Source organism: Pinirhizobacter sp., assembly GCF_036499745.1.
Taxonomy (GTDB): Bacteria; Pseudomonadota; Gammaproteobacteria; order Xanthomonadales; family Rhodanobacteraceae; genus Pinirhizobacter.
Genome location: NZ_DASYDG010000038.1, coordinates 1 through 55,660, shown reverse-complemented (window position 1 = coordinate 55,660; position 55,660 = coordinate 1). Strand labels below are relative to the sequence as shown.

General features: G+C 63.9%; 53 protein-coding genes and 10 tRNA genes (1 of these 63 cut by a window edge). 16 read left to right on the top strand and 47 right to left on the bottom strand.

The window, feature by feature from the left end; translation table 11 throughout:
* From VGM61_RS13830 to VGM61_RS13790, 9 genes are all read right to left on the bottom strand, one after another.
* On the bottom strand, positions 1–683 hold the 5' portion of the coding sequence (locus VGM61_RS13830) for a SurA N-terminal domain-containing protein (protein ID WP_331523412.1). Its footprint begins 1,225 nt before the window's first position; the window shows 683 of its 1,908 coding nt (coding positions 1–683); the start codon lies at positions 681–683; the stop codon falls past the left edge of the window.
* A 59-nt stretch (positions 684–742) separates the two neighbouring features.
* A tRNA-Asp gene (locus tag VGM61_RS13825) sits at positions 743–819 on the bottom strand.
* 9 nt (positions 820–828) lie between these two features.
* Positions 829–903 (bottom strand) — tRNA-Val (locus VGM61_RS13820).
* A 23-nt stretch (positions 904–926) separates the two neighbouring features.
* Entirely contained in the window at positions 927–1,199 is a 273-nt protein-coding gene (locus VGM61_RS13815) for an HU family DNA-binding protein (protein WP_331523411.1), read from the bottom strand.
* 308 nt (positions 1,200–1,507) lie between these two features.
* Entirely contained in the window at positions 1,508–4,015 is a 2,508-nt protein-coding gene (lon, locus tag VGM61_RS13810; protein ID WP_331523410.1) for an endopeptidase La, read from the bottom strand.
* 169 nt (positions 4,016–4,184) lie between these two features.
* Positions 4,185–5,489 carry an ATP-dependent Clp protease ATP-binding subunit ClpX gene (gene clpX, locus VGM61_RS13805; protein ID WP_250625774.1) on the bottom strand — a complete coding sequence of 435 codons (1,305 nt, stop codon included), beginning with the start codon at positions 5,487–5,489 and terminating at the stop codon, positions 4,185–4,187.
* A gap of 97 nt (positions 5,490–5,586) precedes the next feature.
* Positions 5,587–6,213 (bottom strand): ATP-dependent Clp endopeptidase proteolytic subunit ClpP, encoded by a 627-nt coding sequence (clpP, locus tag VGM61_RS13800; RefSeq protein ID WP_414694880.1) that lies wholly within the window; start codon positions 6,211–6,213, stop codon positions 5,587–5,589.
* A 52-nt stretch (positions 6,214–6,265) separates the two neighbouring features.
* On the bottom strand, positions 6,266–7,558 hold the full coding sequence (gene tig / locus VGM61_RS13795; protein WP_331523408.1) for a trigger factor: 1,293 nt from the start codon (positions 7,556–7,558) through the stop codon (positions 6,266–6,268).
* A gap of 231 nt (positions 7,559–7,789) precedes the next feature.
* Positions 7,790–7,874 (bottom strand) — tRNA-Leu (locus VGM61_RS13790).
* 203 nt (positions 7,875–8,077) lie between these two features.
* On the opposite strand from VGM61_RS13790, the gene VGM61_RS19550 reads away from it, so the two are divergent.
* Positions 8,078–8,308 (top strand): type II toxin-antitoxin system HicA family toxin, encoded by a 231-nt coding sequence (locus VGM61_RS19550; protein WP_414694876.1) that lies wholly within the window; start codon positions 8,078–8,080, stop codon positions 8,306–8,308.
* Between the two features lie 23 nt (positions 8,309–8,331).
* Positions 8,332–8,730, top strand: coding sequence for a type II toxin-antitoxin system HicB family antitoxin (locus VGM61_RS13785; RefSeq protein ID WP_331523407.1), 399 nt, complete (start codon positions 8,332–8,334; stop codon positions 8,728–8,730).
* Between the two features lie 99 nt (positions 8,731–8,829).
* Here the strand turns inward: VGM61_RS13785 and VGM61_RS13780 are convergent, their stop codons facing one another.
* From VGM61_RS13780 to rlmE, 8 genes are all read right to left on the bottom strand, one after another.
* The gene (locus VGM61_RS13780) at positions 8,830–10,485 is read right to left on the bottom strand and encodes a phosphoethanolamine--lipid A transferase (RefSeq protein WP_331523406.1); all 1,656 of its coding nucleotides are present in this window, start codon (positions 10,483–10,485) and stop codon (positions 8,830–8,832) included.
* A gap of 145 nt (positions 10,486–10,630) precedes the next feature.
* Positions 10,631–10,706, bottom strand: a tRNA-Lys gene (locus tag VGM61_RS13775).
* Between the two features lie 20 nt (positions 10,707–10,726).
* Positions 10,727–10,803, bottom strand: a tRNA-His gene (locus tag VGM61_RS13770).
* Positions 10,804–10,817: 14 nt separating this feature from the next.
* Positions 10,818–10,894: transfer RNA gene (locus tag VGM61_RS13765), tRNA-Arg, on the bottom strand.
* Between the two features lie 25 nt (positions 10,895–10,919).
* Positions 10,920–10,996: transfer RNA gene (locus VGM61_RS13760), tRNA-Pro, on the bottom strand.
* 178 nt (positions 10,997–11,174) lie between these two features.
* Positions 11,175–11,251 (bottom strand) — tRNA-Arg (locus VGM61_RS13755).
* 155 nt (positions 11,252–11,406) lie between these two features.
* Positions 11,407–13,338 carry an ATP-dependent zinc metalloprotease FtsH gene (gene ftsH / locus VGM61_RS13750; protein ID WP_331523404.1) on the bottom strand — a complete coding sequence of 644 codons (1,932 nt, stop codon included), beginning with the start codon at positions 13,336–13,338 and terminating at the stop codon, positions 11,407–11,409.
* Entirely contained in the window at positions 13,335–13,985 is a 651-nt protein-coding gene (gene rlmE / locus VGM61_RS13745) for a 23S rRNA (uridine(2552)-2'-O)-methyltransferase RlmE (protein WP_331523403.1), read from the bottom strand. Before rlmE ends, ftsH begins: the two co-directional genes overlap by 4 nt.
* A 77-nt stretch (positions 13,986–14,062) precedes the next feature.
* Between rlmE and VGM61_RS13740 the strand changes: the two genes are divergently transcribed.
* Together VGM61_RS13740 and VGM61_RS13735 are read left to right on the top strand one after the other, a co-directional pair.
* Positions 14,063–14,359 (top strand): YhbY family RNA-binding protein, encoded by a 297-nt coding sequence (locus VGM61_RS13740; protein WP_331523402.1) that lies wholly within the window; start codon positions 14,063–14,065, stop codon positions 14,357–14,359.
* Positions 14,360–14,372: 13 nt separating this feature from the next.
* Positions 14,373–14,750: an Mth938-like domain-containing protein gene (locus VGM61_RS13735; protein ID WP_331523401.1), complete on the top strand. Its 378-nt coding sequence runs from the start codon at positions 14,373–14,375 to the stop codon at positions 14,748–14,750.
* Positions 14,751–14,754: 4 nt separating this feature from the next.
* On the opposite strand, the gene VGM61_RS13730 is transcribed toward VGM61_RS13735, so the two are convergent.
* Genes VGM61_RS13730 through surE form a run of 4 tightly spaced genes read right to left on the bottom strand, consistent with a single transcriptional unit; the run spans position 14,755 to position 17,918 of the window.
* A complete protein-coding gene (locus VGM61_RS13730; protein ID WP_331523460.1) occupies positions 14,755–15,807 on the bottom strand; it encodes a peptidoglycan DD-metalloendopeptidase family protein in 1,053 nt (350 codons plus the stop codon).
* 14 nt (positions 15,808–15,821) lie between these two features.
* Positions 15,822–16,430, bottom strand: coding sequence for a DedA family protein (locus VGM61_RS13725; protein WP_331523400.1), 609 nt, complete (start codon positions 16,428–16,430; stop codon positions 15,822–15,824).
* Positions 16,431–16,458: 28 nt separating this feature from the next.
* Positions 16,459–17,139 (bottom strand): protein-L-isoaspartate(D-aspartate) O-methyltransferase, encoded by a 681-nt coding sequence (locus VGM61_RS13720; protein ID WP_331523399.1) that lies wholly within the window; start codon positions 17,137–17,139, stop codon positions 16,459–16,461.
* Positions 17,136–17,918: a 5'/3'-nucleotidase SurE gene (gene surE / locus VGM61_RS13715; protein ID WP_331523398.1), complete on the bottom strand. Its 783-nt coding sequence runs from the start codon at positions 17,916–17,918 to the stop codon at positions 17,136–17,138. Before surE ends, VGM61_RS13720 begins: the two co-directional genes overlap by 4 nt.
* A gap of 127 nt (positions 17,919–18,045) precedes the next feature.
* On the opposite strand from surE, the gene VGM61_RS13710 reads away from it, so the two are divergent.
* Positions 18,046–18,594 carry a Smr/MutS family protein gene (locus VGM61_RS13710; RefSeq protein WP_331523397.1) on the top strand — a complete coding sequence of 183 codons (549 nt, stop codon included), beginning with the start codon at positions 18,046–18,048 and terminating at the stop codon, positions 18,592–18,594.
* A 10-nt stretch (positions 18,595–18,604) separates the two neighbouring features.
* Here the strand turns inward: VGM61_RS13710 and truD are convergent, their stop codons facing one another.
* From truD to VGM61_RS13670, 8 genes are all read right to left on the bottom strand, one after another.
* On the bottom strand, positions 18,605–19,612 hold the full coding sequence (gene truD / locus VGM61_RS13705) for a tRNA pseudouridine(13) synthase TruD (protein ID WP_331523396.1): 1,008 nt from the start codon (positions 19,610–19,612) through the stop codon (positions 18,605–18,607).
* A 4-nt stretch (positions 19,613–19,616) separates the two neighbouring features.
* Positions 19,617–21,002: a magnesium transporter gene (gene mgtE, locus VGM61_RS13700; RefSeq protein ID WP_331523395.1), complete on the bottom strand. Its 1,386-nt coding sequence runs from the start codon at positions 21,000–21,002 to the stop codon at positions 19,617–19,619.
* Positions 20,999–21,475 carry a 2-C-methyl-D-erythritol 2,4-cyclodiphosphate synthase gene (ispF, locus tag VGM61_RS13695; RefSeq protein WP_331523394.1) on the bottom strand — a complete coding sequence of 159 codons (477 nt, stop codon included), beginning with the start codon at positions 21,473–21,475 and terminating at the stop codon, positions 20,999–21,001. The genes mgtE and ispF overlap by 4 nt, the downstream gene beginning before the upstream one ends.
* Positions 21,472–22,155 carry a 2-C-methyl-D-erythritol 4-phosphate cytidylyltransferase gene (gene ispD / locus VGM61_RS13690; RefSeq protein WP_331523393.1) on the bottom strand — a complete coding sequence of 228 codons (684 nt, stop codon included), beginning with the start codon at positions 22,153–22,155 and terminating at the stop codon, positions 21,472–21,474. The genes ispF and ispD overlap by 4 nt, the downstream gene beginning before the upstream one ends.
* The gene (ftsB, locus tag VGM61_RS13685; RefSeq protein WP_331523392.1) at positions 22,155–22,496 is read right to left on the bottom strand and encodes a cell division protein FtsB; all 342 of its coding nucleotides are present in this window, start codon (positions 22,494–22,496) and stop codon (positions 22,155–22,157) included. Before ftsB ends, ispD begins: the two co-directional genes overlap by 1 nt.
* A 10-nt stretch (positions 22,497–22,506) precedes the next feature.
* Entirely contained in the window at positions 22,507–23,805 is a 1,299-nt protein-coding gene (gene eno / locus VGM61_RS13680) for a phosphopyruvate hydratase (RefSeq protein ID WP_331523391.1), read from the bottom strand.
* A 104-nt stretch (positions 23,806–23,909) separates the two neighbouring features.
* Complete coding sequence (kdsA, locus tag VGM61_RS13675) at positions 23,910–24,740, bottom strand: 3-deoxy-8-phosphooctulonate synthase (protein ID WP_331523390.1); 831 nt, start codon at positions 24,738–24,740, stop codon at positions 23,910–23,912.
* On the bottom strand, positions 24,737–26,413 hold the full coding sequence (locus VGM61_RS13670) for a CTP synthase (RefSeq protein WP_331523389.1): 1,677 nt from the start codon (positions 26,411–26,413) through the stop codon (positions 24,737–24,739). Before VGM61_RS13670 ends, kdsA begins: the two co-directional genes overlap by 4 nt.
* 108 nt (positions 26,414–26,521) lie before the next feature.
* On the opposite strand from VGM61_RS13670, the gene VGM61_RS13665 reads away from it, so the two are divergent.
* The 3 genes from VGM61_RS13665 to VGM61_RS13655 all read left to right on the top strand — a co-directional run bounded on the left by VGM61_RS13665 (position 26,522) and on the right by VGM61_RS13655 (position 30,846).
* On the top strand, positions 26,522–28,321 hold the full coding sequence (locus VGM61_RS13665; protein ID WP_331523388.1) for an aminopeptidase P family protein: 1,800 nt from the start codon (positions 26,522–26,524) through the stop codon (positions 28,319–28,321).
* Between the two features lie 109 nt (positions 28,322–28,430).
* Positions 28,431–30,320 carry a DNA topoisomerase IV subunit B gene (parE, locus tag VGM61_RS13660; RefSeq protein ID WP_331523387.1) on the top strand — a complete coding sequence of 630 codons (1,890 nt, stop codon included), beginning with the start codon at positions 28,431–28,433 and terminating at the stop codon, positions 30,318–30,320.
* A 4-nt stretch (positions 30,321–30,324) separates the two neighbouring features.
* Entirely contained in the window at positions 30,325–30,846 is a 522-nt protein-coding gene (locus tag VGM61_RS13655) for a 3-hydroxyanthranilate 3,4-dioxygenase (protein WP_331523386.1), read from the top strand.
* Here VGM61_RS13655 and VGM61_RS13650 read toward each other — a convergent pair.
* The gene (locus tag VGM61_RS13650; RefSeq protein WP_331523385.1) at positions 30,843–31,355 is read right to left on the bottom strand and encodes an NUDIX hydrolase; all 513 of its coding nucleotides are present in this window, start codon (positions 31,353–31,355) and stop codon (positions 30,843–30,845) included. The two genes, VGM61_RS13655 and VGM61_RS13650, sit on opposite strands and share 4 nt — an antisense overlap.
* Positions 31,356–31,522: 167 nt before the next feature.
* Here VGM61_RS13650 and VGM61_RS13645 point away from each other — a divergent pair, with 167 nt between their 5' ends.
* From VGM61_RS13645 to VGM61_RS13635, 3 genes are all read left to right on the top strand, one after another.
* Positions 31,523–32,476, top strand: coding sequence for a hypothetical protein (locus tag VGM61_RS13645; protein WP_331523384.1), 954 nt, complete (start codon positions 31,523–31,525; stop codon positions 32,474–32,476).
* Between the two features lie 125 nt (positions 32,477–32,601).
* Entirely contained in the window at positions 32,602–34,092 is a 1,491-nt protein-coding gene (locus VGM61_RS13640) for an amino acid permease (RefSeq protein ID WP_331523383.1), read from the top strand.
* 66 nt (positions 34,093–34,158) lie between these two features.
* Positions 34,159–35,643 (top strand): amino acid permease, encoded by a 1,485-nt coding sequence (locus tag VGM61_RS13635; protein WP_331523382.1) that lies wholly within the window; start codon positions 34,159–34,161, stop codon positions 35,641–35,643.
* A gap of 426 nt (positions 35,644–36,069) precedes the next feature.
* On the opposite strand, the gene VGM61_RS13630 is transcribed toward VGM61_RS13635, so the two are convergent.
* A complete protein-coding gene (locus tag VGM61_RS13630; protein WP_331523381.1) occupies positions 36,070–36,408 on the bottom strand; it encodes a high-potential iron-sulfur protein in 339 nt (112 codons plus the stop codon).
* A 162-nt stretch (positions 36,409–36,570) separates the two neighbouring features.
* On the opposite strand from VGM61_RS13630, the gene VGM61_RS13625 reads away from it, so the two are divergent.
* From VGM61_RS13625 to VGM61_RS13610, 4 genes are read left to right on the top strand one after another with little or no spacing between them, the layout of a single operon-like run.
* Entirely contained in the window at positions 36,571–37,206 is a 636-nt protein-coding gene (locus VGM61_RS13625) for a methylthioribulose 1-phosphate dehydratase (protein ID WP_331523380.1), read from the top strand.
* Positions 37,203–37,772, top strand: coding sequence for an acireductone dioxygenase (locus VGM61_RS13620; protein ID WP_331523379.1), 570 nt, complete (start codon positions 37,203–37,205; stop codon positions 37,770–37,772). Before VGM61_RS13625 ends, VGM61_RS13620 begins: the two co-directional genes overlap by 4 nt.
* Positions 37,772–38,455 carry an acireductone synthase gene (gene mtnC / locus VGM61_RS13615; protein ID WP_331523378.1) on the top strand — a complete coding sequence of 228 codons (684 nt, stop codon included), beginning with the start codon at positions 37,772–37,774 and terminating at the stop codon, positions 38,453–38,455. Before VGM61_RS13620 ends, mtnC begins: the two co-directional genes overlap by 1 nt.
* Before the next feature lie 23 nt (positions 38,456–38,478).
* Positions 38,479–39,510 carry a C13 family peptidase gene (locus VGM61_RS13610; RefSeq protein ID WP_414694879.1) on the top strand — a complete coding sequence of 344 codons (1,032 nt, stop codon included), beginning with the start codon at positions 38,479–38,481 and terminating at the stop codon, positions 39,508–39,510.
* On the opposite strand, the gene hisIE is transcribed toward VGM61_RS13610, so the two are convergent.
* The 11 genes from hisIE to hisS form a co-directional block, all read right to left on the bottom strand.
* Entirely contained in the window at positions 39,494–40,105 is a 612-nt protein-coding gene (gene hisIE / locus VGM61_RS13605; RefSeq protein ID WP_331523376.1) for a bifunctional phosphoribosyl-AMP cyclohydrolase/phosphoribosyl-ATP diphosphatase HisIE, read from the bottom strand. The two genes, VGM61_RS13610 and hisIE, sit on opposite strands and share 17 nt — an antisense overlap.
* A complete protein-coding gene (gene hisF / locus VGM61_RS13600; RefSeq protein WP_331523375.1) occupies positions 40,102–40,872 on the bottom strand; it encodes an imidazole glycerol phosphate synthase subunit HisF in 771 nt (256 codons plus the stop codon). The genes hisIE and hisF overlap by 4 nt, the downstream gene beginning before the upstream one ends.
* Before the next feature lie 2 nt (positions 40,873–40,874).
* Positions 40,875–41,621 (bottom strand): HisA/HisF-related TIM barrel protein, encoded by a 747-nt coding sequence (locus VGM61_RS13595; RefSeq protein WP_331523373.1) that lies wholly within the window; start codon positions 41,619–41,621, stop codon positions 40,875–40,877.
* Complete coding sequence (hisH, locus tag VGM61_RS13590; RefSeq protein WP_331523371.1) at positions 41,618–42,211, bottom strand: imidazole glycerol phosphate synthase subunit HisH; 594 nt, start codon at positions 42,209–42,211, stop codon at positions 41,618–41,620. The genes VGM61_RS13595 and hisH overlap by 4 nt, the downstream gene beginning before the upstream one ends.
* On the bottom strand, positions 42,211–43,275 hold the full coding sequence (hisB, locus tag VGM61_RS13585; RefSeq protein WP_331523370.1) for a bifunctional histidinol-phosphatase/imidazoleglycerol-phosphate dehydratase HisB: 1,065 nt from the start codon (positions 43,273–43,275) through the stop codon (positions 42,211–42,213). Before hisB ends, hisH begins: the two co-directional genes overlap by 1 nt.
* Complete coding sequence (gene hisC / locus VGM61_RS13580; protein ID WP_331523369.1) at positions 43,272–44,330, bottom strand: histidinol-phosphate transaminase; 1,059 nt, start codon at positions 44,328–44,330, stop codon at positions 43,272–43,274. Before hisC ends, hisB begins: the two co-directional genes overlap by 4 nt.
* A complete protein-coding gene (gene hisD, locus VGM61_RS13575) occupies positions 44,327–45,637 on the bottom strand; it encodes a histidinol dehydrogenase (RefSeq protein ID WP_331523368.1) in 1,311 nt (436 codons plus the stop codon). Before hisD ends, hisC begins: the two co-directional genes overlap by 4 nt.
* Positions 45,634–46,527, bottom strand: a complete 894-nt coding sequence (gene hisG, locus VGM61_RS13570) for an ATP phosphoribosyltransferase (RefSeq protein WP_331523367.1) — start codon at positions 46,525–46,527, stop codon at positions 45,634–45,636. The genes hisD and hisG overlap by 4 nt, the downstream gene beginning before the upstream one ends.
* Positions 46,524–46,847: a YerC/YecD family TrpR-related protein gene (locus VGM61_RS13565; protein WP_331523366.1), complete on the bottom strand. Its 324-nt coding sequence runs from the start codon at positions 46,845–46,847 to the stop codon at positions 46,524–46,526. Before VGM61_RS13565 ends, hisG begins: the two co-directional genes overlap by 4 nt.
* Positions 46,848–46,964: 117 nt before the next feature.
* On the bottom strand, positions 46,965–48,860 hold the full coding sequence (locus VGM61_RS13560) for an HAL/PAL/TAL family ammonia-lyase (protein WP_331523365.1): 1,896 nt from the start codon (positions 48,858–48,860) through the stop codon (positions 46,965–46,967).
* Between the two features lie 26 nt (positions 48,861–48,886).
* Positions 48,887–50,269 carry a histidine--tRNA ligase gene (gene hisS, locus VGM61_RS13555; RefSeq protein WP_331523364.1) on the bottom strand — a complete coding sequence of 461 codons (1,383 nt, stop codon included), beginning with the start codon at positions 50,267–50,269 and terminating at the stop codon, positions 48,887–48,889.
* A 157-nt stretch (positions 50,270–50,426) separates the two neighbouring features.
* On the opposite strand from hisS, the gene VGM61_RS13550 reads away from it, so the two are divergent.
* Positions 50,427–50,503: transfer RNA gene (locus VGM61_RS13550), tRNA-Pro, on the top strand.
* A 106-nt stretch (positions 50,504–50,609) separates the two neighbouring features.
* Here the strand turns inward: VGM61_RS13550 and VGM61_RS13545 are convergent.
* From VGM61_RS13545 to recA, 5 genes are all read right to left on the bottom strand, one after another.
* Positions 50,610–50,702, bottom strand: a tRNA-Ser gene (locus VGM61_RS13545).
* 74 nt (positions 50,703–50,776) lie between these two features.
* Positions 50,777–50,977, bottom strand: coding sequence for a carbon storage regulator CsrA (gene csrA / locus VGM61_RS13540; protein WP_324351508.1), 201 nt, complete (start codon positions 50,975–50,977; stop codon positions 50,777–50,779).
* A 292-nt stretch (positions 50,978–51,269) separates the two neighbouring features.
* Entirely contained in the window at positions 51,270–53,903 is a 2,634-nt protein-coding gene (gene alaS / locus VGM61_RS13535) for an alanine--tRNA ligase (RefSeq protein ID WP_331523363.1), read from the bottom strand.
* An 80-nt stretch (positions 53,904–53,983) separates the two neighbouring features.
* Positions 53,984–54,484 carry a regulatory protein RecX gene (locus tag VGM61_RS13530; protein ID WP_331523362.1) on the bottom strand — a complete coding sequence of 167 codons (501 nt, stop codon included), beginning with the start codon at positions 54,482–54,484 and terminating at the stop codon, positions 53,984–53,986.
* A 78-nt stretch (positions 54,485–54,562) separates the two neighbouring features.
* Complete coding sequence (gene recA / locus VGM61_RS13525; RefSeq protein ID WP_331523361.1) at positions 54,563–55,600, bottom strand: recombinase RecA; 1,038 nt, start codon at positions 55,598–55,600, stop codon at positions 54,563–54,565.
* Positions 55,601–55,660 lie beyond the last annotated feature (60 nt).

Here is a 55,660-nt window from a genome sequence, read left to right as displayed (position 1 = left end):
GTGACCTGCTCGGGCGTCATGTACTGCGCACGATGCGCGTCGTAGTAGGCCTTGAGCTCCGCGTCGGAGACATCGGTGCTGGACGCCGCCGGTGCTGGAATTTCCACCAGGCGCACATCGCGCTTCTGCTCGGTCAGGCGTAACACACGGTCGATGTCGGCATCGGTGACCAGTACGCTCTGGCCGATGGCATTGGGAATGAGCTGGGTTGCCATTTCCTGGCGACGCTGCGCCTCGAAGGTGGCCGCCGAGGTACGCGTGCCAGCCAGGTAGGCGCTATAGGCTTTAGGGTCGAACTTGCCTTCGCTCTGGAAGGCCGGTTCAGCTGCAATGGCGCCGACCACCTGCGCGTCGGTCACGGTCAGCCCGAGCTTGCCGTTGGCCTGGCGAAGCACCGCCTGGCTCACCATTGCATCAAGGATCTTCTGCTTGGTGGCAGGCAGCTCAAGATACGCAGGATCGTAGTGATCGCCCTGCTGGGCCATCATCTGCTCGCGGATGTTGTTCACGCGCTCCTGGTAATCCTGCTGCTGGATTTTGGTGTCACCCACCTTGGCAAGGTAAGTGGCGCTATCGCCTTGCAGGTAGTTCTCGATGCCGAAGAAAGCGACGGCGAAGACGCTCACCCCCAGCACGATCATCGTCGGCCAGCCTTCCATCTTCGTACGCAATGAATGAAGCATCGGTTTCGCTCGCTGCAGGACATAAAACAAGGGCGCCACGCGGGCGCCCTTGAAGGGTATGGCGGAGTGGACGGGACTCGAACCCGCGACCTCCGGCGTGACAGGCCAGCATTCTAACCGACTGAACTACCACTCCGCGACTTTTTGGTGGGTGCTGAGGGGATCGAACCCCCGACCAGCGCCGTGTAAAGGCGACGCTCTACCGCTGAGCTAAGCACCCAGGTCAAAGGCAGACCTGACCTATTAGTTTAGGTGATCCTTAAGCGCCTTGCCAGCCTTGAATGCCGGCACCTTGGAGGCAGGGATCTTGATCTCTTCGTTGGTGCGCGGGTTGCGGCCGGTGCGCTCGGCACGGTTGCGGACGGTGAAGGTGCCAAAACCCACCAGGGAGACATCCTCGCCCTTGTGCAGGCTGGCCTTGACGGCTTCGATCAGCGCTTCGAGGGCGCGGCCGGCGTCGGCCTTGGACAGCTCGGCGCGCTCGGCGAGATCGGCGATCAATTCGGATTTATTCATTGGTTATTCCTTATCACGTGAAAGAGTCCGCGGTGTATTCGGGACGAGAACCATACCAGGGCTACCAGGACGGCCAGCAGTTCGCGCAGGGAACTTCGCGGGCCGCCGTTGCGCTTGCTGCGCGGGCGCTGGGTGCTAGCGGTCGGACCTTTATACCAGCGCCCCCCGGCACCCGCAATACGAGATGTACCAACGCTTTCAGCCCGCGTGCACGTTCGGCGCGGACGTTAACGTAACAAAAAAGGGAAGCATGCCGTTGGCATGCCTCCCTTTTTTCCCGGGTTTGGGAACGTAAATGAAGGTAAGGATCAGTGCGTAAGCGAAGGCGCCGCCTTGCCATCGTCCTTCTTGTTTTCCACCGTCGCGCCATCGCCGGTCTTCGCTTCCAGCGGACGCGGCGGACGCTCCAGCGCGATGTTCAGCACCTCGTCGATCCATTTCACCGGGAAGATCTCAAGCGATCCGGTGATGTTGTCCGGGATGTCGGCCAGGTCTTTCTTGTTCTCTTCCGGGATGATCACCGTGGTGATACCGCCGCGATGGGCCGCCAGCAATTTTTCCTTCAGGCCACCGATCGGCAGCACGCGGCCACGCAAGGTGATTTCACCGGTCATGGCTACTTCAGAGCGCACCGGGATACCGGTGAGCGTGGACACAAGCGCCGTACACATGGCGATGCCGGCACTGGGCCCGTCCTTGGGCGTGGCGCCCTCAGGCACGTGGATGTGGATGTCCAGCGACTGATGGAAGTCCGGATCGATGCCCAGTGATGACGCGCGGGCGCGCACCACCGACAGCGCCGCCTGGATGGACTCCTTCATGACATCGCCCAGCTGGCCGGTATGCACCAGCCTGCCCTTGCCCGGCAGCACCGAGCTTTCGATGCTGAGGAGGTCGCCACCAACGGATGTCCAGGCCAGCCCGGTGACCAGGCCCACTTCGTTCTGCAGTTCCGCCCGACCGAAGTCGAACCGGCGCACGCCGAGGTAATGGTCGAGGTTGGCGGACTCCACCTTGGCTTTGCCCGAAGCCGACACCACGACCGACTTCACGGCGACGGCCTTCGAAACCACCTTGCCCTTGACCGGCTTCTTCGCCTTGGCCGACGCGCGCAGGGTGATTTCCTTGACCACCTTGCGGCAGATCTTGGAAATCTCGCGCTCGAGATTACGCACGCCCGATTCGCGCGTGTAGTAACGCACGATGTCGCGCAGCGCGTCTTCCTTCACGCTGAGTTCTTCGGGCTTCAGGCCATTGGCCTTGAGCTGCTTGGGCAACAGGTATTTCTGCGCGATGGCGAGTTTTTCATCCTCGGTGTAACCGGGGATGCGGATCACTTCCATACGGTCGAGCAGCGGGCCGGGAATATTGAGCGAATTGGCCGTGGCGATCCACATCACCTCGGAGAGGTCGAGATCGACTTCCAGGTAATGGTCGTTGAAGGCATGGTTCTGTTCCGGATCGAGCACTTCGAGCAGGGCTGACGACGGATCGCCGCGGAAGTCCATCGACATCTTGTCGATTTCGTCCAGCACGAACAGCGGGTTCTTGGTACCGGTCTTGTTGAGGTTCTGCACGATGCGACCGGGCATGGAACCGATGTAGGTGCGGCGGTGGCCACGAATCTCGGCCTCGTCGCGCACGCCGCCCAGCGACATGCGGACGAACTTACGGTTGGTGGCCTTGGCAATGGACTGGCCGAGCGAGGTTTTGCCCACGCCGGGCGGGCCGACCAGGCACAGGATCGGGCCCTTCATGGCGTTCACGCGCTGCTGCACGGCCAGGTATTCCAGGATGCGCTCCTTGACCTTTTCCAGGCCAAAGTGATCGGCATCGAGTACTTCCTGGGCGAGCGCGAGATCCTTGCGGACCTTGCTGCGCTTCTTCCACGGCACGCCGACCAGCCAGTCAAGGTAATTCCTGACCACGGTGGCCTCGGCAGACATCGGCGACATCTGCTTGAGCTTGTTGAATTCGTTCTTGGCCTTGGCAAGCACAGCCTTGGGCATGCCGGCGGCTTCGATCTTCTTTTGCAGTTCCTCGATCTCGTTGCCGCCTTCCTCGCCTTCACCCAGTTCCTTCTGGATGGCCTTCATCTGCTCGTTGAGGTAGTACTCGCGCTGGCTCTTCTCCATCTGCGACTTCACGCGGCCACGGATGCGCTTTTCGACCTGCTGCAGGTCCATCTCGCCATCGACCAGGCCGATCAGCAGTTCCAGCCGCTGGCCGACGTCGGCGGTTTCCAGCACGCGCTGCTTGTCCGCCATGCGCACGGAAAGATGGGCTGCAATGGAATCGGCCAGGCGGGACGGATCGTCGATGCCCGAAAGGGTGGCCAGGATTTCCGGCGGAAGCTTGCGGCTTTGCTTCACCAGTTGCTCGAAGAGCGATACCAGCGAACGGGAGACCACATCGAGCTCGCGCTCATTGGTGCTGTAGATAGGCTCGATCACGCGCGCCTGCGCACTGAGCATGCCCGATTCATCGACATAATCGTGCACATCCACGCGCGACTGCCCCTCCACCAGCACTTTCACCGTGCCGTCGGGAAGCTTGAGCAGCTGCAGGACACCAGCCAGGGTACCGGTGGTGTGCAGGTCGGCGATTTCCGGATCGTCGATGTCCGGGCTCTTCTGCGCCACCAGCAGGATCTGTCGCTCGCCTTCCATCGCGCGCTCAAGTGCGCGCATGGACTTGTCGCGGCCGACGAACAGCGGGATGACCATGTGCGGATAAACCACCACATCGCGCAGCGGCAATACCGGCAGGACATCCAGGGCGGCACCGCTGGTGGGAACGGGTTGGTTCTTTGCCATCTAGGGCTCCATGGAAGAAAGGCCGGGGGCTCTCGGTTCCGACACTGAACCGGCCGCCCCATCAGCGTCAAGTGGTGGTGATACGCATGCGACTCAAGGCCGCGGCACCCAAGAAAAAGGCCCCGGCGAAACACCGGGGCCTTCAAGGAGTTGCCGATGCAAGCTGATGTTACGCTGCGTCGCCGCCGCCTTCCGCACCGCCGATCGCCCGCTGCTGTTGCAGGTTTCCGCGGTAGATCAGGTAAGGCTCGGCCTGGCCATCGATGACTGCGTCGTCGACCACCACCTTGCTTACGTGCTCGAGCGAGGGCAGCTCGTACATGGTGTCGAGTAATACCTGCTCAAGAATGGTGCGCAGTCCGCGGGCGCCCGTCTTGCGCTTCAGGGCGCGACGGGCAATGGCGGCCAGTGCCTCGGGACGGAATTCCAGCTCCGCGCCTTCCATGTCGAACAGACGCTTGAACTGCTTGGTGACGGCATTCTTGGGCTCGGTGAGGATCTTCACCAGGGCCGGTTCGTCCAGTTCATCAAGCGTGGCGACCACTGGCAAGCGGCCGACGAACTCCGGAATCAGGCCGAAACGCACCAGATCGGCAGGTTCCACTTCCGACAGCAGCTTGCCGACGTTCTCGGTGCGCTCCTTGCTGCGCACCTCGGCGCCGAAGCCGATGCCCGTGGTGTCCGAACGCTGCTGGATCACGCGCTCCAGGCCTGCAAAGGCACCACCGCAGATGAACAGGATATTGCGGGTATCGACCTGCAGGAATTCCTGCTGCGGGTGCTTGCGGCCACCCTGCGGCGGCACCGAGGCCAAGGTGCCCTCGATGAGCTTGAGCAATGCCTGCTGCACGCCCTCACCCGATACGTCACGGGTGATCGACGGGTTTTCGCTCTTGCGGGAGATCTTGTCGATTTCGTCGATGTAGACGATGCCCGACTGAGCCTTCTCGACGTCGTAATCGCACTTCTGCAGGAGCTTCTGGATGATGTTTTCGACATCTTCGCCCACGTAGCCAGCTTCGGTGAGCGTGGTGGCATCGGCGATGGTGAACGGCACGTTGAGCAGGCGCGCCAGCGTTTCGGCAAGCAGTGTCTTGCCCGAACCGGTGGGCCCGATCAGCAGGATGTTGGACTTGCCAAGCTCCACCTCATCAGCCTTCTGGCGTGACTCGATGCGCTTGTAGTGGTTGTAGACCGCCACCGACAGGGCTTTCTTCGCGCGCGTCTGGCCGACCACGTACTGGTCGAGCGTTTCCATGATCTCACGCGGCTTGGGCAGCTGCGTACGACCGGAGGCGGCTTTCTCCTCGAGTTCTTCACGGATGATGTCGTTGCAGAGTTCAACGCATTCATCGCAGATGAATACGCTGGGACCGGCAATCAACTTGCGCACTTCATGCTGGCTTTTGCCACAGAAGGAGCAGTAGAGAATCTTGCCGCTGTCGTTGGAACGGCTCTGCCGCTCGTCGCTCATGCTGTTGGTCCTGCGTCGGATCGAGGTACGTATTGAGAATAGCACAGCGTCCCAACCCTGGGACCAGGGTCGGGGTGCCGCCTTAAATTACTGAAAATCAGGCAGATTTAATGGTTTCAACAGTCCGCTTTTCAAGCACGGAGTCGATCAGCCCGTAGGTCTGGGCGTCGGCCGCGCTCATGAAACGGTCGCGCTCGGTGTCGTTGGCGATCTGCTCGACCGGCTTGCCGGTGTGCTGCGCCAGGATGGCATTGAGGCGCTCGCGCATGGTGAGGATCTCGCGGGCGTGGATCTCGATGTCGGTGGCCTGGCCGGAAATGCCGCCAGCCCAGGGCTGGTGGATCATGATCCGGGAATGCGGCAGGGAGTAGCGCTTGCCCGCCGCACCGGCCGACAGCAGCAGGGCGCCCATGGACGCTGCCTGGCCGATGCACATGGTGCTGACATCGGGCTTCAGGAACTGCATGGTGTCGTAGATCGCCAGGCCCGCCGTGACCGAACCGCCGGGGCTGTTGATGTAAAGGTTGATGTCCTTGTCGGGATTTTCCGATTCAAGGAACAGAAGCTGGGCCACCACGACGTTCGCCATGTAGTCGTCGACCGGACCGACCATGAAGATCACCCGCTCCTTCAGCAGGCGCGAGTAGATGTCGTAGGAGCGCTCGCCGCGGGCGGTCTGCTCGACGACGATGGGCACCAGGTTGAGGCTCTGGATGGGGTCCATGGACATGTAAGTGCGCTCCGGTGAGGTTAGTGCCCGAACCCAGCTCGACGGTTTAGCCGCCGACCGGGCGCATGACCTCGTCGAAGCTCAGGGGTTGCTCCGTGGTCTTGGCGTGTTCGGCCACCCACTCGGCTACCTGGTCTTCCATCACGCGGTTCTGCAGGCCCGACATAAGCTGGGGATCACCGTTATACAACTCAATGACCTTCTCGGGTTCTTCGTAGGTCGAGGCGATGGTGGTGAGCATCTCGGCCATCCGGTTGCGGTCGACCCGGATCTCGTTCTTGCGGGCAATTTCACCCATGAGCAATGCGGCGGCCACGCGTTTGCGGGCGACCGGCTCGGCGGCGGCGACCAGCTCCGCCGGCGGCTCCTGGCCACGCGGCACGCTGCCCGCGGCCATCGAACGGGCCTCGCCCTGGGCCATCAGGTTGGGCACGTCCAGATCCGGATAGGCGTTGGCGAGCTTCTCGGCCACTTCGGCCTTGAGGCGGCCCATCAGGGTGCCCTTGAGCTCGCGCTCAAGGTTGGCGCGCACTTCCTTGCGGAAGGTTTCGATGTCGCCATCGACCACACCGAAGGCCTTGACGAAATCGGCGTCCACGGCGGGCAGGTTCGGTGCCTGCACCTTGATGATCTTCAGGCTGACCTGGGCCTTCTTGCCGGCCAGGTCCGTATTGCGGAAATCGGCCGGGAATTCGATCTCGGTTTCGGCCTCGTCGCCGGCGCTACGGCCAGTGAGGGCATCGTCGAGCGCCTTGAACAGGTTACCCGAGCCCAGCACGCTGCCCGCACGCTCCAGGCCTTCGGCCGGGAAGCGGTAGTCACCCGCCTGGGCGGAGTATTCGAACATCACGAAGTCGCCCTCGGCCGAGGCGCGGGACACTTCGTCGAAGCTGCGGCGCTGCAGGCGCAGGGTTTCGATCATCTTGTCGATGTCGGCATCGGACACCGTGGCCACCGGACGGCTGATTTCCAGCGCGGCGACGTCGATTTCCGGGAATTCCGGCATGATTTCGAAGGTGGCGGTGTAGGCGATCTCGCCATTTTCGGCATTGCCGGTGGTCTCGACCGACGGATTCGCGATCGGACGGAGGTTTTCCTTCTCCACCGCTTCGCGCAGCGTGCTGCCGATCAGTTCGGAAAGCGCCTCGCCGTGGACCTGCGCGCCGAAACGCTGCTTGATCACGTTCAGCGGTACCTTGCCCGGGCGGAAGCCCTTCAGGCGGACCGTCCGGCCCATTTCCGCGATGCGCGCACTGACCTGGGACTCAAGGCGATCGGCCGGAAAGGTGACCGTGATCTTGCGCTCGAGCTTGCTGACGTTCTCAACCGAAACCTGCATGACGACTCCTGCAAACCACCTGCTTGCGCAGGCGCTAAAGCGGCCCAGGGCCGCCGTATGTGTATATGAATAAATTCAATCGCTTACGTTAAAGCGATCGTTAGATCGCCACGAAGTGACCTCCACCCCAGCCGCTTAGGATATCAAATCCCGTATTTGACGGGGTGTGGGCGGCCGGGTCGAACAAAAACCCTTCGCCGACGATGCGGGGAAATCCGCCAAGGAAACATCTGGTGCGAAAGGGGGGACTCGAACCCCCACGGGTTACCCCGTCAGAACCTAAATCTGGTGCGTCTACCAATTCCGCCACTTTCGCATGGGGTTTGAAACGACTGGCCACCCTGCCCCTTTGAGGCCGCGGATGGTTTCGCTGTTTCAGCGCCGCGATTCTAGGGGTGGGGCCGGACGGGCACAAGACGGAATGCTTGTACTACGCCGCGCTTTACAGCGGACGACAAACAGCGCGGCGAGCACTGATACCGCTTCTAAGACGTACTTGCCTACATTGGAAGAACGCAAATGCCGACACGGCGATCATGGACGGCTGTAGCATTGATGTGTAAGATACACACTATAAGTAGCGCAGACTTGATACGCCTACTCAGATCGCACGGATTCATCGTGATCTCTACGAAGGGCAGTCACCACAAACTGCGTCATGCGGACGGACGGTGGACGGTTGTCCCTCACCCTCGCCGCGACTTGGGAAAGGGCCTCATTCGGGCCATTTTCAAACAAGCCCGCCTTTAGTAACTGTGGTTTGGAGCAAGAGCATGCGATATCCCATTGCCATCGAGCCCGGCGACAGCACAACGGCGTTCGGCGTCGTGGTACCTGATGTACCAGGCGCTTTTAGCGCAGGCGACACGCTCGAAGAAGCGATTGCCAACGCGGAGGACGGAATCCTCCTCGCACTCGAGGAATACCTGGAGCGAGGCGAAGCAATCCCGCAACCATCACAGCTCGCGGCGTTGATAAAGCGTCGGGACTTCAAGGGATGGACATGGGCACTCGCCGATGTCGACCTGGCCAAACTCAACGGCAAAGCCGTGCGACTGAACATCACGCTTCCCGAACGCCTTCTCGGAACGATCGATGCCTTCGCCAAGGCACACGGAGAGACGCGAAGCGGGTTCCTTGCGCGCGCCGCAATGCAGGCCATGATCCTCTGATCGAATGGCCGGCGCGCAGGTCTTGGCAGGTATCGTCGATCGCCGATGCAGCGTTCCCATCGCCACCGCGCCACAACTGTGTTCAATTGCCCGGCCATCTCATCCAGTGACGGCGCGGCATCCGGCCAGCAGGTCGAGTTCCGGCCGGTACACGGTCGTGCGGGTGCCGAAAAAGCCCAGCAAGGTGTGGAAAAGATTGTCCTGGCTCGCCGGCAGTGTGCGACGCTGCGCCATGCAGTCCATGCGCACCCCTGCGTCGCGCACCCAGGCCGGCGACAGCCACAGAAGCATCGGGATGTGCTTCTGCTGGGTGGGCGCGGTGTCCCAGTCGGCGCCATGGAGGTAGATGTCGTTCTCGCCCAGCGATTCGCCGTGGTCGGAGAGGTACATCATCGCGCTGTCGACTTCGGGAACCGCCTTCAATGCATCCACCACCCGGCCCAGGATGTGGTCGGTATACAGGATGGTGTTGTCGTAACTCGCCACCGCTTGCATATAGGTGCAAGTCTGCACCTCGGCCGTATCGCAGCCCGGCTTGAAGAGATTGAAGGCCGCGGGGTAGCGCTGGAAATACGCTGGGCCATGGCTGCCCTTGATGTGCAGTACCAACAGCGCCGGCGAGCGCATGCGGGCCAGGCGTTCGGGCAGGTCGGCCACCAGCACCTCATCCAGGCAACCGTCTGCGTCGCACAAGCCGGCGACCTTGCCGTTGGTGAGGTCGTCGTTGGGCAATCGCGCGCAGACATCCTTGCAGCCTTCATCGTTGTCGCGCCAGAACACGTCAACGCCGGCGTGCTGCAGTATGTCCAGGGCGTTCCAGTGGGCCTTGGCCACGGGCTTGACGAACTTCTCGCGCGTCATGTTCGAGAACATGCACGGCACCGATACCGTGGTGGCCGTGCCGCACGACCATGCATCGCTGAAATAGATGGCACCGGCGCGCTTCATCTCGGGGTTCGTTTCACGCGCGTAACCCTGCAATGACTGGTTCTCCGCCCGCGCCGTCTCACCCACCACCAGCACGACCACCCGCTTGCGGGGCGCCATAGTTGCAGCGGGAGCCAACGTGGCATCGGTACCGATCGGCGTGATCGTCTTTTTTGGCTGGAAGACGTCGTGCTGCAGGTGATGGAACGTGCCGCTAAGCGCCGCGTAGGGATTGAACACCTCGTACATCACGCGGTGATTGCGCTCAAAGTAAATGTAGTTGCGGCCGGCAAGCATGGGCGGCACCAGCATCAGCACGGCGGCCCCCACCACGATGGCGGTACGCCAGCCAAGGCTTCGCCAACGTGACATGAAGCGAATCGGTACAACCAGCACGAGCACGGCCGGCAACACCCCAAACAGGGCGATCCAGCCCACTGAGGCCGGGGTGATCATGGCCATCGCCTCGGCGCGCTGCGTCTCGAAGATGCTCTGGATGATGTCTTCGTTCAGACGCACGCCGAAGGTGTCGGCGTAGTAAGCGCTCGCTGCCGACAAAAGGATCAGTATGGCCAGCAAGGGTTTGCCGATGCGCGGCCAGGTGACCAGGGCGAGGGTCAGCATCAGGTTGCCGACAAGCCGACAACAAACCGTCACACTCAAGGCATAAAATCCCGCCGTGCCTCGCGATGCTGACAGCGCTTCGCGCACTTCCGACCATAGGCTCACATTGAGCGCGGCCAGAATATAGATCGCCACCATCGACCCCAGCACCCAGGCCGGCAGTACTCGCTCCCCGCGTATAGCCACGGGGTCTTGAATGATCATCGGGCGTCCCTCTGGCCCGGCACATTCGCGAGCGTGTCAAACCGTGAAATCTACAGCAGTGCCATCGTTGGCTCAAACGATGCGGCATGGCCGATAGCCATTCAAAGAAAAAGGCACCTGGATTTCTCCAGGTGCCTTTTCAAGTTGGTGGGCCGTCAAGGATTCGAACCTTGGACCAATTGATTAAGAGTCAACTGCTCTACCAACTGAGCTAACGGCCCTTTGAAACATTTTACCAAAATGGGGTGGACGATGGGACTCGAACCCACGACATCCGGAATCACAATCCGGTGCTCTAACCAGCTGAACTACGTCCACCGTAAAACTTCGTGTGGCGCGCCCGACAGGAATCGAACCTGCAACCGTCGGCTTAGAAGGCCGATGCTCTATCCGGTTGAGCTACAGGCGCAGACTCTTACCACGGAGCGAACGCTTGGTCGGGGCAGAGGGATTCGAACTCTCGACATCCAGCTCCCAAAGCTGGCGCTCTACCAGGCTGAGCTATACCCCGACATTCGAAACCATCGTTCGCGACCGCGAAACAAGCCTTCAAATGTTAAGGGTAGTAACACACCCCGTCAATCCAATCTGCCTGAAACTCGGACACCACATCGAACAACTTTTACCGATGGCCTGCTTAGAAGCCACCAACGAGACAAAAAACAGCCGCCTCGCCTGTCTCTTAAAAATGGTGCGCCCGGAGAGATTCGAACTCCCGACCACCAAGTTCGTAGCCTGGTACTCTATCCAACTGAGCTACGGGCGCACTAAAACGATTTGGTTGGCCTGCGCCGTGAGGTGCCGGTCAACCAAGAAGCGGAATTATTCAGGGTTCGGCCCGATGCGTCAACACTTTTATGTGAACTTTTTTGCATCGGTTTAGAAAAGAAACGGCGACCCGAGGGTCGCCGTTTGTCTTTATCAGCTTTGCGTGGCGGGCTTGCCAAGGGTGGACCCCGCGTCGCCCTTGGGCGGCGGCGGAGGCGTCGGGCTGGGCTTGTCCTTGCTCTCCCAGTCGGCCGGCGGGCCAGGCTCGCGGCCGTTCATGATGTCGTCGATCTGGCGCGCGTCGATGGTCTCGTACTGCAACAGGGCATCGGCCATCTTGTGCAGCTTGTCGATGTTGGTGGTGAGTAGTTCCTTGCTTTTCGCGTAGGCGCGGTCAAGGATGTGACGCACCACTTCGTCGATCTTCCGTGCGGTTTCGTTGGACACATTCTTGTGCTGGGTAACCGAACGGCCCAGGAACACTTCGTCCTCGTCCTCGCCGTAGGACATGGGCCCGAGTTCATCGGACAGGCCCCACTTGGTGGCCATGTTGCGCGCCATCTTGGTGGCACGCTCGATATCGTTGGAGGCACCCGTGGTGACCTTGTCGGCGCCGAAGATGATTTCCTCGGCCACGCGGCCGCCGTATAGCGAGCACAGCTGCGATTCGATCGCCACGCGGTTCATGCTGTAGCGGTCGCCCTCGGGCAGGTACATGGTGACACCCAGCGCGCGACCGCGCGGGATGATCGTGACCTTGTAGACCGGATCGTGCTCGGGCACCAGGCGGCCGATGATGGCGTGGCCGGCCTCGTGGTAGGCGGTAAGCTTTTTCTCATCGTCGCTCATGGCCAGCGAGCGGCGCTCGGTGCCCATCAGGATCTTGTCGCGGGCACGGTCCAAGTGGGCCATGCGTACGTCACGGCTACCCTCGCGGGCGGCAAAAAGCGCTGCCTCGTTGACCAGGTTGGCAAGGTCCGCACCCGAGAATCCGGGCGTGCCGCGGGCGATGGTCATGGCATCGACGTCGGTCGCCGTAGGCACCTTGCGCATGTGCACCTTCAGGATCTGCTCGCGGCCCCTCACGTCCGGCAAGCCCACCACGACCTGACGATCGAAACGGCCCGGACGCAGCAGGGCCGGATCGAGCACGTCCGGACGGTTGGTGGCGGCGATCACGATGACACCCTCGGTGCCTTCGAAACCATCCATTTCCACCAGCAGCTGGTTGAGCGTTTGCTCGCGCTCGTCGTGGCCGCCGCCCAGGCCCGCGCCACGATGGCGGCCCACGGCGTCGATCTCGTCGATGAAGATGATGCACGGCGCGTGCTTTTTGGCCTGCTCGAACATGTCGCGCACGCGGCTGGCGCCGACGCCGACGAACATCTCGACGAAGTCGGAACCGGAGATGGAGAAGAACGGCACCTTGGCCTCGCCGGCGATCGCCTTGGCAAGGAGGGTTTTACCGGTACCGGGCGGGCCGACCATCAGCACGCCGCGGGGAATCTTGCCGCCGAGCTTCTGGAACTTGCCCGGGTCGCGCAGGAATTCGACCAGCTCGCCCACTTCTTCCTTGGCCTCGTCGCAGCCGGCGACATCGGCGAAGTTGACCTTGACCTGGTCCTCGCCCTGCAGCTTGGCGCGGGAGCGGCCGAAGCTCATGGCGCCGCGTCCGCCGCCACCCTGCTGCATCTGGCGCATGAACCAGATCAGGACGGCAACGAAGATGATGATCGGCAGCCAGTTGATCAGCAGCCCCAGCAAGCTGAAGCCGCTGTCAGCCGGATCCTGGCGGATATCGGCGCCCTTGGCGTTCAACTGCTTGACGATGTCGTTGGTGCTGGTGCCCACGGCCGGGATCACGGTGCGGTACGAGGCGCCGTCCTTGAGCTTGCCGGTGATGGTGGCAGGCACGGTGGCCGTGATCGTGCCATTGGCCACGTTGCCGTTGTCTACGGCCTGGGCGAAGGTGGAGTACGACATGTCCTGCGACGAGCCGCTATGCGGGCTGAAGCTCTGGAACACGGTGAGCAACACCACCGCGATGATCAGCCAGAGCAACAGGTTTTTTGCCATTTCATTCATGCGCGGTTCTCGCTCGGTTGCCGGCCGGGGGTCTTCAACCCCACGGCAAGCGCATAGACCTCACGAGAACGGGCTCGGGAGGCCTTCGGTTTACGCATCGTCACGCGACTGAAGTCGGCGCGCAAGCTGCGCAGGTACTCATCGAACCCTGCCCCCTGGAACAACTTGACCAGGAAGGCTCCCCCGGGCTTAAGCCAGTCGAGGGCGAAATCCCGGGCCATGTCGGCCAGGTCCATGGCGCGGATCTGATCAGCCAGGGCTACACCGGACATATTGGGGGCCATGTCCGACAGCACAAGATCGACTTTCTGCCCTTCGAGCATGGTTTCAAGCGTACGCACCACGCTTTCTTCCCGGAAATCGCCCTGGAGGAAATCCACCCCGCCCAGGCCCTGCATCGGCAGGATGTCCATGGCAAGTACGGTTCCGGTCTCACCCATGCGGCGACGCACCAGTTGCGACCAGCCCCCGGGGGCGGCGCCAAGATCGACCACACGCATGTTGGGCTTGAGGAGTTTGTCCTTGTCGATCAGTTCCTCGAGCTTATATACGGCGCGCGAACGCACCCCCTCGGCCTGGGCGCGTTTGACGTAAGGGTCGTCGAAGTGTTCCTTCAGCCATGAGGAACTGCTTTTACTGCGGGCCATGAGGCGGGACTTGGAGGAGCGGCGTGGAGGCCATGATACCCTTAGCGGTCACGCCCCCGCACTTCGAACCTGAACACATGCCCCTTTCGTCAAGTCAGCGCCGTTACCTGAAGTCCCTCGCGCACGATCTGCCGGCGGTAATCCTGCTCGGCAACAAGGGTGCCACCGAGGCCGTGTCCAAGGAATTGGGCCTGGCCCTGGCCCATCACGAGCTGGTGAAGATCAAGCTTTCCGGGGGGGACAAAGACGAACGCCAGGAGCAGCTCGATACCCTGCTTGGCGCCACCGGCGCCGAAGCTGTACAGCAGATCGGCTCGGTTGCGGTGGTTTTCCTGCGCAATAACGACGATCCGAAGATCGCCCTGCCCCGCTAGGCGCCCCGCTGCGATGGAACTGTCGTTCGATCATCCCGGTAGCTATTTGTTCGTCCGTCGTGTCGGGCCGGGCCTGGTCACCATCGTCGACCGTGACTTCCACAGCAGCCTGCTGCTGGCCCCGGACCAGGTCATGGAGGACTGGCCGGTGACCGACGTGAAGGCGGCCACCGTGGCGGACATGCAGGCGGTACTGGCCCTGAAGCCGGAAATCTTCCTGCTGGGCACCGGTGAAACCCAGGCATTCCCCTCCGGTGAAATCATGGCGACATTCCTGAAGCTCGGGATCGGCATCGAGGCCATGACCAATGCCGCCGCGGCGCGCACGTACAGCTTGCTCGCCGGTGAAGGCCGGCGTGTGGTGGCCGCGTTCGTGCTTGCAGGAACTTAAAGCCCTACTTCGACGGCGGCAGGTAACTCAGCGGATCCACCGGATTGCCATCCTTGCGGATCTGGAACTGAAGTTCGTCGCGCGAGGCACCGCTGTTGCCCATCTCGGCCACTTGCTGGCCCGACTTCACGTGTTCGCCTTCCTTTACCAGACGCTTGCGGTTGTGACCGTAGGCGGACAGGAAGGAATCGTTGTGCTTGATGATCACCAGCTCGCCATAGCCAACCAGGCCATTGCCGCTGTACACCACCACGCCATCGGCCGCAGCGCGGACAGGATCGCCGCCCTTGCCGGCGATCTCGACACCAGGAATGGCATCGCCTGAACTGAATTTCTTTATCAGCGAACCATCCGCCGGCCAGCGCCAGGTGATGCCACTGGCCGTGCGCGTGGCGCCGGAGGCAATGGTGGGCGTTGAAGCATCCACGCTTGGTGCCGGGGCGGCCACGCCTGGCGGCGCGCCCTTGGCCGCCTGGGTCGGCGTGGCCGGCAGCGTGCCGACGCCGGCAACCACGACGGTGCTGGCCGCCGACACTGGCGCATCGGGCGGCAGCGGGGGCGGGGGAGCGGGTTCGTCGGTGGCAGGCTCGAACACCGGCGCGGATGCCTTGCCCGCGGACGATGCGGCCGGCGGCGCCGCAGCGACCACGGGCGCCGCGCCCTGCGCCGATGGATTTCCATGGGAGGATGGCGGCGGTGCGGCAACCTGCCCCGGCGCAGGGGCATGCGCGGCTGCCGCGGCCACGGCGCGATGGTCAGCCGGCGCCAGTCGCAAATCCTGGCCGGGCCAGATGGTGTACGGCGCCTCGATATTGTTCCAGCGAGCCAGTTCGCGGAAATCGACCTTGTTGCGGAAGGCGATGCTGTAGAGCGTATCGCCCTTGGTGACGCGGTAGCTGCCGCCCGGCGGCGGCGGTCGCGAAACAGGCGTGATGACCTGGGAGCCTGCCTGGCCGGCGGGCTCGAAGACCACGGAACTACGCTGAATGCCGCAGCCGGCAAGGACGACAAGGGCGGCACAGGGCACGAGGCGAATGGGGTGCATGCTGGCAAGCATACCCATGCAGGGTGTCAATGCGCCACGTACCACCACACACCAAGGCCAATGAGCGCCACGATGGCAAGCCAGCCGATCCATTCGACATGCTTGTGCAACATGCGCTCGGCGCGCTCGCCGAACAGCCGGATCAGGATGGCCAGCAGCCACACGCGCTTGCCACGGCCCACCAGCATGCACACCAGGAACGGGATCACCGGCACACCGACGATGCCCGAGGCCCAGGTGACGAATTTCATCGGTACCACCGGCTGCAACGCGGCCAGGGCCAGCACCACCAGCAGCGCCAGCCAGTGCGCACTCATCTTCTCGCGAAGGTTTTCCACGCCAGCATTGATGGGCGCAAGAAGATGCAGTGAATCGAGCACCGGCCGCAACGCCTCGAAGGCGTAGTGACCCAACGCATAACCCACCAGTGAACCCAAAAGCGAAAACAGCAGGCTGACATTGGCATAGCGGAAAGCGCGTTCGCGGCGCGCCAGCATCATCGGCGCCAGCATGACCTCCGGCATCACCGGGAAGATGAAGGCCTCCACGAAGCTGAGCAATGCCAGGTAGCGCTCCGCATGACGATGTCTCGCCCAGCCCAGGGCACGTTCGTAGAGCTTGCCGAAAAGACGCATGCGATTCCCTAAGCTTTGGAAAGAAAGATCAGCCGATGCCGCCCAGGAGCGGTACGAAGCTTACGGAACCGAGTTCTTCCTGGGTGAAGTCGCCGTCTTCACCCATGCGCAGGCGCAGCAGCATCTGCTGGCTGGGCGAACCCACCGGCGCCACCAGCACGCCTCCGGGGCGCAACTGGTTCAGTAGCTGCAACGGGATGGAATCACCGGCGGCTGTAAGGATGATGGCGTCGAAGGGAGCTTCCTCCGGCCAGCCAAGCTTGCCGTCGTCATGCTTTGAACGGAGATTCGTGATGCCAAGTTGGCGGAAGCGGCGGCGCGCCTGGCGCAGGAGTTCCTCGATGCGCTCGACGGTATATACCTGCGGCACCAATGCCGCCAGCACGGCGGCCTGGTAACCGGAGCCCGTACCCACTTCAAGCACCCGGTCGGGTATGCCATGTTCGATCAGCGCCTGCGACATCCGTGCCACGATGTACGGCTGCGAGATGGTCTGGCCGTGGCCGATCGGCAGCGCGGTGTTTTCGTACGCGCGCGAATGCAGCGCCTGGTCGATGAAATGGTGCCGGGCAAGGTTGCGGATCACCTCGATCACGCGCTTGTCGGTGATGCCTTCTTCCATAAGCTTGGCGGCCAGGCGATCGCGGGCGCGCTGGGAGGTCATGCCTTCACCGCGCAAGGCCGACGGCGGCAGCGAATGCATGTTCATGCCGCTTCGTCCTGGTCTTTCTGGGTGGACAGCGCCTGCATCCAGCTGGCGACTTTCTCCAGCGCCTGGAAGCGGGTGAGGTCAACGTGGATCGGCGTGACGGAAACAAAACCGCGTGCCACGGCATCGAAATCCGTGCCGGGTCCGGCATCGGCCGCGTCACCGGCCGGGCCGATCCACCAGATCGGGCGGCCGCGCGGGTCGGTCTGTTCGATGCACGGCGCCGAGCGATGGCGCTTGCCCAGGCGCGTGACCTCGAAGCCCTGGATGTCGTCCCAGGGAAGATCGGGCACGTTCACATTGAGGATCGTATCGGCGGGAAGCGGATCCACCAGCAACCGGCGGGTTAGCATCAGCACGGCCTGGGCGGCCGACTCGAAATGCTCACCGCGATGGTCACGGCTGGCCAGCGACACGGCGATGGCCGGAAGCCCCAGGAAACGGCCTTCCATCGCGGCCGATACGGTGCCTGAATAGATGACGTCATCGCCGAGGTTGGCAGAATTGTTGATACCCGAAACCACGATGTCAGGTTCGACTTCCAGCATTCCCGCCAGCGCCAGGTGGACGCAATCGGTGGGTGTTCCCGCCACGCGGAAGTAACCGTTGTCCATGCGAGTGACACGCACCGGCTGGTCCAGGGTCAGGGAATTGCTGGCACCGGAACGGTCCCGGTCCGGTGCCACCACCGTAACCTCGCCCAGCGCCTGGAGTCGTTCGGCCAGGATGCGGATGCCCGGGGCATCCACGCCGTCATCGTTGCTTACAAGTACACGCATCGTATTCCGTGGGTAATCCTGCCGGCCCGCGACGGGTCGGTTTGATCCTGTCGAGTCTACCCGAGCGCGGCGATCGATTCACGGCCGTCGACATGGCGTGAACGATGCTTTGGGCTAGCATGCGGCCATGAACCGCAGGCCGCCAAAGAACGTATCCGACGACGATGCCCTGCTCTTCCGTGAGGCCATCGGTGAGGTTCGCCGTTTTGATGAAGCACCACTGCCACCGGCAGCACCTCGACCGGCCCCGCGGGCCCGCCAGTTCGAGGCTGATGAGGCCGCCGTGCCGAAGGAACTTCTGGACCTGGCGTTCGACCCGGCCCTGATGGAAATTGGCGAGGAACTGTCGTACCTGCGCGAAGGCTATCCGCCCAAGCTCCTGAAACAGTTGAAGCGCGGCCAGTTCAGCGTGCAGGACGACATCGACCTGCACCAGATGAACCTGGCCGCGGCCCAGGTGACCATCATCGACTTCCTGGCCCATGCGCGCCGCGAAGGCATCCGCTGCGTGCGCATCGTGCACGGCAAAGGCTTGCGTTCGAAGGCACACGGACCGGTGCTGAAGATGATGACCGACCGCATGCTCAGGCGCCTGGACGACGTGGTCGCCTTTGCCTCGGCGCGGCCGATGCAGGGCGGCACCGGCGCGGTGGTCGTGCTGCTGAAGGGCCGCTAGGCGGTCATGTTCAAAACTGGGCCACTTCGCGCAGCACCGTGGTGGCATAGGCACCGGCAGGCAAGGCAAAGGTAACTTCGACCGCATCATCAAGCCAGCGCCAGGTGAGGTCATCCGGATGCAGGCGCAAGGCGCGCCGCTCCTGGTCCATGCCGGCAGCGGCAAGGCCCTGGGCCAGGTCATTGTCAGCGGCGGCGATGCGCAACTCGAGCTCGGCCGCGGCATGGGAGGTGGGCGGCTCGCCGCGCCCCCACAGGGGACCCGACGGATGGATATCGAAACTTGCCAGCCGCTCGGCGAGAGCGTCGGTCGTCGGCTCCGGGCCGAAAAAAGAACGCGAGCCGGCCAGCGCATAAACCTCGCCTTCGATAGGCGTCGCCCAGTGTCCCGACAGCACACGTTCGGCAAGCACGGCGTTGAACAGGTGTGATCGCGCTGCCGACAGCAGCATCGAGCGCTTGCTGCGATCCACCCGGCGGCCACCGAACATCGCCCTGGCCTGGCCGATATTCCCGGCCTCGCGGCCGAAGCGCTGTTCGCCAAAATAATTGGGCACGCCCTGCTCAACGATGGCAGACAAACGTGCCTGGGCGATCGCCCGGTCGCCCTCGATGCCGCGTAACGTGATCACGAAACGATTGCCGCGCAGCGCGCCACGCTTGATCTTCCGCCGCGTGCGGCCAAGGCTGCGCACCGTCACCGATTCCCCGCCGAAGGCACTCCAGTCCGGTTCATCCTTGCCTGGCAGCTGCACGCTGATAGCCTGCACCGTGACCGCATGGCGGTCCTTCAGTCCGGCAAAACCGACGCCTGCGAGGTTCGCACCGGCGAACCTGGCCAGCTCTTTGGCCACCCATTCGGTGTTCTCGCCGCGCTTTTCCACTTCAAGGAAAACGTGCTCGCCCTCGCCGTCGGGGCCGTAACCAAGGATCTCCTCCACGCGGAAATCGTCAGGGGAGGAACGCAGGCGACCGGTCAACGACGGGCCACCGTGGGCAAAGGGAAGGTCCAGGCTCATGGGCTCACAGCAGGAACAGGGTGGCGAGCCCAAGGAAGATGAAGAAGCCTCCACTGTCGGTGGTGGCGGTGATCAGCACGCTCGAACCCAGGGCGGGATCGCGACCGGACCAGGTCATCACCATGGGGATCGCCACCCCCATGAAGGCAGCCAGGAGCAGGTTCAATGTCATGGCTGCGGTCATCACCAGCCCTAGTGCCAGATTGTCATAGAGCAGCCACGCCACCACGCCGATCACTCCACCCCAGACCACGCCATTGACCAGCGCCACGCCCAGCTCTTTGCGCCATAGGCGACGGACGCTGGACACACCCAACTGCTCCAGTGCCATGGCACGGACGATCATGGTGATGGTCTGGTTGCCCGAATTGCCGCCGATGCCGGCGACGATGGGCATGAGCGCTGCCAGCGCCACGAGCTTCTCGATGGAATGCTCGAAGAGCCCGATCACCCGGGAAGCGATGAAGGCCGTGACCAGGTTGATCGCCAGCCACGCCCAGCGGTTGCGCACCGAGCGCCACACCGAGGCGAAGATATCTTCCTCTTCACGCAGGCCCGCCCGTGAACGTGCCTCGGCCTCGCCTTCCTCACGGATCAGGTCGACCATGGCATCAACGGCGATGCGCCCCACCAGGCGGTGATTTTCATCCACCACGGGCGCGGTAACCAGGTCGTAGCGTTCGAAGGCCTGCGCCACATCGTAGGCGTCGTCTTCGGGGCGGAAGGTGTTGACGTCCGGCGCCATGACCTCGTGCACCATCCGCTCGGGATGATTCACCAGCAACCAGTGCAGCGGCAGCACGCCCACCATCACGTGGGCGCTGTTGACCACGAAGAGCTTGTCGGTCTGCGCCGGGAGTTCGTCGAAGCGGCGCAAGTATCGCAGCACCACTTCCAGGCTGACATCCTCGCGGATGGTCACCATCTCGAAGTCCATCAGCGCGCCGACCTGGTCGTCGTTGTACGACAGCGCCGATTGCACGCGCCTGCGTTCCTCGGCATCCAGGCTTGCCATGACCTCCGGCAGTACGGAGGTGGGCAGCTCGTCGACAAGATCGGCCAGTTCGTCCGGATCGAGGTCTTCCACCGCGGCCAGGATCTCGCGATCGTCCATGTCGGCGATCAGCGATTCACGCACCGAGTCGGTGACTTCGAGCAGGATGTCGCCATCACGGTCGGCCTTGACCCGCTGCCAGGCATCCAGGCGCTCGGCCAGTGGCAAGGCCTCGAGCACGTTGGCGATGTCGGCCGGATGAAGGCCGTCGAGCACGTGTTGCAATTCGGCCTGGACTGCCGGATCGTCCTGGCTGCGCTCAAGCAGGTCCTGCACCCGCTCCACGCGCTCGTGCAGGCGGGCGGCATGGCCTGGTCGCAGTTCTGTCTCGGTCACAGCGGCAGCACCAGCACCGTGGCCATGGCCGCGATGCCTTCGCGGCGTCCGGTGAAGCCGAGTTCCTCGGTGGTGGTGGCCTTGACGCTTACACAGTCGAGCTCGCAGCCCATGGCATCGGCTAGCAGCACGCGCATCGCGTCGGCGTGCGGCCCCACCTTGGGCGCTTCGCAGATCACCGTGATGTCGGCATTACCCAGGCGATAACCGCGTTCTTCAAGCATCTGCCGCGTGGCGCGCAGGAAGGTGCGGCTGTCCGCGCCGCGCCAGCGCTCGTCGTTGGGCGGAAAGTGCCGGCCGATGTCACCCAGCGCCAGCGCCCCGAGCAAGGCGTCGCAGAGCGCATGGATCGCCACGTCGCCATCGGAATGCGCCACAACGCCGTGGGTGTGCGGCACGCGAACGCCCCCCAGCATGATGTGGTCACCGGGGCCGAAGGCGTGTACGTCGTAACCTTGTCCAATGCGCATCATTCGAGCTTCCCTAGCAGGTACTCGGCCAATGCGAAGTCCGCTGGCGTCGTCACCTTGATGTTGTCCTCGGCGCCCTCGACGAGCAAGGGCGAGAATCCGGCCAGTTCCATGGCCATCGCTTCGTCACTCACCGGCTTTCCGATCGCATGCGCCAGGCGCAGGGCTTCGGCCAGTTCGCCGCGGCGGAACATCTGTGGCGTGAAGACCCGCCAGCGCCTTTCCCGCGGCTCGGTGCCCAGCACCCGCCGCTCACTGTCCACCAGCTTGAGCGTATCGCGCAACGGCGCGCCCAGCAGGCCACCGCCGAAAGGCACCGCCTGTACCACCAACCGTTCGATGTCCGCAGCACGCACGCAGGGCCGCGCGGCATCATGCACCATGATGAAATCCTGATCGTCCACCGGGGCGGCCTCGATGCCGGCAAGCACCGAATGGCTTCGTTCGGCGCCACCGACCACGGTAAGCACGGGCTTGCCCAGGATCGACTGGTGGCCCTGCCAATGCGGATCATCCGGGCCCAGCGACACCATGATGCCGGCAATGCGCGGATGCGCGGCGAGCCTACCCAGGGTGATGTCGAGCATCGACCGGCCCGCCAGCGGCTGGTACTGCTTGGGGCGGTCGCCACCGACGCGGCTGCCGACGCCGGCGGCCGGCACCACACACCAGAAGGCATCCATCAGTGGCCGCCGTTGGACGATGCCGGCGGCGTGGCCGGTGGCGGGGGGGGCACGGTAGTGGGCGTGCCCGGCTCCACCACTTGGTAGAAGGTTTCACCCGGCTTGATCAGGCCCAGTTCCGATCGCGCACGGGCTTCGGTGGCCTGCTCGCCGTGCTTTAAGTCTTCCACATCCGCAGCAAGCGCGGCGTTGCGCTGTTGCAGCGCATCGTTGGCGTCCTTCTGTTGCTTGACGCTGGCCCGCAACGCCTCGACCTCGTGCATGCTGCCGGCACCGACCCACAGCTTCAGCTGCAGGGCGATGATCAGAATGGCAAGCGCGAGGCCGATCCAGCGCAGCACGGTAGGATCGTCAGCCGGGAAGCTTGGACAGGCTCGGGAAGGCTTCCCGGCCGGCGTAGCGGGCGGCGACGCCGAGCTGTTCCTCGATGCGCAGCAACTGGTTGTATTTGGCAACGCGGTCGGTGCGGCAGAGGGAGCCGGTCTTGATCTGGGTTGCCGTGGTGGCCACTGCGATGTCGGCGATGGTGGTGTCCTCGGTTTCACCCGAGCGGTGCGAGATGATCGCGCCGTACCTGGCGGCATCGGCCATGGCGATCGCCTCGAGCGTTTCGGACAGCGTGCCGATCTGGTTCACCTTGATCAGGATGGCATTGGCGATGTGCTTGTCGATGCCTTCGCGGAAGATTGCCGGGTTGGTCACGAACAGATCGTCGCCCACCAGCTGCACGTCCTTGCCGATCTTGTCGGTGAGCAGCTTCCAGCCGTCCCAGTCGTTCTCGGCCATGCCGTCTTCGATGGAGACGATCGGGTACTGCTTCGCCCAGCTGGCCAGGAGGTCGACGAACTGTGCCGGATCGTACTTCTTGCCCTCGCCTTCCAGGTCGTACTTGCCTCCCTTGAAGAATTCGGTGCTGGCCACGTCCAGGCCCAGCAGGATTTCCCCGCCGATCTTGTAGCCGGTGGTGTGCACGGCTTCCAGGATGGTGTCGAGCGCTTCGACGTTGGATTTCAGATTCGGCGCGAAGCCGCCTTCGTCGCCCACGGCGGTGTTCATGCCCCGGCCCTTGAGCACGGATTTAAGCGCGTGGAAGATTTCCGCACCGGCGCGCAGGGCTTCGGCGAAACTGGGCAGGCCCACTGGCAGGATCATGAATTCCTGCACGTCGACGTTGTTATCCGCGTGCGCACCGCCGTTGATGATGTTCATCATCGGCACCGGCAAGGCGCCGGCACGATCGCGCGCCAGGTACTGCCACAGTGCCTGTCCGTGCGAAGCGGCCACGGCATGGGCGGCGGCCATCGAAACGCCCAGCAGCGCATTGGCGCCAAGCTTTCCCTTGTTCGGCGTGCCGTCCAGCGCGATCAGCTTCGCATCCAGGCCCTTCTGGTCGGCGGCATCGAAGCCGGCCAGGGTGGTGGCGATCACGCCGTTGACGTTGGCAACCGCCTGGCGCACACCCTTGCCACCGTAACGGGATTTATCGCCATCGCGCAGCTCAACCGCTTCACGCGAACCCGTCGAGGCACCACTGGGCACGGCGGCGCGGCCGAAGGCGCCATTGCCGAGCACGACCTCGGCCTCGAGGGTGGGATTACCGCGCGAGTCGAGTATTTCGCGGGCGTGGATGCGGGTGATATCGGTGGTCATGCGCTTCCCGTGGAATGAAAAGATCGATACATGATGGCCTTTCCGACCGGTGATTTGGTAGGCGGCCGCATAGGTTGGGTCCCCCGCGCCCCTTGGCGCGTACTTTAGGCGTGGTCGCGGAAGCCGCGTTTCTTCACCACCTGGTCGAGTTCCATGAGGGTTTCCAGGAGCTCTTCCATCTGCGCGAGCGGCCAGGCGTTCGGGCCGTCGCTCAGGGCCTTGGACGGATCGGGATGGGTTTCGGCGAAAAGCCCGGCAACCCCAACCGCCACCGCCGCGCGCGCCAGCACGGGAACGAATTCCCGCTGGCCGCCTGAACTGGTGCCCTGCCCGCCGGGCAACTGCACCGAATGGGTGGCGTCGAACACCACCGGGCAATCGGTTTCGCGCATCACCGACAGTGAGCGCATGTCCGATACCAGGTTGTTGTAGCCGAAGCTGGCGCCACGCTCGCAGACCAGGATCTGGTCGTTGCCGACGTCGCGCGCCTTGGCTACCACGTTCTTCATGTCCCACGGGGCCAGGAACTGGCCTTTCTTGATGTTCACCGGCTTGCCGGCGCGGGCCACGTTCTGGATGAACTCGGTCTGGCGGCACAGGAAGGCCGGGGTCTGGAGTACGTCGACCACCGAAGCAACTTCATCCATCGGGGTGTACTCGTGCACGTCGGTGAGGACGGGCACGCCGATCTGCGATTTCACGGCAGCCAATACCTTCAGGCCCTCCTCCAGGCCCGGACCGCGGAAACTCTTGTCCGAGGAACGGTTGGCCTTGTCGAAGCTCGACTTGAAGATGAAGTTGATCCCCAGGCGTCCGGTGATTTCCTTCAGCGTGCCGGCAACATCCAACTGCAGTTGCATCGACTCGATCACACAGGGACCGGCAATCAGGAACAGCGGCTGGTCGAGGCCGACATCAAACCCACAGAGCTTCATGCGGCGGACTCCTGCACGGCGGCCAGGCGCTCGCCCTGGCGCACGGCCTTGTATTCGCGGGCCGCGCGGACGAACCCGATGAACAGCGGGTGGCCATCGCGCGGCGTGGAGGTGAATTCCGGATGCGCCTGGCAACCCAGGAACCAGGGGTGTTTCTGCTGCGGCAGCTCGACGATCTCCACCAGGAGATCGTCCATCGACTTGCCCGAGATCACCAGGCCCAAGTCTTCGAATGGCTGGCGATAGCGGTTGTTGAATTCGTAGCGGTGGCGATGACGCTCGCGGATGATGTCCTCGCCGTAGAGCTCGCGGGCCAGGGTACCGGCCTTCAATCGGCATTCCTGCGCACCCAGGCGCATGGTGCCGCCCAGGTCCGAACGCTCGGTGCGCTGTTCCACTTCGCCGCTGGCGGTGGTCCATTCGGTGATCAGGGCGATGACCGGATCCGCCGCGTTGCGGTCGTTCTCGGTGGAATCGGCCTGGGGCAACCCTGCGATGTTTCGGGCAAACTCCACCACCGCTGCGTGCATGCCATAGCAGATGCCGAAGTACGGCACGCCATTTTCGCGTGCATAGCGGGCGGCCAGCACCTTGCCTTCGAAACCACGCTTGCCGAAACCGCCAGGCACCAGGATGGCATCGGCGTGGCCGAGCGTTTCGCGGGCGCCACGGGCTTCGACGTCTTCGGAATCCACCCAGGACAAATTCACCCGTGTCGTTTGCTTGATGCCGCCGTGGCGAAGGGCCTCGCCCAGCGACTTGTAGGCATCCTTGTGCTCCACGTACTTGCCTACGATGGCAACAGTGACTTCGTCCTTGGGATGTTCCACTGCCTCGACGGTGCGCTTCCAGGCTGAAAGATCAGCGGGCTTCGCGTCCAGCCGCAGCTGGTTGATGACCAGGTCGTCCAGCCCCTGGTCGTGCAGCCACTGCGGCAGCTTGTAGATGACATCCACGTCGATGGCGCTGATCACCGCGCGCTCGGGCACATTGGTGAACAGGGCGATCTTGCGGCGCTCGCCTTCCGGCAGCGGTTGCTCGGAACGGCACAGCAGCACGTCGGCCTGGATACCGATCGAGCGCAGTTCCTTCACCGAATGCTGGGTGGGTTTGGTTTTGATCTCGCCGGCCGCCTTGATGTACGGCACCAGGGTCAAGTGCATGAACAGGCACCTGTCCGGACCGTGTTCAATGCGCAATTGGCGGATGGCCTCAAGGAACGGCAGCGATTCAATGTCGCCCACGGTGCCGCCGATCTCCACCAGCGCCACGTCGAAACCGCGGGTGGCCTCGTGGATGGCGTGCTTGATTTCATCGGTGATGTGCGGGATCACCTGTACGGTGGCGCCGAGGTAGTCGCCGCGGCGTTCCTTGCGGATGACCGATTCGTAGATCTTGCCGGTGGTGATGGAATTCTTGCCGGTGAGACGCGTTTTGACGAAGCGCTCGTAGTGGCCGAGGTCCAGGTCGGTTTCCGCACCGTCATCGGTGACGTACACCTCACCGTGCTGGAAGGGGCTCATCGTGCCTGGATCGACGTTGATGTACGGGTCGAGCTTCATCATGGTGACGGAGAGCCCGCGCGCCTCGAGAATGGACGCAAGCGAGGCCGCCGCGATGCCCTTCCCGAGGGAAGACACCACGCCGCCAGTGACGAAAATCAGGGGAGTCATGAGTCGCAGCCGTGCTGGAAATCGGTATTTTAGCGGAAGGTGGTGGGCGGGGCGAGGGGCAGTTGGGTTTCTGGCCGTCCCCGGGGCCGTTCAGCTAGCATCGCGGCCATGGATAGCCTTCTTACCCACGCCGCCCGCCTGTCGGGCCTGCGGCAGGCCATGCGACGCCACGGCGTGGCGGCCTGCATCATTCCCAGTGCCGACCCCCATCTTTCTGAATATCTGCCCGCTCACTGGCAGGCGCGCACCTGGACGTCGGGGTTTACCGGTTCGGCCGGCACCCTGGTGGTGACCGCCGAAGATGCGGGCCTGTGGACCGATTCGCGGTATTTCTCGCAGGCCGAGCAGGAGCTGGCCGCCTCCGGCATCCGCCTGGTGAAGCTTCAGGTGGCGCACACCGCCGAACACGTGGCCTGGCTGTCCGGTGTCGTGGGCGAAGGCGATGTGGTGGCCGTGGCCGGGGACAGCCTTTCCCTGGCTGGGCGTGAGCAACTGCGCCGCGCGCTGGTGGCCCACCTTCGCACCGACCTTGACCTCCCCGGGGAAAACTGGCCCGACCGGCCGCCGCTCCCCCGTGCACCGGTGGTGGAGCATCCCCTTGAGTACGCGCGCAGCACCCGCGACGAGAAACTCGGCCGCGTTCGCCATGCGATGAAGAAGCTTCAGGTGAGCCACCACTTCGTTTCCACCCTGGACGACATCGGGTGGATCACCAACCTGCGCGGCAGCGACGTGCCGTACAACCCGGTATTCCTGGCCCACTTGCTGGTCGGCCCCTCGCGGGCGACCTTGTTCGTCGACCGCGGCAAGGTGGAACCGGCGTTGCAATCCCGGTTGGCCGCCGACGGCTTCGATATTGCCGACTACGCCACGGCGGCTTCCGCTCTGGCGGGGCTCCCCACCGAAAGCCGGCTGCTGGTAGACCCCTCCCGCGTGGTGTGCGCGCTTGTCGACGCGACCGGCCGCGACGTTACCCTGGTGCACGGCGCCAATCCGTCCACGATGCTCAAGGCGCGCAAACAGGCAGCGGAGCTTGACCATATCCGCGAGACCATGCGTCACGACGGCGCTGCCCTGGCGCGAGGTTTCCACCAGATCGAAACCCGTCTTGCCGGTGGCGACGCCCTCACCGAGGTCTCCGTCGAGGAAATCCTCCGCGAGGCCCGCGCGAAGTGCCCGAGCTTCATCGGCGAAAGCTTCGCCACCATCGCCGGTTACCAGGCAAACGGCGCCCTGCCCCATTACCGCGCCACGCCCGAACATCACAGCACGCTCCGCCCGGCCGGCCTGCTGTTGATCGATTCCGGCGGCCAGTACCTTGGGGGCACCACCGACATCACCCGCGTGCTGGCGCTGGGTGAAGTGACCGACGAGCAGAAACGCGACGCCACCCTGGTGCTCAAGGGCATGATTGGCCTGAGCCGTGCCCGCTTCCCCGCCGGCGCCAGCGGTCCGCAACTCGATGCCCTGGCCCGCGCACCGCTCTGGGCCGCCGGTATGGACTTCGGCCACGGCACCGGGCATGGCGTGGGCTACTTCCTCAACGTCCACGAAGGTCCGCATGGCATCCGGCCACCGGTCCAGGGTGGCGCGCTGGTGCCGCTTGAGCCCGGCATGGTCACCTCGATCGAGCCGGGCCTGTACAAGCCCGGCAGGCACGGCATCCGTCACGAGAACCTGGCCGTGGTGGTGGAGTCGAACGAAACCGAGTTCGGCCGCTTCCTGGCGTTCGAGACCCTCACCCTGTGTCCTTTCGACCGCCGCGCACTCGAACCGCGCTTGCTCGATCCTGCCGAGCGCGCCTGGCTTGACGACTACCACGCCTGCGTGCGCGCCGCGCTGGCACCGCTGCTGGACGGCGCCGAACGAGCCTGGCTTGAATGGCACTGCGCGCCGCTCGCGGCGTGAATCGCGGCGAGTGAGACCGGCCACGCCCATAGTGGCGCCGCCATATTGACGGCAAGCCCGTGCCCAACCCATCCTGCCCTGCTGAACCACCAAGAGCACCCTGGTATCTATGACTTCCCGCTATAACGCCGCCGACATCGAAGTACTGTCGGGCCTTGACCCGGTCAAGCGCCGCCCCGGCATGTACACCGACACCACCCGGCCGAACCACCTGGCCCAGGAAGTGATCGACAACTCGGTGGACGAAGCCCTGGCCGGGCACGCCAAGACGATCGAGGTCACCGTCCACGCCGATGGTTCGGTCACCGTGGTCGACGATGGCCGCGGCATGCCGGTGGACATCCATCCGGAGGAAGGCGTACCGGGTGTGGAACTGATCCTTACCCGGCTGCATGCCGGCGGCAAGTTCTCGAACAAGAACTACGCATTCTCAGGCGGCCTGCATGGTGTAGGCGTGTCGGTGGTCAACGCGCTTTCCACGCGGGTGGAAGTAAGCATCCGCCGCGACGGCCAGGAATACCAGGTGATATTCGCCAACGGCGACCGCATCAGCGACCTGGAAGTGATCGGCACGGTGCCGAAGAAGAAAACCGGCACCATGCTGCGCTTCTGGCCGGATGCGAAATACTTCGACTCCCCGCGCATCTCGCTGCCCCGGCTCAAGCACTTGCTGCGCGCCAAGGCAGTGTTGTGCGCGGGCCTGACTGTGCGTCTTACCGACGAAGCCAGTGGCGAGACGATCGACTGGTACTACGAGGACGGCCTCCCCGACTACCTGCGCGGCGCCCTGAACGGTGCTGAGATCCTGCCACCGACCCTCTTCATCAACCACCTGGCGCGCGAAACCGAAAGCCTGGACGTAGCCCTGGCCTGGTTGCCGGAAGGCGACCTGGTGCAGGAAAGCTATGTGAACCTCATTCCCACCTCGCAGGGTGGCACCCATGTCAATGGCCTGCGCACGGGCCTCACCAACGCCCTGCGCGAGTTCTGCGATCTGCGCAACCTGCTTCCTCGCGGCGTGAAGCTGGCGCCGGAAGACGTCTGGGAGCGTCTGGCCTTCGTGCTCAGCATCAAGGTGCAAGACCCCCAGTTCGCCGGTCAAACGAAGGAGCGGCTCTCCTCGCGCAATGCCGCAGGCTTCGTCGAGAACGTTATGCACGATGCCTTCAGCCTGTACCTGAACCAGCATGTGGACCTCGGCGAGCGCATCGCACAACTGGCGATCGAACGCGCCAGTGCGCGTTTGAAAGCCGCCAAGCAGGTGGTGCGCAAGAAGATCACGCAAGGCCCGGCACTCCCCGGCAAGCTCGCCGACTGCGCGGCCACGGACCTTGCCCGCACCGAGCTTTTCCTGGTCGAAGGTGACTCCGCCGGCGGCTCGGCCAAGCAGGCGCGCGACAAGGATTTCCAGGCCATCCTGCCGCTGCGCGGCAAGATCCTGAATACCTGGGAAGTGGAATCCGGCGCGGTGCTGGCGTCTCAGGAAGTGCACGACCTGGCCGTGGCCATCGGCTGCGATCCGGGCAAGCCCGACCTCACCGGCCTTCGCTACGGCAAGGTGATCATCCTGGCCGATGCCGACAGCGACGGCCTGCATATCGCCACCCTGCTGTCGGCACTGTTCCTGCGCCACTTCCCCGCCCTGGTACACGAAGGCCACGTGTTCGTGGCCATGCCGCCGCTGTTCCGCGTCGATGTCGGCAAACAGGTGTTCTATTGCCTGGACGAGGACGAAAAACGCGCCATGCTCGAGCGAGTCGAGCGCGAGAAGATGAAGGGCGCGGTCAGTGTCACCCGCTTCAAGGGACTGGGCGAGATGAATGCGCCACAGCTGCGCGAATCCACCATCCATCCCGACACCCGGCGCCTCGTGCAACTCACCGTGGGTGAAGCGGACGGCACCCATGGTTTGATGGACATGCTGCTGGCCAAGAAACGCGCCGGCGACCGCAAGTCCTGGCTCGAGGAGAAGGGCGACCTGGCGACCCTGGAGGTATAGCACCATGAGTCTGTTGCCGCCGATCGACCTGGCCCGCTGGATCGACGAACACCGCCACCTGCTGAAACCACCGGTGGGCAACAAGTGCATCGTCGATGGCGACTTCATCGTGATGATCGTCGGCGGCCCCAACGCGCGCACCGATTACCACCACGATGAAGGCCCCGAGTTCTTCTACCAACTCGAAGGTGAGATGGTGCTGAAAGTGCAGGATGACGGCGCGGCCCGGGATATCCCCCTCCGTGCCGGCGAGTTGTTCTACCTTCCGCCGCGCGTGCCGCACTCGCCGCAGCGCATGCCCGGCTCTATCGGACTGGTGATCGAGCGGCGGCGCCTGGCCCACGAAAAAGACGGCCTGCTGTGGTTCTGCGAGCGCTGCAACCACAAGCTCTACGAAGAATATTTCATCCTCGACAGCATCGAGCGTGATTTCCCGCCGGTCTTCGACCGATTCTATGGCTCGGTGCAGGCTCGCACCTGCGATGCCTGTGGCCATCTCAATCCTGCGCCAGCGCGCTACGGCTAGCGCCCTTGCGCAAGCCACCGCGCGGCCATTCGCCTTAGTGATGCGTCCATCGACGCATCAGCGGCGATATCGGCGATCGGCCACCAGGCCAGGGCCAACGACTCCTCGCTGACGGCAAACAGCTCGCTTCGGCACGCACGCACCACGTAACGCACGTCGTAGTGCCAATGAGCGGGCTCTTCGCCTCGTGCGGGAATCAGGTGGCGGTCGATGTCGAAGACGCCACCCTCGATCGCAAGGTCGGCCAATCCAGACTCCTCCCGTGCCTCGCGCAATGCCACGCGCGCAAGGTCGGTATCGCCGTCGGCATGGCCACCCAACTGGAGCCAGCGGTCGAGCTTTCGATGATGAGTCAGCAATACGCGTTGCCCATCGCCGCTGACAAGCCACGCGGAACCGGTGAAATGCGCGTCCCTTCGCGTGCGCTCGAAGGCGTTTGGTTCGCTTGCCAGTTGGACAAAGGCTTCAGCTTGTTCGCCAAAGACTGCAAAGTCGTCAGTGAATGTCATGTGGGTGTGCGGGTGCTGTGTAGGAAAACAAGAATCGCTTGTAGGAGAAACCGCTTAAAAAAGAGCGATACCTGACAGCGCTGTAGTGGAATCGAAGCCTAGCATCGAAGTGCCGGCTGGAACCGGCACCGCGCACTGCGCGGCACATCCACCAGGGAGAGATGCTCTTGATCCGTTATGCCCTCGCCGCTTGCGGCCTACTTGCCGCACCCATCGCCCTCGCCACGCCACACGACACGTCCGACGTGAACTGGACGGGAAGTCTGGCTTCACTCAACGGTGCCACGCCAGCCGCTGGACGACTGGTGGTGCAGCCTTACGTGTTCTATTCTGAAACGCGCAACGCCTTCGACAACCACGGCGACCGGCACCGGGTAACGCCCTCGCGCAGTTGGCGATCGATCGCCGTGGTGACCTACGGCATCACCGACCGCTTCGCCGCCACCATTGTACCGAGCGTCTCGCGGGCCAGCAGTGCTGGGCAAAGTACCGACGGCATCAACTCCGGCGATACCTCGATCCGTTTTCAGTACATGCTGCAGGCGCCCAACGCCGACGGCACGCGCGCTGCATTTTCGCTCGTTGCGGGCCATCGCTTCGCCGTGGGCCGGTACGATCGATTGAGCAGCAATGGCTTCAACGGTGGTGGAAGCGGCGTGGAAGGCAATAACTTCGCTGCGCTCTACCAGCAATGGTTCTGGCTGGGTAACGGCCGCCCCCTGCGTGTACGGGCCAATCTTGGCTGGGCGCCCCGCCCCGGTCATGTCTCGTTGCGCGGCGCAAGTGTCTACGGTACCGGTCACGGTTTCGTCGGTGCGGCCAGCCCCGGCAGTAACGTCAATGCGCTGGTGGCGGCCGAGTACAGCATCGATCACCGATGGGGCCTGGCCATGGACCTGGGCTGGTCGCACGACTCGCAGACCTCGGTTCACGGCTTCGACGGCCAGGGATTTGCGGTTTCTTCCACCAGCGGGCCCTCGGCGCGTTGGTATGCCTCGCCCGCGCTCGAATACCACCTGTCAAGCAGCGTTGGTTTCATTGCCGGCGCCGAATTTGCCTTCGCCGGACGCAACAGCGCAGCCTCGGTGACACCGCAGGCATCGGTGGTCATGGTGTTCTGAAGTTAAGCCATCGCGCCGCACCGCAACTTGTACGGGACCGTCGCGACCGGTATGGTTCAGCGTCGATGCCGTGCCGCCGGGTCGCATCAGCTTCTAATAATAATGACCAGCAGTAGGGGATATCCATGCTGAAAAACCTCTTAGCGACTCACGCCATTGAGTCGTCACCCCATGTGGACGCCGGCGAGCACATCAGCACCGGTGCACACAGCCAGCCGGACCTGGTCCGTGTGCTCACGGCAAAACACCTGGTGTTGCTCGGCGTCGGCGCGGTCATCGGCGCGGGCATCTTCGTCATCACCGGTCAGGCCGCCGCGCAGCATGCGGGCCCCGCGCTTGCCATCAGCTTCGTCATTGCCGGCATCGCCTGCGCCTTCGCGGGCCTGTGCTACGCCGAGTTCGCAGCGATGCTTCCTATATCGGGAAGCGCTTATTCCTATTCCTACGCCACGCTGGGCGAGTACGTCGCCTGGTTCGTCGGCTGGAACCTGGTGCTGGAATATCTCTTCGCCGCATCGACGGTGGCGGCAGGCTGGTCGGGTTATTTCAACGAACTGCTGAGATTGATCGGAAGCTGGACGAATACAAATATTGCCCTCCCCGAGGCCCTGGCCTCAGCGCCTTACGCATTCGTGGAGGGGCACATCCAGTCGACGGGCGCGCTGGTGAACCTGCCCGCCGTGCTGATCGTGGCGGCGCTTTCGGGTCTGTGCTATGTCGGTATTACCCAGTCGGCCTTCGTCAATTCCATCATCGTGGCGATCAAGGTCACGGTGATCCTCCTCTTCATCGCCGTCACCGTGCACCTGGTCAATCCGGACAACTGGCATCCGTTCATCCCGGAAAACGAGGGCCCCGGCGTATTCGGCTGGAGCGGCGTGTTCCGTGCAGCCACACTGGTGTTCTTCTCCTACATCGGCTTCGACGCGGTATCCACGGCGGCAGGCGAGGCAAAGAATCCGCAGCGTGACATGCCGATCGGCATCCTTGGATCACTGGCGATCTGCACCGTGCTGTATATCGCCATGGCCCTGGTACTTACAGGCATCACCCCGTTCCGTGAACTGAACACGCCCGAGCCTGTTGCCACTGCACTGACCCATTACCCGCAGCTGTCGTGGCTGAAGACCATCGTGGTTTTCGGTGCCATCACCGGCCTGTCGTCGGTGATCCTGGTGATGCTGATGGGCCTGCCGCGCATCTTCTTCTCCATGTCCCGTGACGGCCTGCTGCCGCCGGCACTGGGCAAGGTGCACCCGAAGTTCCGCACGCCGTACGTCGGCCAGGTGATCGTTGGCGTTGCCGCCGCGATTCTGGCGGGCCTGTTCCCGGTGAGCGTGCTGGGCGAGCTGGTGTCCATGGGTACCCTGCTGGCCTTCGCCACGGTGTGCATCGGCATCCTGGTGCTGCGTTATACGCAGCCCCAGTTGAAGCGCAGCTTCCGCGTGCCGTTCGTCTGGCCGGTGGCGATCCTGGGTGCGCTGATCTGCGTCTACCTGTTCTGGCAGGCCTTCGAGGAACACTGGCGGCTGATGGTGACCTGGATCGTCCTGGGCCAGCTCATCTATATCGGTTACGGCTACGCACACAGCAAGCTCAGGCCGAAGAACGCGTAAACTCCTGTCCCGGGGGCCGGCCAAGCGCCGGCCCTTTTCTATTGGCCGTACCCGTTGAAGGTTTCCATGCTTTCCCAGCTCCTTGCCCGCAAAACCAGCTTCACTGACGCCGACGACGTGCATGGCCCCGGCCTGCGTCGCACGCTCGGACCCTGGGGGCTGACGGCACTGGGTATTGGCGCGGTGATCGGCGGAGGCATCTTCGTCATCACCGGCCAGGCCGCGGCCGAGCATGCGGGGCCCGCGGTAATCCTCGCCTTCATATTTGCCGCGATCTGCAGCACCTTCACGGCCCTTTGCTACGCTGAATTCGCCACCCTCATCCCAATCTCCGGCAGTGCGTATTCCTACGCCTATGCCACCCTGGGCGAGCTGGTGGCCTGGTTCATCGGCTGGAACCTTGTGCTTGAATACGGCGTGTCGGCATCGGCGGTGGCGGTGAGCTGGACGGGGTATTTCGTCAGCCTGCTCGAGCACATCGGCGGCCTGCTGAACATGGACCTCACCATCCCCAAATCGCTTACCAGCGCGCCGCTGATGTTTACCGCCGACCATCACCTGGTGACTACCGGCGCCATCATGAACCTGCCGGCGGTGATCCTGACCCTGCTGCTCACCTGGCTGTGCTATGTGGGCATCAAGGAATCAAGCTGGACCAATTCAGCCATGGTGGTGATCAAGGTGCTGTTGATCTGCCTGGTGATCGTGGTGGGTTGGCAGCACGTGCAGCCGGCGAACTGGCATCCCTTCATCCCGGAAAACCAGGGCGGCAACAAGTTCGGCTGGGCCGGTGTCCTGCGCGCCTCGGCCATGGTGTTCTTCGCCTATATCGGCTTCGAGGCCACCTCCGTCGCCGCCCAGGAATCACGCAATCCGCAGCGCGACCTTCCCATCGGCATCCTGGCGTCGCTGGCCATTTGCACCGTGCTGTACATCGCCATGGCCGCGGTGCTTACGGGCCTGGTGCCGTTCGTGCAACTGGGTACCGACGAACCGGTGGTCAGCGCCATCCGCGCTCATCCCGCCCTGGGCTGGCTGCGCTGGATCGTCGAGCTGGGCGCCCTGCTTGGCCTGTCGTCGGTGGTACTGGTGATGATCATCGCCCAGCCGCGCATCGTCATGATCATGGGTCGCGACGGCATGCTGCCGCCGGTCTTCGCCAAGGTGCACCCGCGCTATCGCACGCCACACCTGAACACGGTCATCACCGGCGTCGGCATCGCGTTTCTGGCGGCTATATTCCCGCTGGAGCTGCTCGGTGACCTGGTATCGATGGGTACGCTGATCGCCTTCATGGCGGTGTGCATCGGCGTGCTGATCCTGCGCAAGACCCAGCCGGACCTGCCCCGCACCTTCCGCGTGCCGGCGGCACCGCTCGTATGTACCCTGGGGGTCCTAAGCTGCGCGGCGCTCCTGTACACCATGGGCACCCTCAACTGGAGTCTCATGGGCATTTGGACAGTCATCGGGCTGGTGATTTATTTCGGATATGGCCGTCGGCATAGCCGCCTGCGCGCCGAAAACGCCTTGCCCAGGCCGTCAAATCAATGACTTGTGTCGGCTACCCGGCCGACCGTATGGTTTATTCGATGGCTCTTGAAAAATGAACCGCAAACTATTGAAATCTAATGATTTCACAAAGCTTTCGTACGGTTTTGTGCGCCGGTCGATGGCGGCCAAGGGGAGAAAGAGTATGATCCTTCCTCCGAGGTTGATCACTTGGCAGTGGGCCCCGGATTGCCACCCGGCGCGTGCAGGCGGGTCAGCTCCTCAGCCTGGCGCGTCGGGTAGCATTTTCTGATTTTTTTAGCGCTTCGCGCGACCAAAACCGCCCTTCGGCGGTTTTTTTAATTCCATCGTCCTGGTGTCGGCAACGACGATCCGGCGCCACGTGAACATCCATGCTTACACGCGCTTACGTTCACTTCATGATGGAAGATCGGGCAACGACGGGTGGAGCGCCATTGCCCGGAAACATCAAGCTGCCTTCGGCGCGTGCGACACACACCAACCCTTCCCGGCAACGGCCTTGCCCGGGAACAACTGGCAAGGACCAAACGCATCGGCCGGCTTGCCCTGGAAGAACTGGCAGTTCGAACACACATCGCCCGCCTTGTGCTTGGGGTTGGTGGATTTGGAAGCATCCTCGACATAGTTGAGCGCGGCGGCTGTCGGATCAGCCGATGTCAGGTGCGGAAGGTCTGCGGCGCGGGCCACCTTGGGCAATAGCCCGACCGCGGCAGCGACGGCAGCGGTACCTGCAGCCACCTTGAGAAAGCGGCGGCGCGACTCATTACTATGTTCGTGATGCGACATGGTTGGTTCTCCAGCGTTTGGGTCCCGCGCTGCGCGCGGCCTGCGGAGAATATACGCCATGGCAGCAAACGTTTCATGAGCCGTGAGAATGGCTCGCATTCCCCGCAGGACCGTCATGGCCGGCGTGTTATCATCACCTATCGTTTGGACGTCCAAATCATCATGACCGCCAGCATCGACATGAGCCTGCTTGCCCGCCACGCCGACGAGATCGCCGATGCCGCGCGCGAGCTATCGGCACTTGGCTGGACACCGGCCACCAGCAGCAATTTCTCCATGCGCATGGACAACTCCCACGCCGCGATCACCATCTCGGGCAAGGACAAGGGCCGACTTTCCCGCAGCGACATCATGGTGGTGGACTTCCAGGGCAATGCCGTGGGCAGTGCCCACCGCCCCAGCGCCGAAACCGGCCTGCACACGCAAATCTACCGCCGCTTCCCGGAAGCCGGCGTGGTGCTGCACACCCATTCGCGCAACCAGAGCGTGGCCTCGCGGCTGTTCGCCAGGGACGGCTCGGTGGTGCTGGAAGGCTGGGAACTGCAGAAGGCCATTACCGGCTACACCACGCACGAAAGCCGCCTGGAAGTGCCGGTATTTCCCAATACCCAGCTTATGCCCGAGCTCACCGCGCGCATCGACGCCTGGCTTGATGCGGGCAAGCCGCTGCATGCCTACCTGATCGACGGCCACGGCATCTATACCTGGGGCCGCGACATGCCCGAAACACGCCGCCACCTGGAAGCGCTGGAATTCCTGCTGGCCTGCGAACTGGATCTGAAGAGGTTGTCATCATGAGCCGCCTGCGCATCTACGCCGACAATGCCCACCCATCGCCCCTGGCCGATATCCATGACCACGATTCCATCGCAGCGGAACTGGGCAAGGTCGGCATCCGCTTCGAAGCCTGGGAAGCTGCCCAGCCGATCATCCCCGGCGCAAGCCAGGAGGAAGTCATCGCCGCCTACCAGGGCGACATCGACCGATTGATGCGAGAGGAAGGCTATCGAGCAGTCGATGTGATCAGCCTCAAGCCCGATCACCCCGACCGTGCCACCTTGCGCAAGAAATTCCTGGACGAGCACACCCATAGCGAGGACGAAGTCCGCTTCTTCGTCGCCGGTGCCGGGCAGTTCACCCTGCATATCCAGGGCAAGGTCTACGAAGTACTGTGCGAAGCGGGCGACCTTATCGGCGTGCCCGATGGCACGCCGCACTGGTTCGACATGAGCGAATCGCCGTATTTCGTTGCCATCCGCCTGTTCACCAACACCGAAGGCTGGGTCGCCAATTTCACCGGCCAGGATATCGCCTCGCGCTTCCCACGCATGGAGCCGCACGCTTCCGCACCCAAGGCCGCCTGATGTCCGCGATCCGCGCCATCGTCACCGACATCGAAGGCACCACCAGCTCGATCGATTTCGTCCACGACACCTTGTTTCCTTATGCCCGCGAACGCCTGCCGGCGTACGTGCAGATGCACGCCGATACGGCGCCGGTGCAACATTGGCTTGCCGAGGCCGCACGCGAGGCGGGCATGGTTCAGGCCAGCCGGCACGAAGTGGTGGACCTGCTCCTGCGCTGGATCGACGAGGATCGCAAATCCACTGCGCTCAAAGCACTCCAGGGCATGATCTGGAAAGACGGTTACGAAGCCGGCGACTACCGGGCCCACGTCTACCCGGAAGTCCCAGCGGTGCTGGCCAGCTGGCACGCGGCGGGTATTCCCCTCTACGTGTATTCGTCCGGTTCCGTGCCGGCTCAGAAGCTGTTCTTCCGTTACAGCCAGGCAGGCGACCTCTCGCCGCTGTTCTCCGGCTATTTCGATACCACCACCGGACCGAAGCGCGAGGCGGCCTCGTACACGTCCATTGCCCAGGCCATCGGTGAGACACCGTCCAGCATCCTGTTCCTGTCCGACATCGAGCAGGAACTCGATGCCGCCCATACCGCCGGCCTCCAGACCGGCTGGCTGCTTCGCAAGGATCCCAAGCCCGCGCAAGCGGCGCACCGCGCCTTCGCCCGCTTCGACGAGATCGTCGTCTGAAACCGTCCGCGCGCCTGTTGCTGGTGGCCCTGCTGGCATTCGTCGGCGGTGGCGTGGCCATGCACCTGCTGGCGCATTTGCACGCTGTCAGCGTCGCTGCAATGCAAAGCCCATCCGGCGTATCGCCAGCCATCGGCACAGCCCACTCAACATCGGCCACGCAACCGGCCGGACCATCGATCACCGCTGATGCCGGGAGCACTATCGTCAGCACCGACGACGGCGAGGATGACAACGCCGACGACTGGCCGGCCGATGCGCCCTCTCCTGAGCAAGTGCTCTACGCCCAGCGCCAGATGATGGACAAGGCCGTCGGCGCGCTTACGCCCCGCGTGCCCGGGAAACCCAACCTATGGGTGATCGCCTTTGCCGGTGATGGTGGCGAGGACGTTTTCCGCAACGAGGCCGAATACGCCCAGCGACTCTTCGCGCGACGTTTCGACGCGCAGGGCCACGTGCTGGTACTGCAGAACAATCCGGCCACGCTCGACGCGCGTCCGCTTGCCACCTGGAGCAACCTGGAAACCGCACTCGACGGCGTCGCTGCACGCATGGACCGCGGCCAGGACATCCTGTTGCTGTACCTCACCAGCCACGGCACTGAAGACCATACCTTGCTGGTGGACATGAACCCCCTGCCCCTGGATCAGCTCGATCCGGACGGTCTGGCGCAGATGCTCTCTTCCCACCACATCCGCTACAAGGTGGTGGTGGTGAACGCCTGTTACTCCGGCGGTTTCCTGCCGTCATTGCGCGGTGACGGCACCGCCGTACTTACTGCCGCGCGCAGCGATCGAAGTTCGTTCGGCTGTGGTTCGGATTCAGACATCACCTACTTCGGCCGTGCCTGGCTGGTGGATGGCCTGAACCAGACCGACGACATCCTGGTTGCCTTCGCCGACGCGAAGAAGGAAATCAGCCAGTGGGAACAGCGTGACAAACTCACCCCGAGCGAACCGCAGCTCGACCTCGGGGCCGGCATCGCCGCGCAACTGGAAAAATGGCGGGCCAGCCACAAGGCCGGCCCCACCGTTGGATTCAGCGCCGCGAAGTAGCGTGGCGCTCGGCCAGCACCGCCGCCACCGCGGAGAGATCCAGGCCGCGATCGCGAAGAAGCACCGTCAGGTGGAATATCAGGTCCGACGCTTCGCCCAATAGCGCTGTATCGTCCTGGACGACACCGGCCAGCGCTACCTCGACGCCTTCCTCGCCGACTTTCTGTGCAATACCTCGTGTGCCGCCATCGAACAAGGCAGTGGTATAGCTTCCCGCGGGTCGTTCGGCATGCCTGCGCGCCACCAGCGCGTCGAGCTCGGCCAGGAAGGCCAATGGCGGACGCACACTGTCGCCAAAGCAGCTGGACGTACCCTGGTGACACGTGGGGCCCGCAGGTTCCACGCGGGCAAGGAAAGTATCGCCGTCGCAATCCAGGTGCAGGTCGACCAGGCGCAACAGGTTGCCCGAGGTCTCGCCCTTGGTCCACAACCGCTGTTTGCTGCGGCTGAAGAACGTGACCAGGCCACTGGCTTCGGTCTCCTTCACCGCGGCTTCGTCGACATAACCAAGCATCAGCACCTCGCCCGTTTGCGCGTGCTGCACCACCATGGGCAGCAGCCCGCCGCCCTTGGCCCAGTCCGGTTGTATGGTCATGTTCTTACCTCCACGCCGGCTTGGCGCAGCTGCTGTTTCAGATCTTCGATGGCGATGATGCCGGCATGGAATACGCTGGCGGCAAGGGCCGCGTCGACGTCCGCGTTGCTGAAGGCATCGGTGAAGTGCGAGGGCGTTCCCGCACCTCCGGACGCCACCAGCGGCACTGGACACACCAGGCGTATCGCCCTCAGCTGCTCGATGTCGTAGCCCTGGCGCACACCATCGGAGCCCATGCAGTTCAGTACGATCTCCCCCGCGCCGCGAGCGCAGGCTTCGGCCACCCAATCAAGCGTGGTACGGGCGAGCGCCTGCATCCTGGAAGGGTCACCGGTGTACTGGCGAACGCGCCAGTTACCGTCGTCCTCACGCAGGCTGTCCACGCCCACCACCACGCACTGCACGCCGAAGGCGGCGGCCAGTTCGTTGATGAGGTCCGGACGTTCCAGCGCCGGAGAATTCACCGAGATCTTGTCGGCGCCGGCATACAGCACCTCGCGGGCATCCTCGACGCTACGGATGCCACCGGCCACGCAGAACGGGATATCGATGACACGGGCCACGCGTTCGACCCAGTCGCGGTCCACGCGTCGCCCTTCGGGACTTGCCGTGATGTCATAGAACACCAGTTCATCAGCGCCTTCGTCGCGGTAGCGCAGGGCCAGTTCGACAATACCACCGACCACGGCGTGATCACGGAAGCGCACGCCTTTGACCACTTGGCCGTCGCGTACGTCAAGGCAGGGAATGATGCGGCGTGCCGGCACAGTCAGGCCTCCACGCCGCCGGCCGCCGCGAAGGCGTCGGCCAGGGCCAGTGAACCCTGCAACAGGGCACGCCCGAGGATCACCCCTGCTATGCCTGCCGCTGCCACCGCGGCGACGTCGGCAGCCGAGCGCACGCCACCGGATGCCTGCACCTTCAACCCCGGGGCCAGCGTGGCAAGACGATGGTAAAGAGCAAGATTCGGCCCCGCCATCATGCCGTCGCGATCGATGTCGGTGCATAGCAGGTGCACGGCGCCTGCTTCGGCAAACACCGGTGCCAACACCTCCAGGGTGGCGCCTGCCTGCTCGGTCCATCCGGCATGCGGTAGCTGCCAGGCGCCGTCGCGCCATCGGGTATCCAGCGCCACCGTCAACCTTTCCGGTCCGAACCGCACCAGCCAGCCGGACACCGTATCAGGCTCGCGCACGGCGATGCTGCCCACCACCACCCGCGACACGCCCAGGCCGAGCAGGCGCTCGATCCCGGCAGCGTCGCGCACGCCGCCACCGGCCTGCAGTTGCAAACCGGCTTTGGCGATCGCCTCGATATAGGCAAGATTGGCAAACCCGCCATCGCGCGCGCCGTCAAGGTCAACCACATGCAGCCACGTGGCGCCCGCGTCGCGGTACTGGCCGGCCAGTACGGCAGCATCGACGTCGAAGTTGGTCTGCTGCGCGTAGTCGCCCTGGCGCAGGCGCACCACGCGCCCCTGGCGAAGATCGATGGCGGGAATCACCTGTGTCGTCATAGGTCGAGGAAGTTGGCCAGGAGGCGCGCGCCGGTGCGCGCGGAACGTTCCGGGTGGAACTGCATGCCGAAGAAATTACCTCGGCCGATCACCGCCGAGAACGCCTGACCATGCGTGCTGGTGGCAAGGGTATGTTCACCCGCTGGCAGCGCATAGCTATGCACGAAGTAGGTCCAGGCATCTTCGCCGATGCCGCGCAGCAGCGGATGCGATTGCGTCGACTCCAGGGTCGTCCAGCCCATGTGCGGGACACGCAATCCCGCAGTCGCGGTGAAACGGCGTGCCCGACCCGGCACCACGCCCAGGCATGGGGTGTCGCCCTCGTCGGAAGATTCGCAAAGCAGTTGCATGCCCAGGCACACGCCAAGCACCGGTTGCGTCAGCCCGCGTAACACCTCGACCAGGTTGGCCTCGCGCAATCGCGCCATGCCGGGGGGCGCGGCGCCCACGCCTGGAAGGATCACATGCGAAGCACTGCGGATGCGATCCGGATCAGCCGTGAGTTCGGCCTCGGCACCCAGACGCAACAACGCATAGCGTACCGATCCGATATTGGTGCCGCCGGCATCCACCAGCACCACGTCGGCCATCAGAGCGCTCCCTTGGTGCTGGGAAGTTCCGCACCTTCACGCCGAAGTGCCTGGCGCAGGGTTCGCGCCACCACCTTGAAGCAGGCCTCGACCATGTGGTGCGCGTTGTCGCCATGCACCGTCAGGTGCAGGTTCGCACCCAGCGTCTCGCACAGCGAGCGGAAGAAGTGCGGCACCAGCTCGGTAGGCACTTCGCCGACGCGCTCGCGCGGAAAGCTTCCTTCGAAGACGAAGTATGGACGGCCGGAGAGGTCGAGCGCGGCACTGGCGGCGCTCTCGTCCATCGGAAGGGTGAAGCCGTAGCGGCCGATGCCCCGCTTGTCGCCCAGCGCCTGGCGAAGGGCCTGGCCCAGTGCGAGCGCGCAGTCTTCGATGGTGTGGTGCTCATCGATATGCGTATCGCCGTCGCAGTTGATGGTAAGGGCGAAGCCGCCGTGCTTGCCGATCTGCTCGAGCATGTGGTCGAAAAAACCAAGGCCCGTATGCGCATGCGGCTCAGCGACGCGGTCAAGGTCCACGCTGACGCGGATATTCGTTTCCTTGGTCCGTCGCACCACATTCGCGGTGCGTGGCCGATCGAGCACCGCATGCGCAATGGCCGGCCAATCCAGGCCATCCTGGCCGATGCGCATGCCTCGAACACCCATATTGGCGGCGAAGTGCATGTCGGCTTCACAGTCACCGACCATCGCCGACCGCACGCGGCTCCAGCTGTCATCGGCCAGGTAGCCGTGCAGCATGCCGGTACCAGGCGAACGCATGGTCGCGTCGTCACCGGGCAGGCTTTCATCGATGAATACATCACGAAAGACGATGCCCTGCGACGCGAGCAGACCAAGCAGGAGTGCCTGCGCACCTTCAAAGCCTTCGCGCGGGAATCCGGGGCCGCCAAGGCCTGGTTGATGGGTCACCATCACCAGGTCGAAGCCGGCGCTGACAAACCGCTGCAATGCTGCGATGACGCCGGGGGCCAGGGCCAGTTTGTCGTAGGCATCCACGGGACCTTCGCTGCGCCTGGCAATGATGCAGCCGTCACGGCCGAGGAACAGGACCTTGCCGCTCATGCCGGCACCGCGACGGCGGCTAGCGCATCGAACACGCGATCATTGTCTTGCCGACGGCCGATGGTCAGGCGGAGCGCGTCACCCAATCCTTCGTAACGACGCACGTCGCGCACCACGATGCCGGCGGCAAGCAATGCCTTTTGGCTGGCGCCCACATCACGCAGGCGCACGGTCAGGAAGTTGGCATCCGAAGGCATCACCTGATGTACCGAGGGCAATGCCTGCAATCGCCGGGCCATGCGTTCGCGCTCGTGGCGGACCATACCCACGTGCAGGAGTGCTTGATCGAAAGCAGGCGATGCCAGGGCCAGCAAGGCGGCATCGGTACATGGGGTCGCCAGCGGGTATGGCGCCATGATCCGTCGAAGCAGACCCACCAGGCTTTCATCACCGAGCAGGCAACCAATGCGCGCACCGGCCAGGGCATAGGCCTTTGACAAGGTGCGCAACACGCAGACGTGATCGTGCTGTTGCACCAGCGTCGCTGCGCTACCCTGTCCTGCGAATTCGATATAGGCCTCGTCCACCACCAGCACCGCGCGGCCTGCAAGCGCCCGCGCCAGACGCTCGATGCCCGCGCGCGGCACAAGGGCGCCCGTGGGATTGTTCGGCGAACACACGAACACCAGGCGCACAGATGGAGTCATCGCGGCCAGCAAGGCATCGATATCGAGCGAGAAATCCACCGGACGCAACGGCGCCTGCACCACCGCCGCACCCTGCACACGCGCGCATACCGCATACATGCCGAACGTGGGCGGGGAAATGAGCACCGCACTTTCGCCTGCAGGGCAAAAAGCACGCACCAGAAGGTCGATGGCTTCGTCGCTGCCGCGGCTCACCAGTACCTGCCCCGGGGCTACGCCATACAGCTGGGCAAGCCGCTCGATCAGCGCCATGGGCTGCGGTTCGGGATAACGGTTCAAGCCAAGGCCATCGTCCCAGGCCGACTCGTTCGCGTTCAGGAACAACTCGCCGCCGGCGGCTTCCATCCGCGCGCTGGAATACGGTACCAGTGCGCGTACGTCGAGTCTCGCCAGATCCAGCACGCTCATGCGGCCACCTCGCCCAGAGCCTGTAGCCGCAGCGTTACCGCCAGCCCATGTGCATCGAGCCGCTCTGCAGCGGCAAGCGTGACGGCGCAGGGACCGATGGCACGCAGGCCTTCGGCGGTGAGCTCCTGGACAGTCACCTGCTTGACGAAGCTTGCCACCGACAGGCCGCTGTAACTGCGGGCATGGCCGTACGTGGGCAGGACATGGTTGCTGCCGCTGCAGTAATCGCCAATGGACTCAGGTGTCCAGCGCCCCAGGAACACCGAGCCCGCGCTTTCGACCAAAGGAAGCCAGCGGCGTGCGTCTTCCACCTGCAGGATCAGGTGTTCGGGCGCGTAACGGTTACTGACCTTAATGGCCTGGCCGATGTCCCGCACGAGGATCAAGCGGCTGTGGGCGAGCGATGCCCGCGCGATCTCGCTGCGCGGCAGGAGCGACGCCTGGCGATCTACCTCGCGCGCCACGGTATCGAGCATCCAGGGCGTGTCGCTCACCAGGATCACTTGCGAATCCACGCCGTGCTCGGCCTGCGACAGGAGATCCGCCGCCACGAACACGGGGTCGGCGTCGCGATCGGCCACCACCAGCACTTCGGAGGGACCTGCCGGCATGTCCATGGCCGCGCCGCCTGGATCGGCGGCTACCTGCAACTTGGCCTCGGTGACCCAGCTGTTACCCGGACCGAACAATTTGTCGCAGCGGGGAATGCTCGCCGTGCCATACGCCATCGCGGCGATCGCCTGCGCGCCGCCGAGCTTGAACACCCGGTGCACGCCGGTCAGGCGCGCGGCATACAGCACGGCATCGTCGCAGCGACCATTGGCCTGCAGGGGGGTGCACAGCACAACCTGCGCGCAACCGGCCAGGCGCGCGGGAATACCCAGCATCAGCGCTGTCGACGGCAAGGGTGCACCGCCAGCTGGTACGTACAGGCCCACGCGGCGAATCGGGCGAAGCACTCGTTCGACGCATACGCCGGGCCCGGTTTCCACCGACACGGCCGTCGGCGCGCCCGCCCGGTGGAAGGCCTCGATGCGGCCAGCGGCCTCGGCAATCGCCGATTTAAGTGTGGCATCGAGCCTGCCTTCGGCTTCGACGAATTCCCCTTCACTTACTTCAAACAGATCCGGGGCGTGGCCGTCGAAGCGTTCGGTGAGTTCGCGCAGGGCGTCGTCGCCACGACGCCGTACTTCGGCAATGATGGTCGCCACCCCGCCCTGCAATGACGCGGAACGGGATGGTTCCGGACGGGCCAGGACGGTGTCGCGGCCGACCGGGTCAAGCGTGTTCCAGTCCACGCGCTTCATGCCAGCATCTTCTCTACCGGCAGCACCAGCATGTCGCGGGCACCGGCTTTCTTCATTTCCTCCAGTTGGCGCCAGCTCACCGCGCCGGCACACAGCGCCTGCAGCACCACCTGGCCGGGCTGGCCGTCGACCTGCGTGAGCGTGGGACGCGGCATCCCGGGCAACAGGCGGGTAATGGCATCCAGGGCATCGCGCGGGGCCTGCATCATCACCAGGCGCGAGTCGCGCACCTGGATCACGCCATCGAGGCGGCGCAGCATGAGTTCGGCAAGGTCGCCACGTTCGTCCGCGGGAAGCGTGGCCGGGCCGGCGAGCACGGCCTGGCTTTCCATCACCACGGCCACTTCGCGAAGCTGGTTGGCCACCAGCGTCGCACCGCTCGATACCAGGTCGCAGATGGCATCGGCGGTACCCAGGCGCGGGGCGATCTCAACGGAACCGGCCAGCATCACCACCTTCGCTTCCACGCCGTTATCGCGCAGCCATTGGCCAAGCAGGCCTGGATAGGAGCTTGCGATGCGCAGGCCGGCCAGTTGCGAGGGATCGGTGTAGGCGTCTTCCTGGGGCATCGCCACCGAAAGCCGGCAGCCACCGAAGCCCAACGGACGCAGCTCCTGGATTGGGGTTACCGAGGGATCGGCTGTCAGCTGGAACTCACGCAAGACGTTGCGCCCGACGATGCCAAGGTCACAGACGCCCTCGGCGATCAAGCCCGGGATGTCATCGTCGCGTACCAGCAGCAGGTCGACCGGCTCGCCCTCGCCGAAGCAGAACAGCTTGTCGCGGCTCTGCCGGAACTTCAGTCCGCAACGGGCCAGCAGTTCCTGGGCAGGATCGGTGAGCCGGCCGGACTTCTGCATGGCGATGCGCAAGCGGTCACGGGGCTTCACGCCGACACCCCGCGCTCGTTGAGCGAACGCGCCGCGGCAGCCATGTAGCCGCCGCTGCCCTGGTTGAGATAGCGCGCGACGCGGCCGATGGTGGTGATGCTCACAGAGGTTTTCTCGTGGATGCTGCGATAGGAAAGGCCTTCGAGCAGGTAGGGGACCACCCGCCAGCGATCCACCAGCAATTCGATTTCCGCCGGGGTGCACAGGTCGTGCAGGAAGGCACGCATGTCGTCGACCTCCCTCAAGGCAACCAGGGCTTCGCAAAGGCTGCGCTCGGCGTCGCCGGCCGTGGTCTGGGGATCGAGTGAACGACGTTTCATAATGTATTAACGCGTTAGTACAGTAGGACAGATAATGCCATGGCCGGCCTTGTCCAGCAAGGTGCTGAATCCGTGATGGGTCGCAGTGGGCCTGCGACTTAAGCCTGGTTATCGGCCTTAAGCGACCAGGACGCCGCTGGCGACGATGTCACAGACCCGCTTCACGTCGTTATCCATCGCGCGGTCGCGCTGCATGAAGGCAATCTCCCCACGCAGCTTTGCAAGTGCCTCGCGCACGGCAGCACCGCCGTGGAAATCCCCTGCCTCGGCAAGCGCTTGCATCAACTGCCTGACCTCGCGCTCGAACTGGGGATAGTGCGGAGAATCCGGTCGCGGGGCACCGTTGATCTTCCCCGCCAGGGCCGCCCAGTCGCCGCTGATGGCCAGCTCGCGGGCGGCGTTGAGCATGTCCTGTCGATATTCCAGGGCCTGGGCAGCGGTATAGAGCTCCATGGCCAGCACGTGGCCCAGGTCTTCGGTCATCTCCAGCACGTGGCGCGCCTCGTTGGCGCCCATGGAGACATGGTCCTCGGCATTGGCGCTGGTAGGCACCGAATACACCGAGGCTGGATGGGCGCGCGTGGCCAGGTCGTTCACCAGGGCTGCCGCGGTGTACTGCACGATCATGAAGCCTGAGTCGGTGGCGTCTTCGTTGCCGATCAGGAAGGCCGGCAAGCCGTCGTTGTTGGCGGGGTCCACGAGCTTGGCCGTGCGGCGCTCGGAAATGGATGCCAGCACCGGGATCGCCGCCTTCACGTAACTCATCGACAACGCCAGCGGCATGCCGTGGAAATGGCCGGCGGAGATCACCTGGTCCTCGATCACCTGGGCGTTTTCCGCGTCGGGGAACACCAGCGGGTTGTCGGTGACGGCGTTCAATTCGATATCGAAGACGCGGCAGGCCTGCTGCCATGCGTCGCGCACCGCGCCATGCACCTGGGGGGCGCAGCGCAGGCAATAGGCATCCTGCGGCTGGTGTTTCTTGCCACCCTTGAAGGGCAGGAAACGGCTATAGAAGGTTTCCTTGCCATGGCGTTGGCTGGCAGGCACGTAGTCCCAGCTGATATCGAACCGATGGGCCTGGCCTTCTTGCGTGCTCCAGGAATCGGCCAGCCATGGGCGGAACTTCGGCACCAGGTGGTAGGCAATGTCGGCGAGGGTGGACCCTTCGAGCAACCCAAGGAAGCGGCCGGCCGTGGCCACCTGCCCTGGATGCGGGCGCAATGCATGTACTTCAGGCGCAAAAGCGCGGGTACGTCCGGCAAAGGCGTCGAGCGTCATCGCCGCGGCGAGATCCGCGGTGTCCATCAGCATCTGGAGACGGTCCAGCGCCAGCACTCCGCAGGCCAGCATCTGCGTGGTGCCGTTGTTGAGCGCCAGGCCTTCCTTGAATGACAGGCGCACCGGCTGCAGGCCGGCACGCTCAAGCGCCTGGGCACCGGGCATGCGTTCACCCTGGTAGAACGCCTCGCCACCACCAAGCAACACGATGGCCAGGTGCGACAGGGGAGCTAGATCGCCGCTGGCGCCCACGGAGCCCTTTTCCGGAATCACCGGGATGATGTCCCGGTTGAGGAGCTCTGCCAGGGACTCAAGCGTGCTGACCCGAATACCCGAATGACCGCGCATCAGGGTGTTCACACGGATAACCAGCATCGCGCGGACGACCTCCGGCGCGAAGGGCCGGCCCACGCATACCGCGTGGGTGATGATCAGGTTGTGCTGCAGTTCCTCAAGCAGGCTCCCCTCGCGGTGTTCAGGGTTACCGCCAGGAAGCTCGTCGCGCACACGGTGCGCGCCAAGGAGTTTGTCAGCATTACTGCCGAAGCCCGTGGTGACCCCATAGATGGGCTCGCCGCAGCTCACTTTCTCGGCGAGGAAATCCGCCGCACGGCGAACCCTGGTCAACTGCTCCTGATCCAGGCGGACGGTCGCGCCGTGGCGCGCGACACGCACGACGTCGGTGCGGGTAAGGCTGGCGCCGTCAAGGAGGATGCTCGTGTTGTCGTTCATGCGTTTACCAGATGCTGGGGCTTTGATTACGGGCGCAGGCTGATGTCAGCCTGAGCCAGTTCCACGCGCAGGGCCTTGATCAATTCGGTGCGGGCCACTTCGAACTGGTCCTCGCGGCGAAGATCCTTGACCGTGACCACGTTGCGGGCGAGTTCGTCCTCGCCAAGTACAAGCACGAAGCGGATGCCGGCGCGGTCGGCGTACTTGAACTGCTTGCCAAGCTTGCCGCCTTCCATCATCACCTCGGTGGCGATGCCGGCCTGGCGAAGCTCGGTGGCCAGGGCGATGTAGTGCGGCAAATGGGCAGCGTCCATCTGCGTTACCAGCACGTCCACGGTGCTCTGCGCCCGCGCGACAAGACCGGCGTCGCGCAACTGCCAGAAAAGACGCGTAAGGCCGATGGAGATGCCAACGCCTGGCAGGTGCGACTTGGTGTACTGGCCGGCAAGGTTCTCGTAACGGCCGCCCGAACACACCGAACCGATGTCCGGATGGTCGTTAAGCGTGGTCTCGTAGACGGTACCGGTGTAGTAGTCCAGGCCGCGCGCGATCGACAGGTTCAGTGCGAAGTGGGTATCAGGCACGCCGAAATCGCGCAGCAGGCCCAGCACTTCCTTCAGTTCCGCCCTGCCCTGTTCGAAGGTTTCACCGCCGCTGCCGAGCGCGTCGAGCTTGGACAGGGCATCGGCAAGTGAGGTGGAGCGCACCTGGACGAAATCCAGGATGCGGTCGGCGGCCTCGTGGCTGAGGCCGAACGCCTCGCCGGTGAGCGTATCGCGCACGTATTGCGGGCCGCGCTTGTCGAGCTTGTCCACTTCGCGAAGCACCAGCATCTGCTTCTCGGCATCATCGATGCCAAGCCCTTCGAAATAACCGCGCATCAGCTTGCGGTTGTTCATCTGGATGGTAAACGCGCCGACATCGAGCTCGCGGAACACGCTGTAGATCACCGCGGGGATCTCCGCGTCGTAGCGCACGGAAAGCGTGTCCTTGCCGATCACATCGATGTCGCACTGGTAGAACTCGCGGAAGCGGCCGCGCTGGGCGCGCTCGCCACGATACACACGCTGCATCTGGTAACGGCGGAACGGGAAACTCAAGTCGTGTTCGTGTTCGGCCACGTAGCGGGCCAGCGGCACGGTGAGGTCAAAGCGAAGGGCAAGCTCGGGACGATCTTTTTCCTGGGCCAGGGCGCCGGTGGATTGTACGAAGTACACCTGTCGTTCCGTCTCGCCACCCGTTTTGGTGAGCAGGATGTCGGAAAATTCGATCACCGGGGTTTCAACCGGCAGGAAACCGAAGCGCTCGTAGTTGCGGCGGATGACGTCGAGCATGCGCTGGAAAGCAATCTGGTCCAGCGGGAGCAGCTCGAGCACGCCTGGCATGGTGCGGGCCTGGGTCAGTGCCATGGAATCCTCGGGAAGAAAGGCGGTTTCAAAGGGCGCAAAGCAGCCGCCTAGGTTACCAGATGAGGCCCGCGCCGCCGCGTGGGCGCGCTGTGCCGGGGCGCGCGCCCGGACCTGTTGCCAAGCCCCGGCCCGCCCATTAACATACGCGGCTCGCTGTCGGGGTGTAGCTCAGCCTGGTAGAGCGCTACGTTCGGGACGTAGAAGTCGCAGGTTCGAATCCTGTCTCCCCGACCAAAATAATTCCCGTTGTACGCAGTAACGAGAAAACCGGCATTGGCCGGTTTTTTTGTGGGCACGGATCAGACACAAAAAAACCCCCTTGCGGGGGCATTTTTGTGTCTGGCGGAGAGAGAGGGATTCGAACCCTCGATAAGGCTTTTGACCCTATACTCCCTTAGCAGGGGAGCCCCTTCGGCCTCTCGGGCATCTCTCCGTGAACATGGGCCTTCGGGTGTTTGGCCCGAAAGAGCCGCCAAGGATACTGTCCTTGGGAGCGTGGGACAAGCCTCAGTGACCCTCGCCGACCTCGCCGTCGGAAGGATCGTTTTCGTTCTTGATGCGCTGGTAAATCTCCTCGCGGTGTACTGCGACATTCTTCGGAGCATTGATGCCAATGCGCACCTGATTGCCCTTCACGCCGAGAACGGTGACGGTCACCTCGTCACCGATCATCAGGGTTTCACCGACCCGGCGGGTCAGAATCAACATGATAGTTACTCCATTTACTCAGGTCATTGGCCAGCCACCGGACGACGACTCACCCCGAGATCGTCGCTCGACGGTTCGACGTACCGCCCGGGCCAGGGGCCTTAACCCTGTCCGGCTCAACACACTCGGATAACCAGCGGCCAATCACGACCACTCGACTCGACACCCCCCCACTGCGACGGCATCGATAGTCGGGTGATACTAACGAGCCGAAGCGGGGCGCGCAACGCGAACAACGTACCAAACCGCCAACGGTGTACCGCAGGGACGTCGATTCCCGGTTATCTTGCTTTCAGCCTAGACGCGCGGCGATCCAGGTCGGCAACTCGGCCAGGGCCTTCACCAGCGCCGGACCGTCGGTACCACCGCCCTGGGCCATGTCCGGGCGCCCGCCACCCTTGCCGTCGATCGCCGCCGCTACGTGGGCCACGAGATCCCCGGCCTTGATCCTGCCCAGCGCCGATCCGCCGACGCCGGCGACCAGCGAGGCACGGCCCTCGGCCGTGCCGGCAAGGACGACCGCGCAGTCGGCAAGCTCCTGTTTCAGGCGGTCCAGTGCATCGCGCAGTGCCTTGGCATCCAGGCCTTCCAGGCGCGCGGCAACCACCTTGATGCCTTTCACCTCCACCGCGGAAGCGGCGAGGTCCGCGGAAGCTGAACCGGCCGCCTTCGCCTTGAACGATTCAAGTTCGCGCTCGAGCTTTTTCTGCCGGTCGAAAAGCTGGCGGAGTTTTTCCACGACTTCGTCACCACTGACTGACAACAAAGCCGAAACCTGGGCCAGGCGACGTTCCTCGTCGGCCACAAAGGCCAACGCGCCGTCGCCCGTCACCGCCTCGATGCGGCGCACACCCGACGCCACGCCGCTTTCGCCGATGATCTTGAACAGGCCGATATCACCGGTGCGGCCGACATGGGTGCCGCCGCACAACTCGGTGGAAAATTCCCCCATGTGCAGCACGCGTACTTCGTCGCCGTATTTTTCTCCGAAGAGGGCGATGGCACCGAAGTCGATGGCGTCGTCGTAGCCCATGTGGTGCACCTCGGCCTGGGCATTGCCACGTACCGACGCGTTGACCATGGCCTCGACCTGCGCGAGCTCCGCCGGCGTGACCGGCGCAAAGTGGGAGAAGTCAAATCGCAGGCGGTCGGGCGCGACCAGTGAGCCCTTTTGCGCCACGTGCTCGCCAAGCACCGTGCGCAGCGCCGCGTGCAACAGGTGTGTTGCCGAGTGGTTCAGCACCGTGGCCCGACGGCGCTGTGCGTCGACGCTGGCAACCACGGTGTCGCCCACGCGAAGCGCCTGGATACCCTGCCAGCGGCCGACATGACCGAAGAACACGCCGCCGAGCTTGCGCGTGTCGGCGACATCGAATTGCCCGTCGCCGGCATTGAGCCTGCCGGTATCACCCACCTGGCCTCCGGATTCGGCGTAGAAGGGCGTGCGGTCCAGGAGCACCGCGGCTTCTTCGCCGTTGCTTAAGGAATCCAGGGACTTGCCCCCGTGCACAATGGCCACCACCTTGCAGCCTTCACGCTCGAGCGCGTCGTAGCCTTCGAATACGGTCGGCGCCAGCGCACTGGCCACCTCGGCCGGCAGTTGGCCCTTCGATTCGAACTGGCTGGATTTACGGGCCAGGGCACGTTGCTGTTCCATGGCCGTTTCAAACCCGGCCATGTCCACGGACAATCCCCGCTCGCGGGCGATGTCAGCGGTGAGATCGACCGGGAAGCCGTAGGTGTCGTAGAGCCGGAAGGCGTCTTCTCCCGGAATGCTGCCACGGGCCCTGGCTGCCACCTCGTCGAACAGACGCATGCCTTTTTCCAGCGTTTCGCCAAAGCGCTGCTCCTCGGTACGCAGGGCCTGTTCCACCAGCGCGCGCTTGGCCGGCAGTTCCGGATAGGCCTCGCCCATCTCCTCCACCAGCGGCGCGACCATTTTCCAGAAGAAGTCGCCTCGAACGCCCAGCATCCATCCATGACGCAGCGCGCGGCGGATGATGCGGCGGAGCACATAGCCCCGTCCTTCGTTCGATGGCAGTACGCCATCGACGATCAGGAACGAGCAGGCACGGATATGGTCGGCAATCACGCGCAGCGACTTGTTGGCGAGGTCGGTGGTTTCGGTGAATTCACCGGCCTTGCGGATCAGATGGGTGAAAAGGTCGATCTCGTAGTTGGAATGGACATGCTGCAGTACCGCGGCCAGGCGCTCCAGGCCCATGCCGGTATCCACGCACGGCGCAGGCAGCGGCGAGAGCGTGCCGTCCGGCGCGCGATCGAACTGCATGAACACCAGGTTCCAGATCTCGATATAGCGGTCACCGTCTTCGTCGGGCGAGCCTGGCGGCCCACCGGCGACGTCCGGGCCGTGATCGTAGAAAATTTCCGTACAGGGACCACAGGGACCCGTGTCGGCCATTTGCCAGAAATTGTCCGAGGCATATGGCGCACCCTTGTTGTCGCCGATGCGCACGATGCGGTCGGGCGGGATGCCGACGACTTCGTTCCATATCCGGTAGGCCTCGTCGTCGGTCTGGTACACCGTCACCCACAACCGGTCCGCTGGCAGTTTGAAGACGCCAGTGAGTAGTTCCCAGGCGAAGGCAATGGCGTCGTGTTTGAAGTAGTCGCCGAACGACCAGTTGCCCAGCATCTCGAAGAAAGTGTGGTGGCGCGCGGTATAACCCACGGCATCCAGGTCGTTGTGCTTGCCGCCGGCGCGCAGGCAGCGCTGGACGTCGGCTGCACGCACGTATCCGGGCTTTTCGCTGCCCAGGAAGACATTCTTGAACGGCACCATGCCTGAGTTGGTGAACAGCAACGTGGGGTCGCTGGCGGGCACCAGGGACGCGGACGGGACGATGGTGTGCCCCTTGCTGCGGAAATACTCAAGGAAGGTGGAGCGGATCTGCGCGGTTTTCATCGGGGACGGTAGGGGCCATGCCTTGGATTTCGGTCGCCACGGGCAGTGGCGGCGGCAGGGCACGAGCCGGTCGGACCCGGTCAATCGTCAGCTGCGTCGTCCACTTCAGCGTGGGTGAGACTACGTACTGTGGCGGCCGCGAAGCCGCGACGCAAGAGGAACTGGGCCCGACGGCCGCGTTCAGCGTAGTCGGCCGTGGGGCCACCGTAGCGGCGACGCAGGATGTCGGCGGCAAGCGCATGCCAGTCGACCTCTGCTTCGTCCAGAAGGCGTCTGGCCGTGGCCTCGCCAATGCCGTGGTTGCGCAATTCGGCACGGATGCGGGCCGGCCCGTACCCTTGGCTGGCGCGGCTGCGCACCAGCATGGACGCAAAGCGATCGTCGTCCTGGTAGCCCTGCTCGCCCAGGCGCTCGATGGCTTCGGTGGTGTCCTGACGGTCGTAACCACCCTGGCCGAGCTTCCGGGAAAGCTCGCGCCCGGAGTGCTCGCGCCGCGCCAGCAAGCCCAGGGCCTTGTCGTATGCCGTGCGCTGGGGTTTATCACTTTTCGCTGGCTTGTCCGGTCGCTCACGACGCGGCATGGCAATTCCTTCGAAAATGAAGAAGCCGCGCTCGGGGGCGCGGCTTCTTGAAGGTTAACGCAAGGGCACGCTTTCAGATCAGGCCTCTTCGAGGGCCTCTTCCGCAGGCGCCGCGCCGCGCGGGGCGGCCTTGACCAGCAGGCGCGCACGCAATTCCGTGTCGACCTCGTTGGCGATGGCCGGGTTGTCGCGCAGGAACTGGCGCACGTTTTCCTTGCCCTGGCCGATACGGTCACCCTTGTAGCTGTACCAGGCGCCGGATTTGTCGATCAGGTTTTCGCGGACACCCAGTTCGATGATCTCGCCCTCGCGGGAGGTGCCCTCGCCGTAGAGGATCTCGAATTCCGCCTGGCGGAAGGGTGGTGCCACCTTGTTTTTCACCACCTTGACCCGGGTTTCCGAACCAATCACTTCGTCGCCCTTCTTCACCGCGCCGATGCGGCGGATGTCCAGGCGTACCGAGGCGTAGAACTTCAGCGCGTTGCCGCCGGTGGTGGTTTCCGGCGAACCGAACATCACGCCGATCTTCATGCGGATCTGGTTGATGAAGATCACCAGGCAGTTGGTTTTCTTGATGTTGGCCGTGAGCTTGCGCAGGGCCTGGCTCATCAGGCGGGCATGCAGGCCGACGTGCATGTCGCCCATCTCGCCCTCGATTTCCGCCTTGGGCGTAAGGGCCGCGACCGAGTCGACGACGACGACGTCCACGGCACCGGAGCGGACCAGCATGTCGGCGATTTCAAGCGCCTGCTCGCCGGTATCGGGCTGGGAGACCAGCAGGTCGTCGACCTTCACGCCGAGTTTTTCGGCATAGGTCGGATCGAGCGCGTGCTCGGCGTCGACGAAGGCCGCGGTGCCGCCGGCACGCTGGCAGGCGGCGATGACCTGCAGGGTAAGCGTGGTTTTACCCGAAGATTCCGGACCGTAGATCTCCACTACGCGGCCGCGCGGCAGGCCGCCGATGCCCAGTGCGATATCCAGGCCCAGGGAACCGGTGGACACGGTATCGATGGTGTCGTCGGGGCGGTCGCCCAGGCGCATGACCGCGCCCTTGCCGAACTGCTTTTCGATCTGGCCGAGGGCACTGGCGAGCGCCTTGCGCTTGTTGTCATCCATCGTTTGCATTCCCGCGTGAGGTCGTTTGATGTAGGTGTATCTTGCGCCGCGGCGATCTCA

Bases quoted from the DNA above. Each gene is read 5' to 3' on its own strand.
- VGM61_RS13665 (WP_331523388.1), top strand. From the start codon at position 26,522: ATGGATAGCCTTCTTACCCACGCCGCCCGCCTGTCGGGCCTGCGGCAG.
- ftsH (WP_331523404.1), bottom strand. From the start codon at position 13,338: ATGAATGAAATGGCAAAAAACCTGTTGCTCTGGCTGATCATCGCGGTG.
- lon (WP_331523410.1), bottom strand. From the start codon at position 4,015: ATGGCAAAGAACCAACCCGTTCCCACCAGCGGTGCCGCCCTGGATGTC.
- VGM61_RS13730 (WP_331523460.1), bottom strand. From the start codon at position 15,807: ATGCTTGCCAGCATGCACCCCATTCGCCTCGTGCCCTGTGCCGCCCTT.
- mtnC (WP_331523378.1), top strand. From the start codon at position 37,772: ATGTCCGCGATCCGCGCCATCGTCACCGACATCGAAGGCACCACCAGC.
- VGM61_RS19550 (WP_414694876.1), top strand. From the start codon at position 8,078: ATGCCGACACGGCGATCATGGACGGCTGTAGCATTGATGTGTAAGATA.
- VGM61_RS13620 (WP_331523379.1), top strand. From the start codon at position 37,203: ATGAGCCGCCTGCGCATCTACGCCGACAATGCCCACCCATCGCCCCTG.
- VGM61_RS13710 (WP_331523397.1), top strand. From the start codon at position 18,046: ATGAACCGCAGGCCGCCAAAGAACGTATCCGACGACGATGCCCTGCTC.
- VGM61_RS13655 (WP_331523386.1), top strand. From the start codon at position 30,325: ATGAGTCTGTTGCCGCCGATCGACCTGGCCCGCTGGATCGACGAACAC.
- hisS (WP_331523364.1), bottom strand. From the start codon at position 50,269: ATGGCACTGACCCAGGCCCGCACCATGCCAGGCGTGCTCGAGCTGCTC.
- surE (WP_331523398.1), bottom strand. From the start codon at position 17,918: ATGCGTGTACTTGTAAGCAACGATGACGGCGTGGATGCCCCGGGCATC.
- hisH (WP_331523371.1), bottom strand. From the start codon at position 42,211: ATGGCCGACGTGGTGCTGGTGGATGCCGGCGGCACCAATATCGGATCG.
- hisC (WP_331523369.1), bottom strand. From the start codon at position 44,330: ATGAGCGTGCTGGATCTGGCGAGACTCGACGTACGCGCACTGGTACCG.
- ispD (WP_331523393.1), bottom strand. From the start codon at position 22,155: ATGGATGCCTTCTGGTGTGTGGTGCCGGCCGCCGGCGTCGGCAGCCGC.
- clpX (WP_250625774.1), bottom strand. From the start codon at position 5,489: ATGAGCGACGAGCGGCAGAGCCGTTCCAACGACAGCGGCAAGATTCTC.
- VGM61_RS13740 (WP_331523402.1), top strand. From the start codon at position 14,063: ATGCCCCTTTCGTCAAGTCAGCGCCGTTACCTGAAGTCCCTCGCGCAC.
- eno (WP_331523391.1), bottom strand. From the start codon at position 23,805: ATGACCACCGATATCACCCGCATCCACGCCCGCGAAATACTCGACTCG.
- VGM61_RS13650 (WP_331523385.1), bottom strand. From the start codon at position 31,355: ATGACATTCACTGACGACTTTGCAGTCTTTGGCGAACAAGCTGAAGCC.
- VGM61_RS13815 (WP_331523411.1), bottom strand. From the start codon at position 1,199: ATGAATAAATCCGAATTGATCGCCGATCTCGCCGAGCGCGCCGAGCTG.
- csrA (WP_324351508.1), bottom strand. From the start codon at position 50,977: ATGTTGATTCTGACCCGCCGGGTCGGTGAAACCCTGATGATCGGTGAC.
- clpP (WP_414694880.1), bottom strand. From the start codon at position 6,213: ATGGACCCCATCCAGAGCCTCAACCTGGTGCCCATCGTCGTCGAGCAG.
- ispF (WP_331523394.1), bottom strand. From the start codon at position 21,475: ATGATGCGCATTGGACAAGGTTACGACGTACACGCCTTCGGCCCCGGT.
- VGM61_RS13625 (WP_331523380.1), top strand. From the start codon at position 36,571: ATGACCGCCAGCATCGACATGAGCCTGCTTGCCCGCCACGCCGACGAG.
- VGM61_RS13630 (WP_331523381.1), bottom strand. From the start codon at position 36,408: ATGTCGCATCACGAACATAGTAATGAGTCGCGCCGCCGCTTTCTCAAG.
- VGM61_RS13635 (WP_331523382.1), top strand. From the start codon at position 34,159: ATGCTTTCCCAGCTCCTTGCCCGCAAAACCAGCTTCACTGACGCCGAC.
- VGM61_RS13725 (WP_331523400.1), bottom strand. From the start codon at position 16,430: ATGCGTCTTTTCGGCAAGCTCTACGAACGTGCCCTGGGCTGGGCGAGA.
- VGM61_RS13785 (WP_331523407.1), top strand. From the start codon at position 8,332: ATGCGATATCCCATTGCCATCGAGCCCGGCGACAGCACAACGGCGTTC.
- truD (WP_331523396.1), bottom strand. From the start codon at position 19,612: ATGAGCCTGGACCTTCCCTTTGCCCACGGTGGCCCGTCGTTGACCGGT.
- alaS (WP_331523363.1), bottom strand. From the start codon at position 53,903: ATGAAAACCGCGCAGATCCGCTCCACCTTCCTTGAGTATTTCCGCAGC.
- recA (WP_331523361.1), bottom strand. From the start codon at position 55,600: ATGGATGACAACAAGCGCAAGGCGCTCGCCAGTGCCCTCGGCCAGATC.
- VGM61_RS13640 (WP_331523383.1), top strand. From the start codon at position 32,602: ATGCTGAAAAACCTCTTAGCGACTCACGCCATTGAGTCGTCACCCCAT.
- tig (WP_331523408.1), bottom strand. From the start codon at position 7,558: ATGCAGGTTTCGGTTGAGAACGTCAGCAAGCTCGAGCGCAAGATCACG.
- VGM61_RS13565 (WP_331523366.1), bottom strand. From the start codon at position 46,847: ATGAAACGTCGTTCACTCGATCCCCAGACCACGGCCGGCGACGCCGAG.
- hisB (WP_331523370.1), bottom strand. From the start codon at position 43,275: ATGAGCGGCAAGGTCCTGTTCCTCGGCCGTGACGGCTGCATCATTGCC.
- kdsA (WP_331523390.1), bottom strand. From the start codon at position 24,740: ATGAAGCTCTGTGGGTTTGATGTCGGCCTCGACCAGCCGCTGTTCCTG.
- VGM61_RS13560 (WP_331523365.1), bottom strand. From the start codon at position 48,860: ATGAACGACAACACGAGCATCCTCCTTGACGGCGCCAGCCTTACCCGC.
- VGM61_RS13530 (WP_331523362.1), bottom strand. From the start codon at position 54,484: ATGCCGCGTCGTGAGCGACCGGACAAGCCAGCGAAAAGTGATAAACCC.
- rlmE (WP_331523403.1), bottom strand. From the start codon at position 13,985: ATGGCCCGCAGTAAAAGCAGTTCCTCATGGCTGAAGGAACACTTCGAC.
- hisIE (WP_331523376.1), bottom strand. From the start codon at position 40,105: ATGACCATACAACCGGACTGGGCCAAGGGCGGCGGGCTGCTGCCCATG.
- hisD (WP_331523368.1), bottom strand. From the start codon at position 45,637: ATGAAGCGCGTGGACTGGAACACGCTTGACCCGGTCGGCCGCGACACC.
- VGM61_RS13735 (WP_331523401.1), top strand. From the start codon at position 14,373: ATGGAACTGTCGTTCGATCATCCCGGTAGCTATTTGTTCGTCCGTCGT.
- VGM61_RS13720 (WP_331523399.1), bottom strand. From the start codon at position 17,139: ATGAACATGCATTCGCTGCCGCCGTCGGCCTTGCGCGGTGAAGGCATG.
- parE (WP_331523387.1), top strand. From the start codon at position 28,431: ATGACTTCCCGCTATAACGCCGCCGACATCGAAGTACTGTCGGGCCTT.
- VGM61_RS13670 (WP_331523389.1), bottom strand. From the start codon at position 26,413: ATGACTCCCCTGATTTTCGTCACTGGCGGCGTGGTGTCTTCCCTCGGG.
- VGM61_RS13780 (WP_331523406.1), bottom strand. From the start codon at position 10,485: ATGATCATTCAAGACCCCGTGGCTATACGCGGGGAGCGAGTACTGCCG.
- VGM61_RS13595 (WP_331523373.1), bottom strand. From the start codon at position 41,621: ATGACGACACAGGTGATTCCCGCCATCGATCTTCGCCAGGGGCGCGTG.